The 41,215-nt window shown below is 42.0% G+C and carries 37 protein-coding genes and 2 pseudogenes; 16 read left to right on the top strand and 23 right to left on the bottom strand.

The genetic code is table 11. From position 1 onward, the window contains the following. Window positions 1–238: 238 nt before the first annotated feature. The 3 genes and pseudogenes from HHA41_RS13070 to HHA41_RS09470 form a co-directional block, all read right to left on the bottom strand. A pseudogene (locus tag HHA41_RS13070) lies at window positions 239–1,772 on the bottom strand (AMP-binding protein). A gap of 57 nt (window positions 1,773–1,829) precedes the next feature. Next, complete coding sequence (locus HHA41_RS09475; RefSeq protein WP_252726729.1) at window positions 1,830–2,612, bottom strand: thermostable hemolysin; 783 nt, start codon at window positions 2,610–2,612, stop codon at window positions 1,830–1,832. Between the two features lie 180 nt (window positions 2,613–2,792). Further along, window positions 2,793–3,290: a thioesterase family protein gene (locus tag HHA41_RS09470; protein ID WP_168461493.1), complete on the bottom strand. Its 498-nt coding sequence runs from the start codon at window positions 3,288–3,290 to the stop codon at window positions 2,793–2,795. Between the two features lie 120 nt (window positions 3,291–3,410). Between HHA41_RS09470 and hemB the strand changes: the two genes are divergently transcribed. Both hemB and HHA41_RS09460 read left to right on the top strand, forming a co-directional pair. Then, window positions 3,411–4,424: a porphobilinogen synthase gene (hemB, locus tag HHA41_RS09465; protein ID WP_168418224.1), complete on the top strand. Its 1,014-nt coding sequence runs from the start codon at window positions 3,411–3,413 to the stop codon at window positions 4,422–4,424. Window positions 4,425–4,438: 14 nt separating this feature from the next. After that, window positions 4,439–5,557: an FAD-dependent oxidoreductase gene (locus HHA41_RS09460; protein ID WP_168461491.1), complete on the top strand. Its 1,119-nt coding sequence runs from the start codon at window positions 4,439–4,441 to the stop codon at window positions 5,555–5,557. Window positions 5,558–5,578: 21 nt separating this feature from the next. On the opposite strand, the gene HHA41_RS09455 is transcribed toward HHA41_RS09460, so the two are convergent. The 3 genes from HHA41_RS09455 to HHA41_RS09445 all read right to left on the bottom strand — a co-directional run bounded on the left by HHA41_RS09455 (window position 5,579) and on the right by HHA41_RS09445 (window position 8,341). Continuing rightward, entirely contained in the window at window positions 5,579–6,499 is a 921-nt protein-coding gene (locus HHA41_RS09455) for a TIGR01777 family oxidoreductase (protein WP_168461489.1), read from the bottom strand. A 124-nt stretch (window positions 6,500–6,623) separates the two neighbouring features. Then, the gene (locus tag HHA41_RS09450) at window positions 6,624–7,076 is read right to left on the bottom strand and encodes an ABZJ_00895 family protein (protein WP_168461488.1); all 453 of its coding nucleotides are present in this window, start codon (window positions 7,074–7,076) and stop codon (window positions 6,624–6,626) included. A gap of 302 nt (window positions 7,077–7,378) precedes the next feature. Beyond that, window positions 7,379–8,341, bottom strand: coding sequence for a sensor domain-containing diguanylate cyclase (locus HHA41_RS09445; RefSeq protein ID WP_168461486.1), 963 nt, complete (start codon window positions 8,339–8,341; stop codon window positions 7,379–7,381). Window positions 8,342–8,590: 249 nt separating this feature from the next. Here HHA41_RS09445 and HHA41_RS09440 point away from each other — a divergent pair, with 249 nt between their 5' ends. Then, window positions 8,591–9,841, top strand: coding sequence for an exonuclease SbcCD subunit D C-terminal domain-containing protein (locus HHA41_RS09440; protein WP_168461484.1), 1,251 nt, complete (start codon window positions 8,591–8,593; stop codon window positions 9,839–9,841). Window positions 9,842–9,850: 9 nt separating this feature from the next. Continuing rightward, window positions 9,851–13,462 (top strand): AAA family ATPase, encoded by a 3,612-nt coding sequence (locus tag HHA41_RS09435; protein ID WP_168461483.1) that lies wholly within the window; start codon window positions 9,851–9,853, stop codon window positions 13,460–13,462. Between the two features lie 89 nt (window positions 13,463–13,551). Here the strand turns inward: HHA41_RS09435 and HHA41_RS09430 are convergent, their stop codons facing one another. After that, window positions 13,552–13,797, bottom strand: a complete 246-nt coding sequence (locus tag HHA41_RS09430) for a hypothetical protein (protein WP_168461482.1) — start codon at window positions 13,795–13,797, stop codon at window positions 13,552–13,554. A 424-nt stretch (window positions 13,798–14,221) separates the two neighbouring features. Then, window positions 14,222–14,911 (bottom strand): YggS family pyridoxal phosphate-dependent enzyme, encoded by a 690-nt coding sequence (locus HHA41_RS09425; RefSeq protein ID WP_168461499.1) that lies wholly within the window; start codon window positions 14,909–14,911, stop codon window positions 14,222–14,224. Between the two features lie 124 nt (window positions 14,912–15,035). Here HHA41_RS09425 and HHA41_RS09420 point away from each other — a divergent pair, with 124 nt between their 5' ends. Together HHA41_RS09420 and HHA41_RS09415 are read left to right on the top strand one after the other, a co-directional pair. After that, the gene (locus HHA41_RS09420) at window positions 15,036–16,073 is read left to right on the top strand and encodes a type IV pilus twitching motility protein PilT (RefSeq protein ID WP_168418233.1); all 1,038 of its coding nucleotides are present in this window, start codon (window positions 15,036–15,038) and stop codon (window positions 16,071–16,073) included. A gap of 21 nt (window positions 16,074–16,094) precedes the next feature. Further along, window positions 16,095–17,213, top strand: a complete 1,119-nt coding sequence (locus HHA41_RS09415; protein WP_168418234.1) for a PilT/PilU family type 4a pilus ATPase — start codon at window positions 16,095–16,097, stop codon at window positions 17,211–17,213. Window positions 17,214–17,270: 57 nt separating this feature from the next. On the opposite strand, the gene fur is transcribed toward HHA41_RS09415, so the two are convergent. Further along, complete coding sequence (gene fur, locus HHA41_RS09410) at window positions 17,271–17,708, bottom strand: ferric iron uptake transcriptional regulator (protein WP_004975325.1); 438 nt, start codon at window positions 17,706–17,708, stop codon at window positions 17,271–17,273. A gap of 112 nt (window positions 17,709–17,820) precedes the next feature. On the opposite strand from fur, the gene bamE reads away from it, so the two are divergent. Next, window positions 17,821–18,219 (top strand): outer membrane protein assembly factor BamE, encoded by a 399-nt coding sequence (gene bamE, locus HHA41_RS09405; RefSeq protein ID WP_168418235.1) that lies wholly within the window; start codon window positions 17,821–17,823, stop codon window positions 18,217–18,219. Window positions 18,220–18,264: 45 nt separating this feature from the next. Here the strand turns inward: bamE and HHA41_RS09400 are convergent, their stop codons facing one another. From HHA41_RS09400 to HHA41_RS09355, 10 genes are all read right to left on the bottom strand, one after another. Next, on the bottom strand, window positions 18,265–18,585 hold the full coding sequence (locus HHA41_RS09400) for an RnfH family protein (RefSeq protein ID WP_168461480.1): 321 nt from the start codon (window positions 18,583–18,585) through the stop codon (window positions 18,265–18,267). Beyond that, window positions 18,582–19,667 carry a hypothetical protein gene (locus tag HHA41_RS09395; RefSeq protein ID WP_168461479.1) on the bottom strand — a complete coding sequence of 362 codons (1,086 nt, stop codon included), beginning with the start codon at window positions 19,665–19,667 and terminating at the stop codon, window positions 18,582–18,584. The genes HHA41_RS09400 and HHA41_RS09395 overlap by 4 nt, the downstream gene beginning before the upstream one ends. Before the next feature lie 175 nt (window positions 19,668–19,842). Next, window positions 19,843–20,298, bottom strand: a complete 456-nt coding sequence (locus tag HHA41_RS09390) for a bacteriohemerythrin (RefSeq protein WP_168418238.1) — start codon at window positions 20,296–20,298, stop codon at window positions 19,843–19,845. A gap of 262 nt (window positions 20,299–20,560) precedes the next feature. Next, window positions 20,561–21,409: a class II glutamine amidotransferase gene (locus tag HHA41_RS09385; protein ID WP_168461478.1), complete on the bottom strand. Its 849-nt coding sequence runs from the start codon at window positions 21,407–21,409 to the stop codon at window positions 20,561–20,563. A 90-nt stretch (window positions 21,410–21,499) separates the two neighbouring features. After that, a complete protein-coding gene (locus HHA41_RS09380) occupies window positions 21,500–22,300 on the bottom strand; it encodes a GNAT family N-acetyltransferase (RefSeq protein WP_168461497.1) in 801 nt (266 codons plus the stop codon). Window positions 22,301–22,513: 213 nt separating this feature from the next. Next, the gene (gene argB / locus HHA41_RS09375) at window positions 22,514–23,419 is read right to left on the bottom strand and encodes an acetylglutamate kinase (protein WP_168461476.1); all 906 of its coding nucleotides are present in this window, start codon (window positions 23,417–23,419) and stop codon (window positions 22,514–22,516) included. A gap of 10 nt (window positions 23,420–23,429) precedes the next feature. Continuing rightward, window positions 23,430–24,869, bottom strand: coding sequence for a phosphomannomutase/phosphoglucomutase (locus HHA41_RS09370; RefSeq protein WP_168461474.1), 1,440 nt, complete (start codon window positions 24,867–24,869; stop codon window positions 23,430–23,432). A 237-nt stretch (window positions 24,870–25,106) separates the two neighbouring features. Next, a complete protein-coding gene (dut, locus tag HHA41_RS09365) occupies window positions 25,107–25,559 on the bottom strand; it encodes a dUTP diphosphatase (protein WP_168418242.1) in 453 nt (150 codons plus the stop codon). A gap of 83 nt (window positions 25,560–25,642) precedes the next feature. Continuing rightward, a complete protein-coding gene (locus HHA41_RS09360) occupies window positions 25,643–27,682 on the bottom strand; it encodes a UvrD-helicase domain-containing protein (protein WP_168418243.1) in 2,040 nt (679 codons plus the stop codon). Window positions 27,683–27,860: 178 nt separating this feature from the next. Next, on the bottom strand, window positions 27,861–28,514 hold the full coding sequence (locus tag HHA41_RS09355) for an OmpA family protein (RefSeq protein ID WP_168418244.1): 654 nt from the start codon (window positions 28,512–28,514) through the stop codon (window positions 27,861–27,863). 257 nt (window positions 28,515–28,771) lie between these two features. On the opposite strand from HHA41_RS09355, the gene HHA41_RS09350 reads away from it, so the two are divergent. From HHA41_RS09350 to HHA41_RS09325, 6 genes are all read left to right on the top strand, one after another. Next, window positions 28,772–29,698 (top strand): acyltransferase, encoded by a 927-nt coding sequence (locus tag HHA41_RS09350; RefSeq protein WP_168418245.1) that lies wholly within the window; start codon window positions 28,772–28,774, stop codon window positions 29,696–29,698. A gap of 16 nt (window positions 29,699–29,714) precedes the next feature. After that, window positions 29,715–30,773 (top strand): preprotein translocase subunit SecA, encoded by a 1,059-nt coding sequence (locus tag HHA41_RS09345; protein WP_168461473.1) that lies wholly within the window; start codon window positions 29,715–29,717, stop codon window positions 30,771–30,773. Window positions 30,774–30,912: 139 nt separating this feature from the next. Continuing rightward, window positions 30,913–31,635 (top strand): septum site-determining protein MinC, encoded by a 723-nt coding sequence (gene minC, locus HHA41_RS09340; protein WP_168461471.1) that lies wholly within the window; start codon window positions 30,913–30,915, stop codon window positions 31,633–31,635. Between the two features lie 68 nt (window positions 31,636–31,703). Beyond that, window positions 31,704–32,516 carry a septum site-determining protein MinD gene (minD, locus tag HHA41_RS09335; protein ID WP_004975294.1) on the top strand — a complete coding sequence of 271 codons (813 nt, stop codon included), beginning with the start codon at window positions 31,704–31,706 and terminating at the stop codon, window positions 32,514–32,516. Window positions 32,517–32,518: 2 nt separating this feature from the next. Next, complete coding sequence (minE, locus tag HHA41_RS09330; RefSeq protein ID WP_004975292.1) at window positions 32,519–32,791, top strand: cell division topological specificity factor MinE; 273 nt, start codon at window positions 32,519–32,521, stop codon at window positions 32,789–32,791. Between the two features lie 93 nt (window positions 32,792–32,884). Beyond that, entirely contained in the window at window positions 32,885–33,172 is a 288-nt protein-coding gene (locus tag HHA41_RS09325; RefSeq protein ID WP_168418248.1) for a PA4642 family protein, read from the top strand. A 72-nt stretch (window positions 33,173–33,244) separates the two neighbouring features. Here HHA41_RS09325 and HHA41_RS09320 read toward each other — a convergent pair whose 3' ends face one another. Beyond that, a complete protein-coding gene (locus HHA41_RS09320) occupies window positions 33,245–36,409 on the bottom strand; it encodes a DNA translocase FtsK (protein ID WP_168461470.1) in 3,165 nt (1,054 codons plus the stop codon). A gap of 318 nt (window positions 36,410–36,727) precedes the next feature. On the opposite strand from HHA41_RS09320, the gene trxB reads away from it, so the two are divergent. The 3 genes from trxB to HHA41_RS09305 all read left to right on the top strand — a co-directional run bounded on the left by trxB (window position 36,728) and on the right by HHA41_RS09305 (window position 39,365). Continuing rightward, the gene (gene trxB, locus HHA41_RS09315) at window positions 36,728–37,681 is read left to right on the top strand and encodes a thioredoxin-disulfide reductase (RefSeq protein WP_168418250.1); all 954 of its coding nucleotides are present in this window, start codon (window positions 36,728–36,730) and stop codon (window positions 37,679–37,681) included. 112 nt (window positions 37,682–37,793) lie between these two features. Further along, window positions 37,794–38,525 carry a leucyl/phenylalanyl-tRNA--protein transferase gene (gene aat, locus HHA41_RS09310; RefSeq protein ID WP_168418251.1) on the top strand — a complete coding sequence of 244 codons (732 nt, stop codon included), beginning with the start codon at window positions 37,794–37,796 and terminating at the stop codon, window positions 38,523–38,525. A 24-nt stretch (window positions 38,526–38,549) separates the two neighbouring features. Next, window positions 38,550–39,365 (top strand): arginyltransferase, encoded by an 816-nt coding sequence (locus tag HHA41_RS09305; protein WP_168418252.1) that lies wholly within the window; start codon window positions 38,550–38,552, stop codon window positions 39,363–39,365. A gap of 40 nt (window positions 39,366–39,405) precedes the next feature. Here HHA41_RS09305 and rimI read toward each other — a convergent pair whose 3' ends face one another. The 3 genes and pseudogenes from rimI to HHA41_RS09290 form a co-directional block, all read right to left on the bottom strand. After that, entirely contained in the window at window positions 39,406–39,864 is a 459-nt protein-coding gene (gene rimI, locus HHA41_RS09300; RefSeq protein WP_168461469.1) for a ribosomal protein S18-alanine N-acetyltransferase, read from the bottom strand. Between the two features lie 106 nt (window positions 39,865–39,970). Next, window positions 39,971–40,852 (bottom strand): metal-dependent hydrolase, encoded by an 882-nt coding sequence (locus tag HHA41_RS09295; protein WP_168418254.1) that lies wholly within the window; start codon window positions 40,850–40,852, stop codon window positions 39,971–39,973. 287 nt (window positions 40,853–41,139) lie between these two features. Then, window positions 41,140–41,215: pseudogene (locus tag HHA41_RS09290) on the bottom strand (elongation factor Tu); the annotation flags it as partial.

The following is a 41,215-nucleotide window of genomic DNA, read 5'->3' as shown; positions in this document are numbered from 1 at the left end:
CTTGCCACTACTGAATCGACATAGACAAAATGAGCACTTATGCAAATATTTGTCTATATTTTTAGTTATAGTTAATTACTCTTCATTTCTAAGCAGCACCCAACCCTGTTCGACCAATTGTGCTTTGATCTGCTGTTGGGAACTGCTCAACTGTTTTTGTGCAATATTCATGGAATTTATCTCACTAATTTTGAGTATTTGCTGTGTTTAATAGCACTCATCAAGCTGAAACTTCAGGTTAAGCCGTGGCAAGCTGCTGTGCTGATGTAGTCAAAGCACTTTGAAAATGTTGTTGAATTACAGCTCTGCGCAGCTTGCCGTTATCAGTCAGCATGTGATTGGTTAAAGAAAAGGCTTGTGGCGCACGACACCATTGCTGAATTTGGGCATAGTCAGGCATACGCGTATTGGCGCGCTGAATAGCGGTAGCCAGCTGTGCATCTGAAGTTTCTGCTGCAGCATAAATCACCGCAGATAAATAAGGCTGTGCTTCGCCAAATATGGCAATCTGCTGAATTTCGGATTCACTCAGACTATTAGCTTCAACCCATTCAGGGGAAATATTGCGCCCAAAGCTACTGATAATGACTTGTTTGATACGCCCTGTAATATAAAGATAACCCTCTGCATCGAAATAGCCTGCATCACCTGTGTGAATTTCTGCGACCTCTGTTTGACCTGCTTGCAGCTCATGCATATAACCCAGCATGGCATTGCCTTTCACCACCACTTCACCATTGGCGGCAATTTTGACCTGTACATGCGGCAACACTCGTCCCACACTGCCAATTTTTCTGGCTTCAGGCACATTCAGACTGACCACTGAAGCACATTCAGACAAGCCATAACCTTCATAAACAGGTAAATTAAACTGCTGTGATTGTTTCAATAAATCTGCCGATACCTTGCCCCACCCACTGCAATAAATTTGAGCGAGCTCAAATCCACATCGGCATTTAAGGCTAAATATTCCACAATCGCCTTAAGCATTTGCGGTAATAAAATCACGCTTTCAATCTGATATTTTTGTACGGCATGCACAAAACGTGTGACATCAAACTGATGATTGGACATCAAACCAAATTGATTCACCTCGCCAACCACCACCGTACGCCCCATGTTTAAGGACACATACACGCCTGCAATATTTTCCAATAAGGTTGCAAAGGGAATTAGGCATAAATGCCGCCCAAGTTGGCTGCTTTGCAATGCTTGACTCAATGCAGTGGTAATCGACAGAATAGTTGCGGCAGATAAACACACACCTTGGGTGTGCCCGTGCTGCCTGATGTATAGGTAACTTTAACAGGGTGCGCTACAGCCCTAAATGTCTCGTGCGGTGATGCATCCAGCTGTTGTACGCTAAATAGTTGCCCTTGAAATAACGCAGATGTAGCCTGAGTTTGTAGCTGCATTTCTCCAAGGACAGGCTGTAAAACTTGTGGAATTTCAGCTGAATCACTTAACACACACAACAAATCGGTCTGACTGTCTTGCAATAAATGTTGTATCTGTGCGGCTGTGAAAAACAAAGGCACTGGTATCACGGTCATGCCTGCTTTTTGAGCAGCCAAATCCACCACAATCCAATCTACTGTATTGCTGCCCCACAGCGCTAAACGCTGTGCCTTAGAGTGGCTAAACTCAAGACTTAGTTGCGTTACCCGTTGCTGTAAATCTGCATAACTGAGTGTCTTCTGTGCAGTCACAATAGCTTCACGATCAGGAAACTGTTGCGCATGGCGTGCAAGCGATTCAAACAAGTGCTGCATGGGTTTACCTTCTATACTGTGCTTCATCTGTTCAGGCTGAACAATCTGAATGAACATTTAGTTCTGAAAATGGTACTGTGGCTGTGTTACTGCGAAAGCTGCGGCAACATTAATAGCAAGCACATAAGGTTTCTGCTGATAATAGCTACCCCATTGTTGCTGTGCTGCGCCCAATACTTCTAGATTTGCCTTTTCCAACACATGAAAATGCAGCCCCATGTTTTGCAACACATAACGCACGGCGGCAGTACCTGTGCAAACTGCCCACTGCACATTGTTTTGTGATAAATAAAACACCAAAAAAGCCACCATCAATTTAGCTTTACTCATGTCTTGCGCTGCCAAGTTGCCAATTTCGACAATCTGGGTTCTGGATACAGGCATTGCACTGAGCTGACTTAAAATATTTTCGATGGGTGCATCTAAATACTGTTCTAAAAAAGCATGTGCGGTTTTGAGCTGCTGCAGACCAATCGCGACTTGTATTTCAGCATCGGCATAGCCTGCAAAAAGCGTGTCTGAAAAACTGGAAATACTTGCCTGATAGACTTTCTGATATTTATCACGAATAAAGTTTTCCAGTGCCCAGCGTTCAGTGGCACTACGCTCCACAGTTTTGATGCTTAAATGCTGTGTGCTATTTTCTATATAAATTGCTGGGACAGTATCCGCTGTTTGTGCTGAATAAGTCGGTTTGAAATGTGGCTCTAGTAAAGGTATCGTTTGTAGATATTTATGCAAACCACAGGCTTGCTGATTTTTTTTCTGACTAAAATGAACATCCAAAAAATGCGCTGTGCTAGATGAATGTCCATCAAAACTAAACTTGATCATGTGCATGAGGTTGTATCTGAAATCACTCAAGGATCAAGATAGAAACCCAAACTTAAACAAAACTTAAGCCGCTACAAACTGTCACAATTCCAATTTTTATTCGCACAAAAAAAGGAGCTGATGGCTCAACTCCTCATTTTTCAAAAACAGCGCTCGGAAATCCAATTGAGCGCTCAGCCTCTAATCTTAATAAGCGTATGATGCAATGGCTGTCGCAATTGGTTTATCTTCATCATTCACCATGGTCATGCGCATGGTACAGCCTTTACGACCTAAGCGTAGGGTTTCTGCACGGGCAATAAAATATTTACCACGTCCTGGTGCTAAATAATCTACTCGCATATCTACTGTGGCCAAACGGGTAACTTTTTTAATGGTATCGGGCAAGGTTTCAGGTTCTGTCTTTTTATACAACTCTCCCATCGCCACAATCCCACCCACACTGTCCAAAATAGTTGCAGCCACGCCGCCATGTAAAATTTGAAATGCGACATTGCCCACCATATAAGGCTGCATTTCAATATAGGCTTCAATTTGACCATCCACCACACGCATATTCATGCCATTGTGCTGAAAAAATGGCGAGCTATTAAAGGCATGAACCAATTGTCTTAGCACAACATCTATATCCACCTTCGCACCCAAATGTATATTTCCAGTCCAGCTTTTCTCTGCATTACTCATAACGTGCCCAAATGTCCAAACAACTCAATTTCCAAACAATAAAAACAGCCAATGTATGCCCAAATCAAACTTAAGGGGCTACAATAGTCTCCTAGTTTAATACTGATCAGCGAGATTTTTATGACCTACACGTTCAATCGTCCTGCATTTCCTGCCACTCGTATGCGTCGTATTCGTAAAAATGATCAATTACGCGCCATGGTGCGTGAAACGCATCTAACGACTGATCACCTGATTTACCCTGTATTTGTTTTACCAGGTCAGAATCAAACCCAAGATATTCCAAGTATGCCGAATATCCAGCGCTTATCTGCCGACTTATTACTGAAAAAAGCCGAGCGTTTAATGCAGCTGGGCGTGACCAAACTGGCTTTGTTTCCAGTGACTCCTCAAGAAGACAAAAGCCTGACTGCAGAAGCAGCATGGCGTGAAGATGGCTTGGTGCAAAACACGCTCCGCCTGCTAAAAAAAGAATTACCAGACATGGTACTGATTACCGATGGCGCACTTGACCCTTACACCACCCATGGTCAAGACGGCATTATTGATGACACAGGTTATGTGCTGAATGATGAAACCGTTGAATGTCTGATTAAGCAAGCCTTAAGCCATGCTGAAGCGGGTGCTGACGTGGTTGCACCAAGTGACATGATGGATGGTCGCATCGGTGCTATTCGTCAGGCCTTAGAAAGCAACGGCCATATTTACACCTCAATTATGGCCTACTCTGCCAAATATGCCTCTAGCTTTTACGGCCCATTCCGTGATGCGGTCGGCTCTGCAAGTAACCTAAAAGGTGGCAATAAATACAATTATCAAATGGATATTGGCAACCGTGCCGAAGCCTTGCATGAAATTGCACTGGATATTCAAGAAGGTGCAGACATGGTCATTGTTAAACCTGGTATGCCCTATTTAGACATCGTACGTGAAGTGAAAGATACTTTTGCTGTACCTACATTTGTATATCAGGTCAGTGGTGAATATGCCATGCTTGCTGCAGCCATTCAAAATGGCTGGTTGTCGGACAGCGTGATTATTGAATCACTGATGAGCTGCCGCCGTGCGGGTGCAGATGGTATTTGGACATACTTTGCCGAAGAAGCTGCGCTCAAACTTAAAGACATGGCATAAACAGGCGAGCTTTCATGCATATTGCAATCATTGGTGCAGGCATCAGCGGTTTGTTGTCTGCACTTGAACTGGTAGAGCAAGGTTGCTCTATCAGTATTTTTGATCAACAACAGGCAGCTCAAGCCGCGTCATGGGCGGGCGGTGGGATTCTTTCTCCCATGTATCCGTGGCGCTATCCTCAAGCGGTTAATGACTTAGCCAAATTTGCCAAACCACAATACCTCGCGTGGAATGAAAAACTCAAACCAATTAGTGGCATTGATTTTGAAATCCATGAAACAGGCATGTTAATTTTTGATGAAGATGATTTTGAGATTGGTCTAAATTATGCTACGCAGCATAATGAGCCAATGCAGCAGTGTGACTATTTAAATCAGGAACAACTTGAACAAGTTAACCCGCACATTGCTGCAAAATTTAAACACGCCTTGTATTTTTCGCAATTGGCCAATGTGCGTAATCCACGCTTATTGCAATCTTTGACCCAATACTTAAAGCAGCATCCCAAAGTACAGTTTTTTGAGCATTGCCCTATCCAGCAATTTCAGTTGCAAGGCGATCAGGCGCAAGCCATCCAAAGTACAGATGGTCAGTTGCACCATGCAGATCACTTTATTGTCACCACAGGGGCATGGTCACAGCAATGGGCAGCACAACTTGGTTTAAGTATTCCTGTACAGCCTGTTCAAGGACAGATGCTACTGTTTAAAACCCCTGTGCAATGGTTGCCTACCATGTGCATGAACAAAGTGATGTACCTCATTCCACGTCGTGACGGACATGTGTTGTGCGGTTCAAGTATGCGTCAAGTCGGTTTTGATACTCGCCCTGACCCTCAAATTAAACAGGATATTTTAAGCGCCTGTTTAGAAATGGTGCCTGAATTGGCGCAGTTCCCAATTGTGAAACAATGGGCGGGGTTACGTCCCGCTTCACCAACAGGTGTGCCTTATATAGGTCAAACGCCAAACTTTAACAATGTTTGGTTAAATTTTGGACATTTCCGTAATGGCTTATGTATGGGTACAGCCTCAGCACAGCTATTAAGGCAACTCATGCTTGGGCAAGAGACTTTGGTCAACCCTGCAGCCTATGACCCGAAACAGCTACAAGCTGATCCAATCTGCGCATAACACTCAGCACATTCCCCTCTTTTATTTTGAGGGTACTGCTGAACCCAAACAAGCCTCTAACGCCTGTGCAAGTTTTGGATATTTAAAACGGTAACCTGCCTGCGCTAAAGCTTGCGATTCAACATATTGTCCATTTAAGACCAATTGTGATTGTTCACCCAGTAACCAGCGCAGTACCAAAGCTGGCAGCACAAACAATGGGCGGCGCTTTAACAACTGTGCTGCCGTTTCTGCAAAATATTGCTGACTGCTCATTTCAGGTGCCACCACATTCAAAATTTGTGCCTCAACAGGATTGGTCATCAGCCATAAAATAGCCTCTAAAACATCTTGCAAATGCACCCATGCCACAGGTTGACGTCCATGCCCAATCCGCCCGACAGCATTTAATCGAATCGGCAATAACATTTGTGGCAGAATTCCACCGCCACGTCCAAAGACCACGCCTAAACGAATAATTTTGGTATTTTGCTGACTAAAACTTAAAGCGGCTTGTTCCCATTGCTGGCACAGCTGTGACATAAAAATATCTTGTGGGTGACTTTGCTCAGTGCAAGGCTGTTGCCACTGCTCAGTGGGATCAATACCGTAATAACCGACTGCAGAACCTGAAATAATACATTTGGGGAAAATACGGCGCTTTTGCAAATATTCATACAGCTGTAGTGTGGTTTGCACCCGACTTTCAATGAGTTGTTGTTTTCTGGCAGTCGTCCATCTGCCCTTTCCAATACTTTCACCCGCCAAATTAATGACATAATCAATCTGATCGGTGTCGAGTTCATCCAGGTGCTGAATCCAACGTAATTGGGGATGTTTAGATACTCGATTGGGCTGTCGAGTCAGCCCCACCACGCGATAATCTTGTGCCAATAAAAATGGCAACAACTGTGAACCAATAAAACCACTTGCCCCTGTAACCAGCACCAACGGTTTATACATCGCTCAGTCTCTGCAGTATGAGAATATGCTGTTAGCTATACGTGATTTCAACCGATTGTTCAAGTCTGAGCCAAATCATCATAGCTGGAGGAGCCGAGTTTCATAAAGGTCTTATGCAGTTTGATCAGTGCCGACCAAACATTTTGACTACCATGCGCTGCGCCTGTTTACCGTAAAACCAGTAGGTCAGCAGATACAATGGAATTGCAATCAGTAAGAACATGATCACCACCACACTCATAAATTGTGGTTGTTGCAAATATTGTAAAAAATCTTGCCAGATACTTGGGTTCTGCCGTGAAAAAATCACCAAACCTAACAATAAAAAGGCCAAGTTATAGCCCCAAAAAATCAGGCTAAAGCCTAAAGTAAATTTTTTACGTTCAGCATCGGAAGGTGCACGGCGTTGTTGCTTTAAAAATTTATACAGTACCAAAATCATTGCCGCCAAATAAGGTACTGCCGTTAAAATACCGCCTACACCTGCAGGTAAAAGTGCAGCCAATACGCCACAAATACAGGTCATCACAAAGCAATATAGGAAAAACCAAAGAAAATAACGGCTTAGCGATGGCATAGTGCAAACTCAAACAAAAGATTCAAACTAGTATAAAAAAAATTGATTTTTTTTTCATGAGATTGTCAACCGAATCGCAACGCATGGCGTTATATAGGCTACAAGGTCACAACAACCGTTAATGTGTATTGGCATCCACAATATTTTCGGTGACCTGACTAAAGCAATAAATCGCATGCAGTAAAGTTTTGAACAGCAGCCAAAGCTTTACTGCATCGCAAGTTTTCTTTGACCGACGATTTCATCATCACTCGAATCGTCGGTCTTTATTTTTTTGATCTTCTATTTTTAGATACGAGCACCTAAGTCGGTTCACTCAAATAACAATTACGCCCTGCCCGTTTTGCACGATAAAGCGCCCGATCTAAATCATGCAGAAATTTCATCTTATCATCTGTAGGCTCAATAACGGCTGTTTTTACACCCATACTGATCGTGACATGCGGTGCAATTGGAGATTGTGCATGCTCAATATGTGCATCACGAATGTTTTGTAGGATGCGATTGGCCAATTCTGCTACAGACTCTGCCGAGGTGTCTGGCAAAATCATCACAAACTCTTCTCCACCAAATCGTGCCACAACATCTCTAGGACGTGACAAAGAAGATTTTAATATTTTTGCGACCTCTTGTAGGCAGGCATCACCCTGTATATGCCCATAATGGTCATTGTAGTTTTTGAAGTAATCAATATCGAACATAATCATCGACAGTGGGCGCTGTTCGCGTATCGCTGACAACCATTCACGATGAAATAACTCATTAAATAAACGACGGTTGGCAATTCCCGTGAGACCATCTTGATAAGAATATTCTTCTAACTGCGTACGTAAACGTTCTAATTCCTGTTCCTGCTTTTTCCGTTCAGAAATATCGAACATAAAACCGACCAAACTTTCGGTTTTATCTTCTGCATCACGGACGACATGCACAACTTCACGCACCCAAATATAATTGCCCGATGCTGTCAGTGCACGATAGTCTGCTTCATGGTCAATACCTGCAATCGACTGCGCCACACACATGTCTACAATACGTGCACGATCTTCAGGATGCATTCGTGTTGCCCAATCTTCAACAGACTTCCAAGAGCTTGGCAGCCAACCCAATAATTTTTCAATCTGTGGACCGACATAGCGGTATTCTTTTGTTGCCCAATCAATTTTCCAAGGAATCGCCAAGGTAGACTCTAACAAGGTCTTGTAAATCTGATCTTCTTCGAGCGTCCCTGCTAGTTTATCCTGTGAAAAAGGTTGATCTGACATGTCCATCACCCCAATATAGTGAATATTTCATGACTTAAGCGCATGAATAAAAAACCGATTCAATCGGATTGTCACTATACTGTACTGTTTTTTTAAGATTCTGTATATTTCTTACGCAGACGATCAGACCAATATATTCATTATTCAGAAAATGCACGACAGCTCATGTCGCTGCACAACAATCGTGGCTGTCCTTATTGCCCCAGATTTCTTATATTAAACCCATAAAAAACCAAGAGCTTTATAACGATGACGGTTCATTTTTTACATACTTCTGATTGGCATTTGGGGCAATTTTTCCACCACCATGAACGTGAATATGAACATACCGAATTTCTAAATTGGCTCTTGGCTCAAATTAAAATCAAGCAGCCAAACGCTCTACTCATAGCGGGCGATATTTTTGATGTGGTCAATCCAGCCTCAAGCGCCCAAAAACAGCTCTATCAATTCTTAACGGATGCTCACGCGCTCGCACCCCACATGCAAACTTTGATGATCGCAGGGAATCACGACTCCGGTTATCGTATTGAGCAGGTCGAACCATTTTTATCTAAGTTCAATGCCAAAGCAGTTGGAGTGATTAAAAAAACTGCGGAACAACGTCTGGATTTAGACCGCCTGCTAGTCCCAATTTATGATGCAGAACAAAATATAGTGGCATGGTGTCTTACCCTGCCTTATTTACGCAGTGCAGAAATTACTGGCATCAGTGAAGAAACGACAAATACTCAGTCTGCAGTTGCCTATTTGCATCAACAACTCTTTGCCGAAGCCAAAGCTCGCAAACAACCCGATCAAGCCTTAATTTTAATGTCACATGCGCACATGCAAGGTGCTGAAACTTCAGACTCTGAACGCCCAATTATAGTGGGTAATGAAGAAGCGCTATCCACTGCATTGTTTGATGAAGTGATTGACTATGTGGCACTCGGGCATTTACATAAACCACAGCAGGTTGGACAGCCACATATTCGCTATAGCGGCTCGCCCATTCCTTTGTCATTTAGTGAGCTCAATTACAAGCACCAAGTCCTTGAAGTCAAAATTGACCCTACCCGTACCGACGCTCAACGCTTTCAATGCGAAAGTCTGCTGATTCCACGCAGTGTAGAGCTAATTCGAGTTCGCTGTGAACTTTCAGAGCTTATGAACGAATTAGCTAAATTACCTCAAGATGAAATCGCTGATTTATGCGCACGTCATTTTTTAGAAATTGAATATTTGAGTGATGCGCCACCACCAGTCGATTTACGTCAGCAGATTGAACAAGCTTTGCCTGCGAACCGCTACCGCTTATTACGCATTGCCCGACGTTTTCAAAAAAATGAAGACACCAATCTTCAACATTCAAAAATTGACTTAGAGCCACCGACCCCAGAAAAACTGTTTGCGAGTTTATGGGAAAAAATGGGCTATCAACCCGATCAGGACGCCACACGCGATTTTTTACAGCTTTTGGCTGAAGCGCAACACGAACTCGATCAAAATAAAGCTTAAGGATTTGCCATGAAAATTTTACGTCTGAGCTTAAAAAATCTGGCATCTTTAGCGGGTACGCATGTAATTAATTTTGAAGATGATCCACTTGCACATGCAGGATTAATTGCCATTACGGGTAAAACAGGTGCAGGCAAATCTACCCTGCTCGATGCCATGTGTTTAGCCTTATATGATGAAATTCCACGCTTAAGAGGTGCATCTGGCAGCCTGACCGATGCTGCAGGCAAAGAAATTTCCTTAAAAGATTCCAAACACATTTTACGGCGTGGTACCACGTCAGGTTTTGCTGAACTGGAATTTATTGCACTCGATCAAAAGCGCTATGCTGCACGATGGAACATTCGACGGGCACACAACAAACTCGACGGCAACTTAAAAGTTGAGCGTGCCATTACTTGCCTAGATGAACAACGGGTTTTAAATCAAAAGATTTCTGAAGCAACACCCATTGTAGAAAAACTAATTGGCTTGAGTTTTGAGCAATTTACCCGCGCAGTATTACTGGCGCAGTCTGAAGTTGGGGCATTTTTAAAAGCCAAAGACCATGAACGTGCTGACTTACTGGAATATTTAACCAATTCACAAATTTTTACCGAAGTCAGCAAGCTGGCTGCAACGAAATTCAGTGACATTAAACAGAAACGTGCTGCGCTTGAAAGTGTGATGGGGCATGTGACGCTGCTCAGCGACGACGCACTGAAAAATCTGGAAACACAACAGTATGAACTAAGTCAGCAAGTCACCTTGCTGTGTCAAACTGAAAAGCTGTATGAAAATGACCTGAAATGGCACAAAGACCGCCATGAACTGTATGCCAGTACACAAGCTAAAAAAGAAGTTTACGATGTGCAAATCAATGCAGACCTGCAACTGACAGCACAAAAACAATTGCTACAACAATTAGATGAATTTCAAAGTATTCGTGAGCAATTTGTGCTACGTCAGCAATCAGAAGCAGAACTAAACACACTCAATCAGCAACTGGCTGACTTTCAACCCACTTTACAGCAGGCAGAACATGCTCAACAGCAAGCTATCACACAGCAACACCAAGCTGAAAAAAATCTTCAAACATGGCAACAGCATTTTGCACAATTAAAGCCACAGCTAGATACAGCAGCACAGTTACAGCATGAAATTTCCAGTAAATTACAGCAATATACAGCGTTGGATGAAGCACAAAAACTATTTGAACAGCAACAAATTCAGCCTGTGCAAAATGATTTAAATGCGCTTGAACATCAACTTGCGCAGCAGCAGAAACAACGACAGCACTTGGCTGAACAATTACAACACACTGCAGAATGGGCTATTTTTGATGAAACCTTGCCGCTTACGATACAACGACTGCAAGACTACCTGCAGTTTGAACAACAATTGCGCCAGCAAAATCCAAAGCTGTTTCAAGCTTCTTTAGACGCCTTAATTGATCAACAGCAGCAGGCGCTGCAACACATTGCGGCTTGGGAACAGCAATATCAAAACCATGAACAACTTGAGCAACAGTTATATACAGATCAACAACATTTGCAGCAATCGTCAAAGCATCTGCATGTATTAGCGCAGCTTAAACAGACCTTGGAACAATGGCAGCAATATGCAAGCTCATTCGCGCAGTTGCAAAGCCGCCTACAAGAAACTTTAAGCTTACAAAAGCAGACACAGGCTCAAATCCAAACACAACAGCAACAACTACTGATCGCAGAACAGACTTTACAACAGCTACAACAAGTTTTTGAGCAACAGCGTTTATTGCAGCATCAAAGTGTGCAGGACTTACGTGCTCAACTCAAACCTAATGAAGCCTGTATGGTCTGTGGTAGCCATGAACATCCATTTATTCAGCATGAGAGTTTACTGTCTGAAGCTTTAAACCAATTACAAGATCAGCAACTGCAACACGCAAAAACTGAATATGTACAGGCGCAAAAACAGTTGCAGCAGTTAGAACGTGATAGCACACAATTTGAAGTGACCTATGCTCAACAACAACAACGTGGCCTTGAGCTGCAACAGCAAATTGAGCAACAACAAACACTAGCTCAGCAACTGGCTGCGTCTTTATCCTTCACCTTAGATACAGCGTTCCCTATTGCAGATCAAATCGAAAAAGTACAACAGCAGTGGGTTACAACAGATCAATCGACTCAACAGTTGCAGCATGCTATTCAGCAAGCAAGCGACACCCTAAAACAATGGCGCAGTACGACACAACAGGCAGATCAACTAAAATATACCATTCAACAACGCCAAGACCTGACACAACGTCTACAAACCATTGTGGCTGACTTAAGCACAGCGCAACAACAGACTTGGCTCCACCAACCCCATGACTACTACCAAAATGCTTTACAGCATTTGTTGCAACGCCAAGCGTTACATCAACAGCAAGATGCTCAATTCAAAGCACTGGAACAGCTCACTCAACAGCAGCAGCAACTCCAACAAAAACACAGCTTTTTGGCGCAACAACTTCAGGACAAAAAACAGCAGTTGCAACAAATTAAGACCGAAGGGATATCGCTGCGCGATCAAATTAAGCAACTCACACAAAACTATGCGGGTCAGGTATATCAAACCTATCAGGAATGGCAACAGGCTTTAGATCAGGAACAACAGCAACTTAATATTGCACTGGATACACAACGCCATGCACTCAATCAGGCAGAACAAACTCTCAAAAACTTACAACTGCAACAACATGGCTTAGACAGTAAAATTCAGCAGCGCACCCAGCAACTAACGCAATGTATGCAGCATATTGAAACTTGGCAAACTGCACATCCAGAGTTTTTGTCTAGTGTGATTCATGACTGTTTGCAGATTTCTTATGCTGATCATCTGCAAATGCGCAACATGCTACAGCAACATCACAATAGCTTGGAAAGTGCTAAAACTGCTTGGCAAACGCTTGAAGAACAATACCAAAAACACTTAAAACAACAGCCGCAGCTTAGTTTTGAGGATGTAGAAAGTAAACTCACTGCCCTGCTCGCCGAAAAAACCCAACAGGCACAAAGCTTGAGTGAAATTGAAGCTCAATTGCATATTCATGCCAGCAATCAAGCGACTTTGGCACGTTATCAAACTCAAATTGAAGAGATAAAAACTGAAGAATATCGTTGGGGACGCATTTACGATTTAATTGGTCATAAAGAAGGTACTAAGTTTAAGAAAATTGCCCAAGAACACCATTTAGATATTTTGGTGGAATACGCCAACCAACAATTGTTACCGCTCAGTTCTCGTTATCAATTACACCGTATTCCTGAAAGTCTGAGTCTGGCCATTATTGACTTGGATATGAACAGTGAAATTCGTCCTGTTCTATCGCTATCAGGTGGTGAAACCTTCTTGGTGTCTTTGGCTTTAGCACTTGCCATTGCCAATATGGCTTCTGGCTCAATGAAACTGGAATCACTATTCATTGACGAAGGTTTTGGTACACTCGACCCAACTTCTTTACACATGGTGATGAACGCTTTAGATCATCTACAAAGTCAAGGTCGCAAAGTGGTGCTGATCTCACACATTCAGGAAATGCATGAACGTATTCCTGTACAAATTCAGGTCAATCCTGTCGGTGCTGGGGCAAGTGAGATCAATGTCGTGGGCTAGCCGCGACATTGCCCGAAATGCCAAAAATTATTACAGTTACAAGTGAGTTAAGATAACTATCATTTTTCAAACTATTCAGAATAGTTAGTCTAATTATTTACTTGGTTGAGAGCATCATTAACACGATAGACACTGATTTTCATGGATATAAAAACAATATTTTTATTTGGCATATTGCCTAGTGTGAGTATTATTTTTCTCACTTGGCTCGTCCGCTTCCCTCGCCCTGCCGTTTTTAAAGCGGTTTTGATTTTTGAAATAATACTGACTATTTGCACTTTAGTCATTGAGTTTGAGGCGAGAAAAACACCTGGAAATAGCGGTTGGATCATCATCTTTACCGGCTTTTTTCAGTTCTGTTTTTTGCTCTTTTTACTGATTGCACGTATTAGCATCTGGTTAGAGAATAAATCCTGAGAATGATCTGTTCGTCACTTTGATAGAACTTCAATATGCTTTCTAAATACAACTGAATCCATTTAAAAAATCACAACATTGATAGCACAGAGATAGCACAGAACTAAAAAAGCCCCGACATCCTGTCGGGGCTTTCTAGATTCAGTTTTTGGTATAACTCCTGTCGTACCAAGCACTTCCGTGTTGTTCTATTTTTTATTGTTCTTATTTAGGAAACTCCCTGTTTCCCGATAAGTTCATATTAAGAAAATCCAGCCTTGTGTACTAGCCGCAATATTCTGCATTCTGTGTCAGCTAAAACGTACAAGACTTTATCTGACTGAGCATCGTAATCCTCTATGATTATGCTTGAGAGTAATCACGCGCGCCAAACAAAGCCGTCCCCACCCGTACCATGGTTGAACCTGCTGCAATTGCTGCATTTAAATCACCTGACATGCCCATACTCAACGTATCCCAATCTTCAGGATGGGCATGTTGAGTTTTAACCGCATCAAAGAGTTGTTTCGCCTGCTGAAAAGCTGAAGTATTGTTCGGTGCAGGAATGACCATCAAACCGCGCAGTTTTAAATTCGGCAACTGACTCATCTGCTGAACTAAAGCTGAAACTTCGCTAGGCTGGCAGCCATCTTTAGTGTCTTGACCATCAATATTCACCTGTAAACAAATATTGAGTGGCGCTTGCTGAGCATCCCGCTGATTCGACAAACGCTCTGCAATAATCAAACGATCCACCCCATGTACCCATGTAAATTTCTCTGCCAGATGTTTGGTTTTATTGCGTTGCACATGACCAATAAAATGCCATTCAATCTCCAAATCACTTAAGGCCTGCATTTTATCTAATGCTTCCTGCAAATAATTTTCACCAAAAGCACGCTGGCCTGTCGCATACATGGCACGCAATGCTTCACTCGGATGGGTCTTGGAAACAGCCAATAATTGAACAGTATCTGGCTTGCGCTGTGCCAATTCACAGGCCTGTTGAATCTGCTCCAAAACCTGAGTACGTGATTGCTGCAAATTATTCATTGATGGATTTCTCATTTCATTCATCTTTTTTTACCTTGCCCAGCAACTAACAGTTGGTTAAGCTGATGGAAAGCCGTATTATTCTATCAAAATAATTAAGATTTAATTGATCTCGGGGACTTTCATGGACATTACAGAATTATTGGCGTTCTCCGCTAAAAACGGCGCTTCGGATTTACACTTATCTGCTGGTATGCCACCACTGATTCGTGTGGATGGTGAAGTACGTCGTATTAACTTACCTGCATTAGAACATAAAGAAGTACACAAATTAGTGTACGACATTATGAATGATAAACAACGCCGTGATTTTGAAGAAAACCTAGAAACTGACTTTTCTTTTGAAGTGCCTGGCGTGGCACGTTTCCGTGTGAACGCATTTAACCAAAACCGTGGTGCAGGTGCGGTATTCCGTACCATTCCATCAAAAGTATTAACACTTGAAGATTTAGGCATGGGGCAAATCTTCAAGGATATTTGTGAATATCCACGCGGTTTGGTTTTGGTGACAGGGCCAACGGGTTCAGGTAAATCGACCACCCTTGCGGCGATGATCGATTATATTAACGACAATCGTTATGACCACATTTTAACAGTCGAAGACCCTATCGAATTTGTACACCAATCTAAAAAATGCTTGGTTAACCAACGTGAAGTACACCGTGATACACATGGCTTTAATGAAGCACTGCGTTCAGCGCTGCGTGAAGACCCTGACATCATCTTGGTGGGTGAGATGCGTGACCTAGAAACCATTCGTTTGGCACTGACTGCTGCGGAAACAGGTCACTTGGTATTTGGTACGCTACACACCACCTCGGCGGCAAAAACCATTGACCGTGTCATTGACGTATTCCCTGCAGAAGAAAAGGACATGGTTCGTGCCATGTTATCTGAATCTCTACAAGCCGTCATTTCACAGTCTCTGCTGAAGAAAAATGGCGGTGGTCGTGTTGCAGCCCATGAAATCATGATTGGTATTCCTGCGGTACGTAACTTGATTCGTGAGAACAAAGTAGCGCAAATGTATTCGGCTATTCAGACTGGTGCAAACTACGGTATGACTACACTCGACCAAAGCCTGAAAAACTTGGTATCGCGCGGTGTAATTAGTCCACAGACTGCACGAACTGTTGCGAAGCAGCCTGAATCATTCTTATAAGTTTAAAATTCGAGATACGCGATGGACTTTAATGATTTACTGAATTTGATGATTCAGCAAAAAGCGTCTGACTTGTTTATTACTGCCGATGTTGAACCGTCCATGAAAATTCATGGACAAATTGTGCCTGTTGCCAAAAGCAAACTGACAGGTGAAATTGTCGGGCAGTTACTGAACTCAATTATGAGTGAAAAGCAGCGCAAGGAATTTGCCGAAACACGTGAATGTAACTTTGCCATCACCAACCGTGAAAAATCGGCACGTTTCCGTGTCAGTGCATTTCAGCAACGTGATGAACCTGGCATGGTACTGCGCCGAATTGAAACCAAAATTCCAACCATGGATGAGTTAAAACTGCCGCCAATTTTAAAAGATTTGGCAATGACCAAACGCGGTATTATCATCTTTGTGGGTGCAACTGGTACTGGTAAATCGACCTCTTTGGCATCAATTATTGGTTACCGTAACCAAAATTCCAAAGGTCATATCATCACTATTGAAGACCCGATTGAATTTGTACACGAACATGCAGGCTGTATTATTACCCAACGTGAAGTGGGTATTGATACCGACTCATTTGAAGTGGCATTAAAAAATACCCTGCGTCAAGCGCCAGATGTGATTCTAATTGGTGAGATTCGTTCCCGCGAAACCATGGATTATGCTATCGCCTTTGCCGAAACCGGTCACTTGGTTTTTGCAACCCTGCACGCCAACAACGCCAACCAAGCCATTGACCGTATTATTCACTTCTTTGAAGCAGACCGTCATGGCCAGTTGTTTATGGATTTATCGCTGAACCTCAAAGCAATTGTGGCGCAGCAACTCCTTCCAACTATTGACGGTAACTCACGTCGTGCTGCAATTGAAATTTTAATTAACTCACCGCTCATTGCAGATTTAATCCGTAAAGGTGATGTACACGAAATTAAAGATTTGATGAAGCGTTCACGTGAATTGGGCATGCAAACCTTTGACCAAGCCTTATACGATCTGTATAAAGCCAAGCAAATTAGCTACAAAGATGCACTCAAGCACGCTGACTCACCAAACGACTTGCGTCTACAAATCAAGCTATCAGAAGAAGGTGGCGACCGTTTATTGCATGCTACATCGAATATCACGTTTGATGGGCAATAAACTCAAAACAGATAAGAAAAAGGCTTCCGTAATGGAAGCCTTTTTTGTATTTTTAACTTATTTTTTACGCAATGCTTCACGACATTCCGGCGCATCACAATAACCGTATAAATTTAGCGAGTGACCCGTTAATTCAAAACCGAATTTTTCTGCCACATCGTGCTGTTCTTTTTCAATAGTATCATTAATAAATTCAACTACTTTACTACAGTTCAAGCACACCAAATGGTCGTGGTGATCTTCCTGCATAATTTCAAATACAGAGTGGTTGTTCTCAAAATTATGACGCTCAATAATCCCAGCAGCTTCAAACTGTGTTAACACACGATACACAGTTGCTAAACCCACATCTTCGCCCTGATCGAGTAAAGTTTTGTAGATGTCTTCTGCACTTAAATGATGTTGTTTTGAATTTTCTAATAATTCTAGGATTTTAATTCGTGGAAGGGTAACTTTAAGTCCAGCTTTGCGTAATTCTTGATTTGAAATAGGCATGTAAAAAGGTCTCTCAACAAAATTAAAGTTGGAATATGCAACAAAGTTAAGATGCAGTATGATCTAACACTGGATCAAATGCATCATAATTAATTTGGGATAGTGTAGCAAAATGCAAAAAATCATGTTGACGTTATTGGTCACTTCACTGCTCGCAGGCTGTTCGACCTTGGGCGTTTATAAAGTAGATATTCCACAGGGTACGCCTTTAACCCAAGCGCAAGCTTCAAAAGTCCAAGTCGGTATGAGTCACCAACAAGTTCGCTTTTTACTGGGCAGTCCAACCATTTCCGATCCAATGAACCCGTTACGTTGGGACTACATTTACAATTATATCCCAGGAACTTATGCTAAAAAAGCCAAGATCCCTGCCGCGCATGGTCAGCATTTGAAAATCTATTTCGATCAAACTGGTATCGTGCAAAAAATTGAAGGCCTAGAAACCATCCCAGAATCTCAACCTGGCTTACCAGGATCGAAAGAAGCGATTCTCAACGCGCCACCACTATAGCCCCTTTAAAATAAAAAGAAACCCCTCGCTGAGGGGTTTTTCAAATCATTTCAATTGTCTGAGGCGATTGCTTTTGGCATAACGCCCTACAGGGTTCTTTTCAGCACGCTTACGCCGAATGTCTTTCGGGTTAATGGTCAAAGCACGATAAATTTCAACCCGATCTCCTGCCTGCAATTGATGCTGCAGCTCAACCCTTACACCAAAAATCCCCACAGACAACGGTTCTGCTAAAGTGGTTTGTGTAGCAATTCCACTTTTTTGAATTGCATCAGCAACGGTCATACCCTGCTGAAATGCAACCGCAATATGCCACTGTTGTTCAGGTGTTGCATACGCAACCCAAACCTGCATCATTTGATTCATGCTAGAAACTGTCCAATCAATGCAAAAATAGCGACTACAATTGATATAGGCAACACAACACGTACTGCAATACGCCACAGGTTATACAAGGCTTCACTGCTAAAGTTCATAGCTTTACGAAGATGGCTGATTTTCATAATCCAGCCTGCGAAAATGGCATAAATCAGGCAAATCACCAAGCCCCAAAGCAACAACACAAAATTAAATACTGAAGTAATGGCTGGCACTGCCCACACCAGTGTTGCTGCAATTAAGACAATCCATTGAATCGCAACGGCCATTTGACGCTGTGCCAATTGCTCACGTGCCAATTGTAATAACACGGCAGCAGCTGCAACTGCGGCAACCACTAACGCCAGTGCAGGAATTTGTGCTTGTACTGCAAAGAAGGCAAAAGCAACGACTGCCAATAATTGTGCAATCCAGATGGGTAAAACGGTTGATGTTGCCGCATTTTGCTGTTGCGCCTGCGCCAAACTGGTTTGCCAGTACAACCCCATGCCCAAACCGCTGGCAACCAAAGCCAATACTGTTGCACTCCCCCACTCGCCTAATTCAATAGGTGTGACTTGCCATGCAGGCAATTGGGTACCAAATACATTGGCTAAAACCAATGCAGCCACGACAGCTACAGCAGTACACAACAGTAAAATTTGACGTGCAAGCAATGACAGTGCCAATGCCACAACCGCAAGAATAACCAGTACAATGTTACTGGCCAAACCTTCTACTGCGTATTGATTCAGAATTTGCGCAGCATTGGACAACAAGCCACCTGCCAATAACGGAATAAACACCACCGCAAGCCAACCTACAATACGCCATTTTGGTGAAGCATCTGCATCACGGGTTAAACCAGACAATGCCTGTAGTGCGGTACTTTTAGAGCGCTTGGCTAAAGCAATTTCTAAATAGGTGATTGGTAATGCCAAAATCACCATGGTACCCAACCAAAGTAACCAAAAATCGAGCTGACGCTCAACCTGAATACCGGTCATAGGTGCCAAAGTGGCAATAATAATAAAAGATAAACCAAATGCCATCAGCGGCGATAACCATCGTGACATAGCATTGTCCTGCATGATGCTGTCCTAATAAAAATCTACGGCTATTTTGCCTTTGTCATCAAGGAAAAGCAAAACCTCAAAAAAGAAAAAAGCAAACTATCTAAAGACAGTTTGCTGCGCAAATTTATAATTTTTGTTGTAGCACTTGTTATCACATCAATTCAATATTGTGCGTAAACAGTATTTGTCATTACGAGAAGAAACGAGCAAACCACCCCTTACCTTTCTTCTGCTCTTTTTCTTTAATAATACCCATCATATTTTCTTTCACAGCGCCCACATAATCGGCGTCATCGTGTTGAATATGATTAATTAACCATTTAGATAAAACTTCATGTAATTCACTTTCAATCGAATGTCCCATCTCAAAACGATCACGGTAAGATTCAATTTTCTTAATAAATAAATCATGCACGCGTTTATGCGGTACACGGTATTTATACCCCGCTTCTTCTTGCAATGACTCTTCAAAAGTAAAATGGGATTGAGTGTAATCAATAATATTATCTAAAATCTGCTTTACACGAGCTCGATCAGTACCATCGCCAATTTCAACAATTTCATTAATATAATCGAGGATACGTTTATGCTGATCGTCAATCACATCGATACCAGTATTGTATTCTGGAACCCACTTCATCTTCATACGATCACCCTACAGAAATAAATGATTAATCACGTTGATGAATGGTAGCCGCATTTAGCACAAATAAAAATGGAGTGGTTTAGTAGGGATTAACCAAAACTACTAAAAACAAACATAACCAATTGATTTACATTAAAAACAATAGCAATACCCGACCAAAAGAATCAATTATTAATTAATCAATTCACACATTTTTATTCTTGATTTTAAGAAAAAACACCTAAATAAAATGAATATTTTTCACATATACGACTCGGACTGATTAATATTGATCAGCTTTGGTCACACGCCTTAATTCAGGGTTCAAACGCTCACGTTCCAAACGCTCAATATGCGTCATTTGCGATTTAACAGGACGCCCCTGCTGGAATAAAATCATTTCGCCAGGTTGAAATGCAGTCCAAGTTTCATTTTGCGTTAAAGGTTCTGTGGTAATCACCGCGACACAATCGTCTGGTGTGGTGACTTGACTAAAATCGACTTCAACATCTAAATCAATCAATTGGGCAGGTTGAAATGGATAGGCACGTACCAACCAATGTAATTTGGTGACCGCATAACTGAACAAGACTTGTCCATTCGATAGGCAGAAATTAAAAGTCCCATGTTCTGCAATTTGTGGGGAAATTTCTGCCAATAAGTCAAAAATTTGCATCAAGCTCGGTTCATCATAACCAAAGCGATTAACAAATTGATCAAGTAAATAACAAAATGAACGCTCACTGTCAGTATTACCCACAGGGGTAAAACGTCCCGACAAACGTGGATGAAAATCGTGTAAGTCTCCATTATGGGCAAAAATCCACTGACGCCCCCACAATTCACGGCTAAACGGATGTGAGTTTTCTAGATTAATTTTACCTTGTGTGGCTTTACGAATATGCGCAATCACGTTACGTGATTTAATTGGATAATTACGGATCAGCTCGGCAATTGGTGACTCGACTGCAGACTGATTATCGACAAATAAACGACAAGCTTTATCTTCAAAAAAAGCAATTCCAAAGCCATCTGAATGATCTGATGTAATTCCAGCGCGCTGCGAAAATCCCCGAAATGAAAAGGTAATATCGGTAGGTGTCGCACAATTCATTCCAAGCAACTGACACATAAGGCTTTATCTATACACAATAATTAGTTAATTTTATTATTGTGCATCAGCCATCATGATATTTCAAATCAGAAAATTTGAACTGCAGGCTTATGACACTTTGACTTTCTTTTGTCGAATAAAATGCTTTGCCATCTGCTTCACATCTAACAATACAAAATAGTCCAAACAATTAAATTCGCGGTCATAAAATGCCTGAGTTGAGAGTTTGGCATTCATTTTTAAATACACGTCAAATAATTTAGGGATACGTTCATCTTGACTAAAGCTATGACTTGGACAACTCGGCACAAATGCATCTTGAGATTGAATATCACAGCGTTGATTTTCAGACAATTGCTGAATCGCTTGATGGGTGTAATAGGCACGTGCTTCATTACCTTCCAAGCGAATACTGACACAGCCAATTAAATGTTTGGCACGCATTTCCCATAAAACTTTTGGAATCAAATTCAGCCATAAAATAGACAAGGTTTTTCCCGAACGGTAGCGTGGATGCACACAAGTTCGCCCCATTTCAACAATATTTGAGAAATGTCCCAATTCATCTATAATTTTAAATTCATGTGCACTATAACTATTGGCTAGCTCATGCCCTTGCCAAAGTTTTAAACGGGTATACGCCACAATTTCACCCGTTGCTTTATCTCTAAGCACAGCATGTTCACAGCTAAAATCATATAAGTCTTGGTCTAACCCTGACGCAAACTCAATGCCAAATTGTTTAGAAAATTGCTGAGCACGAAAGCGTTGTACCTCTTGTAATTGTTTTAAATTTTCGACCCATTCAAACGCATATTGTGTGGCTTTGCTATTTTTTTTCTGTGCTTTGCCAACTTTGCTTAATGGAAAACTTAATTGTTGACGGTATTGATTTAATTTTTGCAGCATCATAGATACCTCGTGTTTTCTCTTACACTAGGACAGCTGCATGACACTATGATGACTGATTTTTAGCAGAATTCTGTTTTACTCAAATCAGCCTGATTCGGCATTTAAAATCAACAAATGACTATTGTACGGCATAAAAAAAGAGCCTCCTTTGAAGCTCTTTTCAATCTTTTGCAGACTTAGCACAATGTGCAAACCCACTCAAATGAACTATTACTTACGTGCCTGCACTCGGTTGGTAATTAAAGTACCAACTCCATGATCGGTAAAGATTTCCAGTAAGGTTGCATGCGGCACACGACCATCTACAATATGTGCGCTGATTACACCGCCTTTGACTGCATCTAATGCACAGCCAACTTTAGGAATCATACCGCCATAGATCACACCGGTATCAATCAAACGATCAACTTCCTGCGTAGTCAAACCGGTCAATAAGTTTTTATTTTCATCCAGCACACCAGTAATATTGGTGAGTAGAATCAGTTTTTCTGCACCTAATGCTTCTGCAACTTTACCTGCCACCAAATCGGCATTGATGTTATAGGTATTGCCTGCATCATCGACACCTAAAGGTGCAATGACAGGAATAAAGTCGCTGCTGGTAAACATTTCTAAAACGTCAGTTTTTACCCCAACCACTTCACCTACTAAACCAAGGTCAATCTGCTCGACTTCGCCTGTTTCGGTGGTTTTTTGCATCAATAATTTTTGTGCACGAATCAAGTTACCATCTTTACCTGTTAAACCAATGGCGCGACCACCATGTTGGTTAATTAAATTCACAATGGACTTGTTCACACTACCACCGAGCACCATTTCCACCACTTCCATAGTGGCAGGATCGGTCACGCGCATACCGTCAATACGGTCAGACTCACGTCCCAATTGCTTGAGCATAGAATCTACTTGTGGGCCGCCACCATGCACGACAATCGGGTTTAATCCGACTGTTTTAAGCAGCACAATGTCACGTGCAAAAGAACTTTCCAGCTCAGGATCAGTCATGGCATTGCCGCCATACTTTACAACAAGGGTCTTGCCCGCAAAACGTTGAATATACGGCAAAGCTTCGGTCAAAATTTGTGCTTTGTCGATACCAGTCTGTTGATGTGGCATTCGCCTCTCCTTATTGAGCATCTAGAATGTCTTGGGCGATTTCAGGGTATCGCTCACTTAACATGGAAACAAATGTATCGCGAATATCATTCAGTCGTGATGGATTATCGGCATCAAAACGCACCGTAAAATATTCGCCCGTATTGGATGCTCGAATAATGCCAAATCCATCTTCAAAATCAAGTCTTACACCATCAATTTTACTTAATTGTGCGCCACTCTGCTGACTACAGCTTTCTACATCGTTTAAAACGGTACTTGGTTCAATATTATGCGTACTAATATAAGTATCTTCTGTACAGCAGCGCTCAGGATATTTCTGCATCAGTGCTGAAATGCTACCGGCTTCACTTTGACTTAAATATTCCAGTACCCGCAAGGCGGCGTATATACCATCGTCATAGCCAAAACCACGCCCGTCATTAAATACATAATGCCCTGCATATTCGCCACCAAACACGGCTTTACCCTGCGACTGAGCTAAATAACGGCGCAAGAAAGTACTACCTGTACGAATCATCACCGCTTGACCGCCTAAATCACGCACGGTATTGCGTACCATAGTGGAGCATTTTACATCAAACACCACCTCATGCTGTGGATGGGTTTTTAGACACATTTCTGCAAATAAGGAAAGCAAACGGTCTGCTGAAATAACCTTTGCCTGTTCATCCAGCAATACCACACGGTCACCATCCCCATCTAAAGCAATGCCAATATCTGCCTGATGTTCAAGTACCGCAGTTTTTAAATGTTGTAAGTGCTTTTCTTGAGATGGGTCTGGCGCATGATCTGGAAAATGTCCATTGGCCACACAGCGTAGTACCACCACCTCACAGCCCATTTTTTGTAATACCAATGCAGCGCAATGCCCTGCCGAGCCATACATACCATCCAGCACCACTTTATAAGGGCGTGCCAAATGAATGTCCTGTAACATGGCATTTTGATATTGCTGGCAAGCATCTTCTATAAATTCATGTGAAGTAGTAGCGACAGAATTAGCCCATCCACTGTTACTTTGATTCAACACATAATATGGTGTGGCATCAATTGCCACTTGCTGAATCATTTCAGGCGTTGGCGGTTCACCCTGCATAATCCATTTAATACCATTGTCAGATTTTGGATTATGACTGGCGGTCAGCATAATGCCATTACCTGCAGTATGCCGTGCCATAAAATACAACATCGGGCTTGAGCAACAGCCCACCATCGTCACTTGAAAATGATGCGCAAGAAAAACCTGTCGCATCATTTCCGCATAAGCGGGACTATTTAAACGAGCATCGTAACCGATACTAATCTGGTTCTGTTGATGCTGTTGATACTGCTGTACTAAACCTTGTGCGATTGCATGTACGAGGTTTGCTGTTAATACGCTTTCTTTACCACGAATGTCATAAGCACGAAAAATATGCAGAGGAAATGGAGATAGTAGATGGTTCATAGGCTTACAACTACAAGAATGAGCCAACATAAATTGAATAAATCTTAGCTCTATAAATTTTAAAAATTCTAATTAGACTTTTTTAAGGATGCGTTATCGTCTCATATGATCTAGAAATATGCTTGTCATTATTAGTACATATTTGGTTACTTTTCAAGAATTGCAGGTAAAGTTTCAGATGAAACTTTACCAAGCATTATAATTCAATGAACAAACTATGTTTAAGTGACTAAAAAATTAGTTTTTCCCTGTATGCCCAAAGCCACCTGCACCACGTTCAGTCGCCACAAATTCATCGACCTGTTCAAATTCTGCCTGTACCACAGGGACTAATACATACTGCGCTAAACGCTCACCAGGCTCTAAACTAAACGCGGTTTGGCTGCGGTTCCAAACAGATACCATTAACTCGCCTTGATAATCTGAATCGATTAAACCGACCAAGTTACCCAATACAATACCGTGTTTATGCCCTAAACCTGAGCGTGGCAAAATCATGCCTGCAAAGCCTGTGTCCTGAATATAAATTGCCAAACCTGTTTTTACCAATACCGTTTGACCCGGTTCAATGACAGTAGTGCTGTCCACACAGGCACGCAAGTCCAGACCCGCAGAACCTGCAGTGGCATAAGTTGGCATAGGCCATTCTGTACCTAAACGTGAATCTAATACTTTAACTTGAACTTTCATGAAATTTGTCCTGTTCTTCAATTTTTACTGTGGCTTTTGATGCAGTTTCTGCATCAATACAGCTGTATGTTTTTAAACTTAGATTAGCGTTTAATCAGCGCGCGTAAATTTTCCAAATAATGCTGTGCCTGTTGTTTTGGATCAACATCACCCGCCAGTTTTTTCTTGCGTCCGAGCCATTCCAGCTCATCTTGCGGCAATTCATCCAAGAAACGGCTTGGTGTCATTTGTTTCATTTGCCCACCCGCCTTGCGCTGTTCTGCCAAGGTAATGGTTAAGCCCTGACGTGCACGAGTAATGCCCACGTACATTAAACGGCGCTCTTCTTCAACGGTATCTGCCACAATCGAGTTTTTGTGTGGCAACAACTCTTCTTCCAAGCCAATCAAATACACGTATGGAAATTCCAAACCTTTAGAAGCGTGCAAGGTCAGTAAATTGACTTTGTCGGTGTCTTCTTCTTCTTGTTGCTGCTCAAGCATATCCAGCAGCACCATTTTACGAATCACACTTTCAATATTTTTTTCATCGACATCTTCAGCGCGGTTAATCAAACTTTGAATACTGCTATACAGCACTTCAATATTGTCGAGTTTGGTTTTTTCCTGCGCAGGTGTGGCTGCTTGCTCTTTAATGTAGTCGATATAACCTGCTTCTAGCATCATCTGACGGATGATCGGCACAGGTTCATCATCTTCCAATAAGTTACGCGTGAAATTGCTAATAAAATCTGCAAACTCAGCCAACTGTGTCGTGGCTTTTTTGGGAATTGCCATGGTTAAGCGCTGGTCGCCTGCTGCTGCCAATAAAGACAAATGATTTTCTTGTGCGAATAGCCCCAGTTTTTCTAAAGTTACAGGCCCAATGGCACGTTTAGGCGTATTGATAATACGTAAAAAAGCACTGTCATCTTCTGGGTTAATAATCAGACGCAAATAGCTCATGATATCTTTGATTTCAGCACGTGCGAAGAACGACTGCCCCCCCGAAAGCTTGTAAGGAATTTGCATTTGGCGTAATTGGGTTTCCAGAATACGTGCCTGAAAGTTCCCACGATACAAAATCGCATAATCTTTCCAGCTCTTGCCGTTCATCAATTTATGTGTGAGTAAATCTTTCACCACGCGTTCTGATTCATCATCATCGTTACGGCATGTAATTACCCGAATGACTTCACCATGACCTTTATCTGACCACAGTTTTTTGTCAAAAATATGCGGATTATTACCAATCACGGTATTGGCAGCTTTCAGAATACGGCTGGTCGAGCGGTAGTTCTGCTCAAGTTTAATCACTTTTAAATTTGGGAAGTCTTCTTTAAGCAAAGCCATATTTTCTGGCTTGGCACCACGCCATGCGTAAATAGATTGGTCATCATCACCTACTGCGGTGAACTGCCCCATCACCCCTACCAGCAATTTCACCAAAATATACTGTGCGGTGTTGGTGTCCTGATACTCATCGACCAATAAATAGCGAACACGGTTCTGCCACTTGTCACGTACTTCTGCATTTTCTTGCAATAAACGAGTCGGCATCACAATCAAATCGTCAAAATCGACTGCGTTGTAAGCTCGTAAATTACGTTCATAGAGTTGATATAAATGCGCAAACTGAATGTCTTCTGGCGTTTCACAAGTGGTATGTGCCTGCTCTGGTGCTATCAGATCGTTTTTCCAATCTGAAATCATCTTCATGGCTTTGGCAATCAGTTCCTTGCTTTCTGCACCTGACAAATTATCACGGTGCATTAAATCCATCAGAATACGTTTGCAGTCATCGGCATCTAAAATAGAGAAATTGGCTTTTAATGGCGTATGTTTTAATTCAAGACGCAACAAGTTCAGACCAAAGGTGTGGAAGGTCGACACCGACAAACCTTTGGCTTCTTCGCGAGACAACAATTTGGTCACACGCTCTTTCATTTCACGTGCAGCTTTGTTGGTAAAAGTCATTGCTGTAATCCGATACGCAGGAATACCGCAATGCTTAACCAAATAAGCAATTTTTCGGGTAATCACCGAAGTTTTACCTGAACCCGCCCCTGCAAGCACTAACAAGGGTCCTTGAGTGTATTTCATCGCTTCAAGTTGCTTGTCGTTTAACTGACTTGCCAGTGACATAGTATTTCCTCTATTTCGGTTCGAGCTCGATTATAGTCATCTCAGACTAAGATGACTAATCTAAAATGCTGCTTTAGGCGTCATTGTCTATTTGCTGAGTGTGCAACTACACAATACTAAATTTTTGACATGAAAAAACCGCCCGAAGGCGGTTCTTTACAACTTATGCTATGCCAAATTATTGGATTGCATAAATGCTGATTTCTACACGACGGTTTTGCTCACGACCTTCTGCAGTCGCATTCGATGCGATTGGGTTTGCAGCACCGTGACCTTGTGCATTAATACGTGAAGTTGATACACCACGGCTAGACAAGTAGTTTGCAACCGATTGAGCACGTGCTTGCGACAATGGGATGTTGATTGAGTCATTACCAGTGCTGTCAGTATAACCAGTCACTAAAATACCGCTCTTGTTATCTTCAGTTAGCGTTTGCGCAACTTTGTTCAGCGTTGTATAGAAGTTAGGTTTGATGTTTGATTTGTTGGTATCAAACGTGATGTTACCAGGCATAACCAAACCAACAGAACCATCTGCATTACGGTTTACTTCTACACCAGTACCCGCCATTTGCTGACGTAATTTTTTCTCTTTATTGTCAAGATAAACACCTGCAGCACCGCCAACTACAGCACCAATTGCTGCAGCACGGTTATTTTGTGCGCTTGTATTTGCATTGCCTTTAGAAATACCATAACCCGCAGCAGCACCAATAATTGTGCCTAGTGCAGTTTTGTCATATTCCACACCACCAAGGTTATTACCAGTCGATTGACAACCAGTTAAAACCATTGCCCCTACGACTGCTGCTGAAATTGCTAGTGCACGCATGGCATGCCTCCTTACTTTGTGTTTTGTTGTATGATGCAAATATTGAATGAAAAAATAGACTTAGACCATTGATTTTTTGTTAATAAAAAAACTTTTGCTTACAAATCTTCATGATCGTGTACAAATCTTGGTATAACTTCATCACAATTTCTACACACTTTCACTTCAACACTTTTTTATTTTAAAAACAACATTTATATTGAGTCTATAAATCAATATGTGACGCATTGGACGATTTTTCTTCAGGACCGATTTTTATGTCATCGCAAGCTAAAAAACACCCTTTATTAAAAAAAATCACAAAAGGACTCACCGTGGGTACTGTCATTACCGGCAGTACATTTTTTCACGGTCCACCTGTGTTGGCGCTGGGCTTGACCAAACTGCTTAAACAGTCCCGCAAAGTCGATGAAACCAATATTCAAATTACCAACAGTTGGCTAAGTGTGAATAACTGGCTGATTGACCATGTTTTACCCAACACAAAGTGGGACATCAGTATTGATGAAGACTTGGCGCTCAGCATGCAAGGTCGTTACCTGATGACCTGTAACCACCAAAGCTGGGTAGACACTACGGTCAATCAATATTTTGGTTTAACCCGCATGCCACTGACCCGCTTCTTTACCAAGTGGGAACTGATCTTTATTCCATTTGTGGGTCAGGCCTTTAAAATTTTAGGCTTCCCAATGATGAAAAGGCATACCAAAGCCCAGATTGCCAAAAAACCTGAACTGAAAGATCGTGATATGGAAGAAGCACGTAAAGCTTGTCAACAGTTGTTGAGTCAGCCCTTTACCCTGCTCAACTATTTAGAAGGCACTCGCTTTACTCAAGAAAAACATGATCAGCAGCAATCGCCATATCAACATTTATTAAAGCCTAAAGCGGGTGGCTTAGCACTGGCTTTGAATATTTTGGGCGATCAAATTGATGCTTTAGTGGATATGACCATTGTTTACCCAGATGGTGTGCCAGGCTACAGCGAGTTCTGGCTCGGAGAAGTTCCTCGCATTGCGGTAAATTTACGAAAAATCAACATTCCAGACTGGGTCTTGGGTGGTAATTACGAAGATGATGCTGAATACCGTGAGCGTTTCCAGCAATGGGTGCATGAATTATGGTTGGAAAAAGATCAGCTGATTGAATCCATGCAACAAAAATTTGCTGCCCCGACGGCCTAACCCAATCAGGTGAACCATGAAAAAGTCTGAAGAGCCTGTAATCAAATCCTCATTCCATACCCTGCGTAAAGATTCATGGGGTTGGAAAATTGCCTTAATTTATGACTTGTTTTTGATGGGTTTAATCATCTTCAACTTGTTCTGTTTAAGTGCCAATGCCATTTTAATGAGTGATTTTGGTGAATGGCTGTTCGACTTTATTCGCCTGCCTGAAATCTTACAGTTTTATCGGGGCGAGTTACGTCCTTGGGTGATTATCACCGAAGGTTGGTTTACCACATTTTTAATTGTGGAATTGAGTGTGCGCTGGGGCATTGCTATTATTTTTAAGCATCATCAACGCTGGTGGTTCTTTCCGTTTATTCACTGGTATGAAATTCTCGCAATCATTCCACAGCTACGTTTTTTACGTTTATTACGCGCCTTTGCTATTGGCTACAACCTGCATAGTCACGGTTATAAAGTCATCCCAAATAGTTGGTATAAACGTGGCAACTTCTATTACAGCTTATTGATGGAAGAACTGAGTAGCCGAGTGGTACTGACTGTGCTGAATGGCGTACAGCGTGAACTGACCACTAGCACCACACACAAACAGTTTATTGATGATTTGGTCGAGCGGCATCGTCAGTTACTGGCCATTGCACTGGCGGATATTCTGCAAGAATCCTTGGGTAAAGAGTTGCAAGCCCAACGCCACCAAATTGCAAAAAATGTAGGGCTGGTAGTCAATCAAGCCATTGAAGATACGCCTGAGCTGACTCAGCTTCTGCGTCTGATTCCATTGGTTGGTGGTCGTATTGAACAGCAAATTCAAAGTATTGGTCAGCGACTAGGCGAAAACATCACCCAAGGCTTGATTGAACCTTTTGCACAACCGAACGCACAGTCCAGCAACCCGACGTATCAAATGATTGCCGAAAAAATTAGTCAGATAGAAGTTGAACATAATCAGCATATTGATAAATTAGTAGAGTCAGCAGTATTTGAGAGTTTGGAAGCCATTCGCAAACAAGTAAAAGTCAAACAATGGCAACAAATTTTAGATGAAGGACAACAACAGAATATTTCATGAGTGCGTTTTAACATTTTTACGATTGGGATAAATATTTTTAGTCATGCAACTAGAGAATTCACCCAATTTGTTCTAGGATTTGCTCTATTTATAATATGACTTCGACAACCAGCAGAGTCAGAAGTGTTAAGGAATTATTATGGCTGACATACGGATAAAAGGCAGATTGGTCAATGCGATTCGCATTAGCTTAGACACCAATGATCATGATGCGATCCGCCAGCAACTAAGCCCAATGTTGCAAAAATCATTTCCACCAGGCGTTTTGATGGTGATTGAAAGTTCAGTCGAACAGGAACTGATTGCACTGATTCAATTACTCATTAGTTTAGAGGCACAGCCAATTGCGGTGACTGAAGGACTATTGGGCGATCAGGCACGTGCCATTCAATTTCCTGTGATTCCACAAGACCGCCCACTTCAAGAAGTGAAAGCGACCAAAGAACAAGTGGTGGAAGTTAAACCTGAGCCTGCCGCAGAACAACAGGCTGAAAATCAAGTCGCTGAAACTGCACCTGCAGTGGCACATATTACGTCGTATCACGATGAAATTTTGCGCACAGGTCAATGTTTGGTACAGCATCAGGGCGACATCATTTTAACCGCAGGCATTAATAGCGGTTCAGAAGTGATTGCTTCAGGAAATATACATATTTATGGTAGTGTACGTGGTAGAGTCATTGCCGGCGCGGGCGGGAATATTACAGCACGAATTTTCTGCCATTCCCTTGAAGCAGAATTGGTATCTATTGCAGGCACATATTGCGTTGCGGACGACATTCCACAGCATGTGACCAAAAAACCTGTGCATATTTACTTAAATGATAACCAAGAGCTTGTATTTGAAGCTCTACAATTTTAATGTATAAATAATCACCAAAAATCCCCAAAAAATATAGGGGAATTTAAACCATAACAGGAGTGGATTCGGTGGCGAAAATTGTTGTCGTAACATCAGGCAAAGGTGGCGTAGGTAAAACCACTACAAGTGCATCTTTTGCAACAGGTTTAGCCCTACGTGGTCACAAAACTGTTGTTATCGATTTTGACGTGGGTTTACGTAACCTTGACTTAATTATGGGTTGTGAACGTCGCGTTGTTTATGATTTTGTGAATGTTTTAAATAATGAAGCGCGTTTACAACAAGCATTAATTCGCGATAAAGATATTGAAAACCTTTATATTCTTCCAGCCTCTCAAACCCGTGATAAAGATGCCCTGACCGATGAAGGCGTGGCACGTATTATGGATGAGCTTGCACAAGAGTTTGATTACATTATTTGTGACTCACCTGCAGGGATTGAGCGCGGTGCTATTTTAGCGATGTATCATGCCGATGAAGCGATTATTGTGACTAACCCTGAAATTTCTTCAGTACGTGACTCTGACCGTATTATTGGTATGCTCGACAGCAAAACTAAAAAAGTAGAACAAAACGAAGGTCGTATCCGTAAGCACCTGTGTATTACACGTTACAACCCAGAACGTGCCGATAAACAAGAAATGCTAACGATTGATGACATTTCTAAAGATATTTTACGTGTACCTACTTTAGGCGTAATTCCTGAATGTAAGAGCGTACTTCAAGCATCAAACGAAGGTAAACCTGTCATTCTGTATAGCGATGCTGCTGCAGGTCAGGCTTATGATGACTTGGTTGCACGATTCTTAGGTGAAGAACGTCCGTTTCGCCATATTGAAGCGAAACCTAAGGGCTGGTTAGCACGATTATTTGGAGCGTAGACATGGCAGGATTTTGGAGCAAATTATTTAGCGGTGAAGATAAGCCATCTAGTGCACAAACAGCAAAAGATCGCTTAAAAGTGATTGTTGCTTCTGAACAAGGTCTTGGTAAACGCTTAAGCCAAGAAAAAATTGATCAGATGAAGAAAGAAATCATGCAAGTGGTGAACCGCTACGTGCGTGGGGTAGATGAACAACACATTCAAATGTCAGTACGTTCAGAAGCCAATATTGAAATGCTAGAAATGAATATCAATTTGCCTGAAGAGCGATAATCTGAATACTGATTAGTCAAGCAAATTGAATCAGGGCAAAATAACGCAAATTATTTTGCCCTATTTTTTCAAAAGAATATAAAGGAGATTGCTATGGCATTATCTCAACCTGCAACCTTTAACGAAGCATGGTCAGATGAACGTGTGTTTGCTTACTTAAATCAGTTGCCACCTGCAGGTGTCAATGCAGATTTCCATGTGTTATATCATGCTTTTAAACACATGCGTCCAAGCGACTATGAGCGCTTATTGACCCAGTTTATTGCCGATGGTCGTGACGTGAATGCCACCAATCCTGAAGGTCAACGTATTCATGACGTGATTGCTGAATTCCCTCGTCAAAAAGATGAGTTTTTAGCAGTTTTGGCTAAGTTTGCCTAAACGATAATGAAATAAAAAATCCCGCAATCGTCATTGCGGGATTTTTTTAACATAAAACAGAATGAGAAAAAACTAAACTAAAATTTCACGTTTTCCGTTTGGCCCCTGCTCACTGACAATACCCTGTTCTTGCATTTGATCGACAATACGTGCTGCACGGTTATAACCTAAGCTAAATTTACGTTGTAAAGACGAAGTCGAAACTTTGCGTGTTTCCAATACAAACGCCACACACTGATCATAAAGCACGTCACGGTCTGGATTGCCTTCACCATCTTCAAAACCACGTGAAGAGGGTTCTTCATCAAATGGTGTCAAGATTTCATCCACATAGTCTGGGTCACCACGTTCACGCCATGCATCACAAATACGGTTGACTTCATCATCTGAAATAAACGCACCATGCACACGCTCTGGTTCAATTTTACCAGGCCCCAAGAACAGCATATCACCATGACCAAGCAAGTCTTCTGCACCACCTGCATCCAAAATAGTGCGCGAGTCAATTTTTGAGTTTACGCGCAAGGCCACACGGGTTGGAATGTTGGCTTTAATCAAACCTGTGATCACATCTACCGATGGACGCTGAGTCGCAAGCAATAAATGAATCCCTGCTGCACGTGATTTTTGTGCCAAACGGGTAATCATTTCTTCTGCTTTTTTACCGACCTGCATAATCATGTCGGCAAACTCATCTGCCACAATCACAATAGAAGGTAATGGAGTTAAGCGTGGAGCACGTTCCTGTGTAGCAGAATCACTCGGTTTCCAAGTTGGATCAATCAGGTCTTCACCACTAGCAAGCGCCTCTTCCACCTTACGGTTATAGTCGCTTAACTTACGAATTTTAAGGAAGGACATTAACTTATAACGACGTTCCATTTCATTGACACACCAATTCAAAGCACTGACTGCATCTTTCATATCAGTCACGACAGGTGTCAATAAATGTGGAATATCATTATAGTTAGCCAATTCCAATTGTTTCGGGTCAATCAGAATTAAACGCAATTGATCAGGTTTATATTTCAGCAGCATCGATAAAATCATTGAGTTCACCGCAACCGATTTACCTGAACCTGTTGTACCTGCAACTAGCATGTGTGGTGCTTTGCCCAATTCTGTAATCACTGGATTGCCTGAAATATCTTTACCCATCGCCATGGATAAAATACCGTTCGGATCTTCAAAAGCAGGGGTTTGCAATAATTCAATCAAACGCACCATTTCTCGGGTGCTGTTTGGCACTTCAATACCAATGTACGGCTTGCCTGGAATGACTTCCACCACACGCACCGATGCCATAGACATAGAACGTGCCAAGTCACGAGAAATATTGGTCACTTTTGACGCTTTCACCCCAGGTGCCAAATCCAGTTCAAAACGTGTCACTACAGGCCCAGGCTGTGCTTCGACCACTTTGGCTTTGACATTGAATTCCTGTAACTTAATTTCCAGCAACTCAGACAAGCGCGCCAATTGTTCTGCCGTAAAATTGACCTTTTTATTCGGGTCAACCTTATCCAACAATTCCAAACCTGGTAGCGGAGAAAGATCACGACGCTTTTCTGCGACTTGCATCGCGCGTGACATTGGACGGCCACTGGCATCGGTCAAAGGCGCATCAAAATCGAAATCATCTTCATCTTGTGGCTTGCCTGCTGTTTCCTGCCATGCTTCTACAAAAGCTTCCTTAGATAAGGCAACTTTTTCAGTTGTAGCCGTCTGCGCTGTCGTTGCTGAACCTGCAACTGCTGCTGCAGTTGCTGCCGTCTGAATAGGTGCCTGCACAAAAGCAGAGCTTTGCGCATAACTACTGCTGGTACGTACTGCTTTTGTTGGATTCTGAACATGATCTTCAAATGGCTCATCACCCAAAAGATCATCCACCAGTAAATCATCTAAACCATCAAGTTCATGCGCTGTACGATTGACTTGGCTGACCTGCTTAGGCGTTACAACAGGATGATCTGATGGTGGCGTAAAGTGCGATTCATTACGCTGAAAATCTACTGAAGCCTCAGTATTTCTTGCCTCATACTGAGCGTGATCACGCTCTGTTTCGAGTGTTTCTACATGGCTGTCACTTTGGAATGGGCTATGTAAATCACTGGCGGTTTTTCCTTGTGGTACAGCCGCTAACAGCTCATCAAAAATTTGGTCGTCATCCCAATCTAACGATGATTTATTGCCAGACTGCGGCATAGACGTAGTTGGTAATCCATCATTTAATGAATTGCTTTGGATTGGGTGTTCAGGTTCTTCTGAAGCACGCAATAGTGCATGAATGTCTTGGTTATGCTGTGAGTCAGTATTTTCCTGCAAGGCACGCCACACTTCACCTGTTGCCACAATACGCTGGCTGTCTTGTTCCAATTGATGTGCTTTTTCAATGGTTTTTTCTAGCTCTACATCATCAATTTCATCTTGAACTAAAAGCTGTTGTGCCTGTTCATCTTCTTCACGTTGCTGCATGTGATTAAACATACGCTCCGCTGCAGGATGTGGCGTTTCAATCTGTTGATTTTGTTGTGCAACTGCAATTTCTGTAGATGTACGATCATCATGTGCAGCTGTAGTTTCGGCCTGTACCGCAGGCGCAGCAGCAACCACCGTTTTTTTCACTTGCGGTGCAGCACGTTCAAAATCAGATTCTGGCTCAGGCACATTACGGTAAAATAAATCTTGTAGATAGGCAGGTGTTGCTTTTAAAGTCGCCCAAGTTCTGTTCCACTTTACACCAAAGGCCAAAGTAAACAGTAAAACCCAGAACGCCACTAAAAATGCAGTAGCCCCATAAATGCTTAAAAGCTGTGATAAGCTCTGCCCAAGCTCAAAACCGATAATCCCCCCAGATGCGTTATCTAGCGTATCGGCAGGGACTTGCCAAAACAAATACAATAGGCTTGCACTGGCGAGCAAAATAAAAAACTGGGCAGCATAACGAAATGGGCGGTTTAAAAAACTACGTGGCCACCAAACTTGTAACGCTTCAATAAATAAATAAGCAGGAATAAGCAAACTAGCCCAGCCTAAAAATCCAAATAGTAAATCGGCAATCCACGCCCCTGCAACCCCACTGGCATTCGAAACCTGTTGGGTATCACTGGAAATATGCATCCAGCCCGGGTCAAATGGAGTATAGGTCACTGTTGCAAGAAACAGATAAATTCCAAAAGAGACCAAAAATAAAGTCACTATTAAGCGCTGTGCATAAGCACCCGACACCGCAGTCATATACTGTCCTGTTGCCAATTCTTCATCAATGTTTTTGTTTGCTCGTTGGTCTAAAAAGCCACTTATTTGAATGAGCCTCTGCGTTGAATTGATCTATGCAACCTTGAAGAAGATTACAAGATAAAACGTATCGCAGACCTTATATTATGCACGTGTTGCCTAGAAAAAGATGCAAGATTATTGAAGTGTGTTGTTAACTTTTTCTATATAGCTCAAATCGATTTACCTGATCAGTAATATCAAATTTATTCACACAGCAAAGTCTTTCTGTTTCACGTATAATTTCATAAATTTCTAAATAAAAAAAGGATGCTGTGCATGAGCGCTCGTCACTCACGATTAATTATTTTAGGTTCTGGCCCTGCGGGTTATAGTGCAGCAGTTTATGCAGCACGTGCTAACTTAAAACCGACATTAATTGCAGGCTTGCAATTAGGTGGTCAGCTGACCACCACCACTGAAGTAGACAACTGGCCGGGAGATCCTGAAGGTTTAACTGGCCCTGCGTTAATGGAACGTATGCAAGCCCATGCCGAACGCTTTGGTACAGAAATCGTGTATGACCATATTAATGAAGTGAATTTAAATGTTCGTCCATTTGTACTTAAAGGCGATATGGAAGAATTCACCTGTGATGCACTCATTATTTGCACAGGTGCAACTGCACAATACTTAGGTTTAGAATCTGAAGCAGCATTTATGGGTCAAGGCGTTAGCGCATGCGCAACCTGTGATGGTTTCTTCTATAAAAATCAAAAAGTAATGGTTGTGGGCGGTGGCAACACGGCTGTAGAAGAAGCATTGTATCTTTCCAATATTGCTTCGCATGTAACCTTAGTACACCGCCGTGATTCGCTACGTTCTGAAAAAATCTTGCAAGATCACTTATTTGCCAAAGAAAAAGAAGGCAAAATCAGCATTCTTTGGAATAATCAGGTCGATGAAGTCTTAGGTGACAACACTGGTGTAACATCGGTACGTTTAAAATCAACCACTGATGGTTCAACTCAAGATGTTGAAGTTTCAGGCTTGTTTGTTGCGATTGGTCACAAACCAAATACCAGCATGTTTGAAGGTCAGTTAAACTTACGTGATGGTTATATTCAAGTGCAAAGCGGCACAGCAGGCAACGCAACACAAACCTCTGTTGCAGGCGTATTTGCCGCTGGTGATGTTGCCGATTCAGTTTACCGTCAGGCAATTACTTCTGCAGGTTCAGGCTGTATGGCTGCGCTAGATGCAGAAAAGTATTTAGATGCCTTAGGCGAATAAACTCAGCTCATTACCTTAAAGACACAAACCGCTCTCAGGAGCGGTTTTTTTATCACAACATTTTTAGGTATGATGCGCAGCAGATCATATAAAACTGTATACGGCTCTTGATATGCAAACGCTCCCAGCTTCATCATTCATTTTTCCAGATCCAATTGAGGTTGATCCTGAAGGTGAAGGCTTGATTTGTGTCGGTGCAGACCTCTCCCCTGCCACTTTATATGAAGCCTATACGCATGGTTTGTTCCCTTGGTTTTCAGAAGGTGAGCCCATTTGTTGGTGGAGCCCAGAACCGCGTTGTGTGATTTTTCCGAAGGATTATCACCCAAGCAAATCCTTAGTCCGCAACATGAAAAAAATAGATTATCGGATCACCATTAACCACGCCTTTGAGCAGGTCATTCGCCATTGTGCCTTGCCGCGTAGTTATGCCAACGAAACGTGGATATCTGATGACATTATTCAAGGTTACTGTCAGCTGTTTGCAGCAGGTTATGGCTATAGTGTTGAAGTCTGGGAACAAAATACTTTAGTGGGCGGCTTATATGGCGTCACCATTGGTCAAGGCTGTTTTGGTGAGTCGATGTTTAGTCATCGCACCGATGTATCCAAAATGGCATTTTATAGCTTGATGCTGATTGGCCAAGAACAAAACTTAGCCTGGATTGACTGCCAATTGGTCAATGAGCATTTGCTTAGCTTGGGTGCATGTACACTTTCTCGCCAAGACTACCTTAAATCGTTACAAGATGTTGTAAAACAGCCCGCCATCAATTGGAAAAAATATCAGGACAGTGTATTTTCAAGTAAAACAATAGCGCAGTATGCGCGCCTACTTGAATGACAATAACAGAGAGGGATCTTGAAAATGAATTCATATCACCCAAAATCCCTGCTAAATGATTTGCAGTATTACATTACCCCGCCGCACGATTGTAGTTATTTATCTGAAAAATCTGCACGCATGGTATTTTTAGACCCTGCACATAAAATTGATGTCGTAACCCTGTCTGAATTATCTCGACTAGGTTTTCGTCGCAGTGGTGACTTTGTCTATCGCCCTGAGTGTCACCTTTGCCGTCAGTGCCTGTCGTCTCGTGTTCCTGTTGCGGAATTTGGCATGAACAGCACCCAAAAGAAAGCATGGAAACGCAATCAAGATTTACACATCCAAATTACCCAACCACAAGATGCTAGTGATGTACATTATGCGCTGTACGAACGCTATATCAATGAACGTCATGCCGATGGCGATATGTTCCCGCCTAGCCGTGATCAGTTTGAAAAGTTTTTAATTCACAGCTGCACCCACAGTTTCTTTTTAGAAATGTGGCAGGAAGATCGCTTAATTGGTGTGTCGACCTGCGACTATTTAGATGACGGTATTTCTGCGGTCTATACTTTTTTTGATCCTGACGAGAGCCGTCGCTCCTTAGGAACATTTGCAGTGTTAAAGCAGATTGAACAAGCCCAACACTTGGGGTTGCAATATGTCTACTTAGGCTATTGGGTGCCACATTCAAACAAAATGAATTACAAGTCCCAATATGTGCCACTTGAACTGCTTTTAGATGGTCAATGGCGACGCATTAACCGCAGTCTAAATGCAGATGAGGTTCAGCAATTGGGAAACTCCTTAATGACGACGCTGCCCTTGGGTTGGAATAACTCGATCATTAAATAAAATACAGTAACCCCATACTAAATGTGTTGAGATTTCACGTTTACTTAAACAAACTGGCAAAATCGTCGCTGCAAGATTTCACCATAATAATGGCATGCTCACGTGTGCCATCAGGTTTAGGATAATAATTTTTACGTAAATCAATTTGATGAAAGCCTGATTTTTCATACAGCGCAATTGCAGCCTCATTACTTTCGCGCACTTCCAAAAAAATTTGCACAGGTTGATTATTCAGCTCGGCAATTGAATGTTCTAACAATTGATAACCCAAACCCTTGCCTTGCTGACTAGGATGCACTGCCATCAACAACAAATTGGCTTCATCCAACACGGGTTGCAAAATACAAAAAGCCACCACTTTCCCCGCCTGCTCAATGACCGTGGTGTGATAGTTTTCTACCGCTTCAGCAAACTGCTTAGCCGACCACGGATGGCTTTGTACCAAATTTTCAATTGCAACAACATCGGCCACATCGCCAGCTTGCATTAATCGAATCATAAGAAATGATCTTGTTAGGTGTTAAGATGTAGGCATTATAGAAGTCATAACAAAAAAATCGAGCAAAAAAAAAAGCAACGTGCGTTGCCTGACCAAAGGGAAAAGTTTAGAAGCCTAATTTGGCTTTCCATGTATCCAACAAACTCGTAGTATCAACATCATTAGGATGAAAACTTGGTTTAAAATACAGCAACATTTCTTTTGCCATACCGGTAATCACGCCTTTCGATGGGCTATAAGCATAACGATAAATCATTTTTAAGTTTTCAAGATTCAACTGCTGATCTTGTTTGAGTAAACGTAGTAAAAAATAATTTTGCACGAAAAATAAAGTTAGCATTGAAATCACTAATGATGATGTTCGTAATGCGTAGGCTTTTACGCCTTTACCAAATACACCTTCAAATACATCATACGCAACCGCTTTATGTTCATTTTCTTCAATGGCATGCCATAACCACATGGTTTTCATAGTATCGTCACTCATCAACTCTTGAATATGAGAATTGCTGAGTAACTGTGAGGCAATCGTAGCCGTAAAATGCTCTAAGGCTGTGGTTGCAGTTAAATCCACCATTTCCTGTGTAATACCAACCGGTTTTGCGATTTTGGCAAGCAGCTTGCGTGTAGTCTGAATGACTGTATCAGTGTGACGATCTAAAGTATCAACATCATGTCCAAACTTTTGCGCTGAAGCATTAAAGCCCACATGCTCATGTGTATGCATGGCTTCTTGACCAATAAAAGCACTGATTTCTTTTTGCAATTCAGCATTGTCTTTTAACATTGGGTGATAACGTACAACACGTACACTGTCTATAAAGAACTTTTCACCTGCAGGGAATAAAGCAGATAATGCAGTCATAAAATGGGTAAGACCAGCATTCCCACTCATCCAATATTCTGGCACTGCATCAAAGTTAAAATTCATGCGACGTACAGGGAAACTTGCTCCTGCTCGCTGACTAATACTGACTTTAGCATTCATATTTTATCTCCCTCGATTACTGTAAAACCAATACATCTATTCAGTAACCGACGTATTTCTTATTTTTGACTTGCTTTCATCTTAAAGTTTTCTCGTTTTTGTTTAAGTGCAGTTAAGGACAGCAAATTGTCAGTTCAGGACATGAGGGACAAAAATAATGATGAGTGAAATTGTTTTTTTGGTGCAAAAGCACAAATAGCGAGGCTTTAAATTTTTTTGTGATATAGATAAAAAATAACCATAAAAAAAGCGCTCCAAATGGAGCGCTTTTTCACACTATACAGTGATTATGCTGTTACTTTAGCAACAACACCCGCACCTACAGTACGACCACCTTCACGGATCGCGAAGCGTAAACCAGCG

Origin of the sequence: Acinetobacter sp. A1, assembly GCF_012371315.1 — a bacterium.
GTDB lineage: Bacteria > Pseudomonadota > Gammaproteobacteria > Pseudomonadales > Moraxellaceae > Acinetobacter.
This window is presented reverse-complemented; position numbering and strand designations above follow the sequence as displayed.

What these genes read in the sequence shown, in the direction of transcription:
- HHA41_RS09475 (WP_252726729.1), bottom strand. Translation starts at nt 2,612, where the DNA reads ATGCACATGATCAAGTTTAGTTTTGATGGACATTCATCTAGCACAGCG.
- HHA41_RS09470 (WP_168461493.1), bottom strand. Translation starts at nt 3,290, where the DNA reads ATGAGTAATGCAGAGAAAAGCTGGACTGGAAATATACATTTGGGTGCG.
- hemB (WP_168418224.1), top strand. Translation starts at nt 3,411, where the DNA reads ATGACCTACACGTTCAATCGTCCTGCATTTCCTGCCACTCGTATGCGT.
- HHA41_RS09460 (WP_168461491.1), top strand. Translation starts at nt 4,439, where the DNA reads ATGCATATTGCAATCATTGGTGCAGGCATCAGCGGTTTGTTGTCTGCA.
- HHA41_RS09455 (WP_168461489.1), bottom strand. Translation starts at nt 6,499, where the DNA reads ATGTATAAACCGTTGGTGCTGGTTACAGGGGCAAGTGGTTTTATTGGT.
- HHA41_RS09450 (WP_168461488.1), bottom strand. Translation starts at nt 7,076, where the DNA reads ATGCCATCGCTAAGCCGTTATTTTCTTTGGTTTTTCCTATATTGCTTT.
- HHA41_RS09445 (WP_168461486.1), bottom strand. Translation starts at nt 8,341, where the DNA reads ATGTCAGATCAACCTTTTTCACAGGATAAACTAGCAGGGACGCTCGAA.
- HHA41_RS09440 (WP_168461484.1), top strand. Translation starts at nt 8,591, where the DNA reads ATGACGGTTCATTTTTTACATACTTCTGATTGGCATTTGGGGCAATTT.
- HHA41_RS09435 (WP_168461483.1), top strand. Translation starts at nt 9,851, where the DNA reads ATGAAAATTTTACGTCTGAGCTTAAAAAATCTGGCATCTTTAGCGGGT.
- HHA41_RS09430 (WP_168461482.1), bottom strand. Translation starts at nt 13,797, where the DNA reads ATGATGATCCAACCGCTATTTCCAGGTGTTTTTCTCGCCTCAAACTCA.
- HHA41_RS09425 (WP_168461499.1), bottom strand. Translation starts at nt 14,911, where the DNA reads ATGAATAATTTGCAGCAATCACGTACTCAGGTTTTGGAGCAGATTCAA.
- HHA41_RS09420 (WP_168418233.1), top strand. Translation starts at nt 15,036, where the DNA reads ATGGACATTACAGAATTATTGGCGTTCTCCGCTAAAAACGGCGCTTCG.
- HHA41_RS09415 (WP_168418234.1), top strand. Translation starts at nt 16,095, where the DNA reads ATGGACTTTAATGATTTACTGAATTTGATGATTCAGCAAAAAGCGTCT.
- fur (WP_004975325.1), bottom strand. Translation starts at nt 17,708, where the DNA reads ATGCCTATTTCAAATCAAGAATTACGCAAAGCTGGACTTAAAGTTACC.
- bamE (WP_168418235.1), top strand. Translation starts at nt 17,821, where the DNA reads ATGCAAAAAATCATGTTGACGTTATTGGTCACTTCACTGCTCGCAGGC.
- HHA41_RS09400 (WP_168461480.1), bottom strand. Translation starts at nt 18,585, where the DNA reads ATGAATCAAATGATGCAGGTTTGGGTTGCGTATGCAACACCTGAACAA.
- HHA41_RS09395 (WP_168461479.1), bottom strand. Translation starts at nt 19,667, where the DNA reads ATGCAGGACAATGCTATGTCACGATGGTTATCGCCGCTGATGGCATTT.
- HHA41_RS09390 (WP_168418238.1), bottom strand. Translation starts at nt 20,298, where the DNA reads ATGAAGATGAAGTGGGTTCCAGAATACAATACTGGTATCGATGTGATT.
- HHA41_RS09385 (WP_168461478.1), bottom strand. Translation starts at nt 21,409, where the DNA reads ATGTGTCAGTTGCTTGGAATGAATTGTGCGACACCTACCGATATTACC.
- HHA41_RS09380 (WP_168461497.1), bottom strand. Translation starts at nt 22,300, where the DNA reads ATGCTGCAAAAATTAAATCAATACCGTCAACAATTAAGTTTTCCATTA.
- argB (WP_168461476.1), bottom strand. Translation starts at nt 23,419, where the DNA reads ATGCCACATCAACAGACTGGTATCGACAAAGCACAAATTTTGACCGAA.
- HHA41_RS09370 (WP_168461474.1), bottom strand. Translation starts at nt 24,869, where the DNA reads ATGAACCATCTACTATCTCCATTTCCTCTGCATATTTTTCGTGCTTAT.
- dut (WP_168418242.1), bottom strand. Translation starts at nt 25,559, where the DNA reads ATGAAAGTTCAAGTTAAAGTATTAGATTCACGTTTAGGTACAGAATGG.
- HHA41_RS09360 (WP_168418243.1), bottom strand. Translation starts at nt 27,682, where the DNA reads ATGTCACTGGCAAGTCAGTTAAACGACAAGCAACTTGAAGCGATGAAA.
- HHA41_RS09355 (WP_168418244.1), bottom strand. Translation starts at nt 28,514, where the DNA reads ATGCGTGCACTAGCAATTTCAGCAGCAGTCGTAGGGGCAATGGTTTTA.
- HHA41_RS09350 (WP_168418245.1), top strand. Translation starts at nt 28,772, where the DNA reads ATGTCATCGCAAGCTAAAAAACACCCTTTATTAAAAAAAATCACAAAA.
- HHA41_RS09345 (WP_168461473.1), top strand. Translation starts at nt 29,715, where the DNA reads ATGAAAAAGTCTGAAGAGCCTGTAATCAAATCCTCATTCCATACCCTG.
- minC (WP_168461471.1), top strand. Translation starts at nt 30,913, where the DNA reads ATGGCTGACATACGGATAAAAGGCAGATTGGTCAATGCGATTCGCATT.
- minE (WP_004975292.1), top strand. Translation starts at nt 32,519, where the DNA reads ATGGCAGGATTTTGGAGCAAATTATTTAGCGGTGAAGATAAGCCATCT.
- HHA41_RS09325 (WP_168418248.1), top strand. Translation starts at nt 32,885, where the DNA reads ATGGCATTATCTCAACCTGCAACCTTTAACGAAGCATGGTCAGATGAA.
- HHA41_RS09320 (WP_168461470.1), bottom strand. Translation starts at nt 36,409, where the DNA reads ATGACTGCGGTGTCGGGTGCTTATGCACAGCGCTTAATAGTGACTTTA.
- trxB (WP_168418250.1), top strand. Translation starts at nt 36,728, where the DNA reads ATGAGCGCTCGTCACTCACGATTAATTATTTTAGGTTCTGGCCCTGCG.
- aat (WP_168418251.1), top strand. Translation starts at nt 37,794, where the DNA reads ATGCAAACGCTCCCAGCTTCATCATTCATTTTTCCAGATCCAATTGAG.
- HHA41_RS09305 (WP_168418252.1), top strand. Translation starts at nt 38,550, where the DNA reads ATGAATTCATATCACCCAAAATCCCTGCTAAATGATTTGCAGTATTAC.
- rimI (WP_168461469.1), bottom strand. Translation starts at nt 39,864, where the DNA reads ATGATTCGATTAATGCAAGCTGGCGATGTGGCCGATGTTGTTGCAATT.
- HHA41_RS09295 (WP_168418254.1), bottom strand. Translation starts at nt 40,852, where the DNA reads ATGAATGCTAAAGTCAGTATTAGTCAGCGAGCAGGAGCAAGTTTCCCT.